This window comes from Micromonospora sp. CMU55-4 (assembly GCF_011602315.1).
Classification (GTDB): Bacteria; Actinomycetota; Actinomycetes; order Mycobacteriales; family Micromonosporaceae; genus Micromonospora; species Micromonospora chalcea.
Map to the genome: position 1 here is coordinate 285,083 of NZ_JAAOLH010000001.1, position 57,078 is coordinate 342,160.

Consider the following 57,078-nt stretch of genomic DNA (forward strand, 5'->3'; position numbering starts at 1 on the left):
CGCCGCCGCGACGGCACGCCGGCCGGACCACGACCGGCGTGCCGTCAGGCGCGGCGCGCGGTGACGAGCAGGTACTCCCAGTGCATCACGCCGCCGTCCAGGTGCCGGGCGGCCAGGTCGGTCAGCGCGCGGTCGAGCCCGGCCGTGCGCTCCGGGTCGCCCGCGTTCGCGCGGTAGGCCGCCACGGTGGGCCCGTAGTGGGTCGCGAAGAAGTCCCGGAACTGTTCCGGCGTGGCGAACCGGTCCACCACCACGGCGTCGCGCCCCAGCGTGAGCGCGTCGACCCGGTCGCCGAACAACTCCCGGACGTGGTTCTCGTCGCCCCAGAGCGGGGGCGGCTGCGCGCCCGGCGGCGGTGGCGGCGCGAACGGCCGCATGGCCGCGAACAACTGGCCCACGAAGCCCTCGGGGGTCCAGTTGACCAGGCCGATCGTCCCGCCCGGCCGGCACACCCGCAACAACTCGTCGGCGGCGACCCGATGCCGGGGCGCGAACATCACGCCCACACAGGACAGCACCGCGTCGAACGCGCCGTCGGCGTACGGCAGCGCCTCCGCGTCCGCCTCCTCCCAGATCAGCGTCACGCCCTCCCGCTCGGCTGCCGCCCGCCCGATCGCCAGCAACTCCGGGGTGAGGTCCCCGGCCACCACCTGCGCGCCGGTCCGGGCCGCCGGCAGAGCCGCGTTGCCGGTCCCGGCCGCCACGTCCAGCACCCGCATGCCCGGTCCCACCCCCGCCGCCCGGACCAGCGTCGCCCCCAACTGCGGGATCACCTGCGCGGCCACTGCGGAGTAGTCGCCCAGCGCCCACATCGCGCGGTGCCGGGCCTTCACCGCCGCGTCCTGTTCCCGTTCCTCGATCATCTGTCGCTCCTCAGCTGTCGTCCCTGCACAGGACGCTAGGCAGCGGACGACACGGTCCCCAGTACGAGATCTGTACCGCTCCCGACAGGCGCCTGGCCGGGCCGCCGGGCCGGGCGTAGCGTGCCCGCCATGGGGGCCTCCTACCACCAGTTCTGCCCCGTGGCGAAGGCCATGGAACTGCTCGACGAGCGGTGGACGCTGCTCGTGGTCCGGGAGCTGGTCAGCGGCTCGGAACGCTTCAACGAGCTGCGCCGGGGCCTGCCCCGGATGTCGCCCACGCTGCTGTCGCGCCGGCTGCACCAGCTCGTCCGCGCCGGGGTGGTGGAGCGGCGGGTCGACGGCGCCGACGTGCGCTACGTCCCGACCGCCGCCGGGCGGGAGCTGCGGCCCGTGCTGGAGGCGCTCGGCGCCTGGGGCGTGCGCTGGATCGGCGAGCTGGGCGACGCCGACCTGGACCCGAAGCTGCTGCTGTGGGACATGCACCGGCACGTCGACCACGACGCGGTCCCGCCGGGGCGTACCGTCGTGCGGTTCCGCTTCCGGGACGTGCCGGCGGCGCAGCGCGACTGGTGGCTGGTGATCGCCGCGGGCGAAGCCGACGTCTGCGACATCGACCCCGGGCACGACGTGACGGTGACCGTCACCGCGGACCTGCGTGCCCTGGTCCAGGTCTGGATGGGCGACCTGGGGTGGGCGGCGGCGCTGCGCGGCGGCGCGGTGGAGGTGAGCGGGCCGGAGGCGCTGCGGCGTGCCGCGCCCGGCTGGTTCACGCTCTCCCCGTTCGCCGCCGTGCCCCGCCCCTGAGACGGCGCGTGCGGCCGCCCCCGACGGGGACGGCCGCACGGCGACGCGAAAAGCAGATCAGTGCACGGTGACGGTGGCGCCGCCCGGCACCAGGTCGCGCAGCTCCTCGGGGATCTCGGCGCCCATCTCGTCGGCGATCCGCAGCGCCTCCTCGATCAGCGTCTCCACGATCTGCGCCTCGGGCACCGTCTTGACGACCTTGCCCTTGACGAAGATCTGGCCCTTGCCGTTGCCCGAGGCAACGCCCAGGTCTGCCTCGCGGGCCTCACCCGGACCGTTCACCACGCAGCCCATGACCGCGACGCGCAGCGGCACCGGCAGCCCCTCCAGACCGGCGGTGACCTCCTCGGCCAGCTTGTAGACGTCGACCTGCGCCCGCCCGCAGGACGGGCAGGAGACGATCTCCAGGCCGCGCTCGCGCAGGCCCAGCGACTCCAGGATCGCGGCGCCGACCTTGATCTCCTCGACCGGCGGGGCGGACAGCGAGACCCGGATGGTGTCGCCGATCCCCTCGGCCAGCAGCGCGCCGAACGCCACCGCCGACTTGATCGTGCCCTGGAACGCCGGGCCGGCCTCGGTCACACCGAGGTGCAGCGGGTAGTCGCACTTCTCGGCCAGCAGCCGGTACGCCCGGATCATCACCACCGGGTCGTTGTGCTTGACCGAGATCTTGATGTCCCGGAAGCCGTGCTCCTCGAACAGCGAGCATTCCCACAGCGCCGACTCGACCAGCGCCTCGGCGGTGGCCTTGCCGTACTTGGCCAGCAGGCGCTTGTCGAGCGAGCCCGCGTTGACGCCGATCCGGATCGGCACACCCGCGTCGCCGGCGGCCCGCGCGATCTCCTTGACCTTGTCGTCGAACTGCCGGATGTTGCCGGGGTTCACCCGCACCGCGGCGCAGCCGGCGTCGATCGCCGCGAAGACGTACTTCGGCTGGAAGTGGATGTCGGCGATCACCGGGATCTGCGACTTCTTGGCGATCGCGGGCAGCGCCTCCACGTCGTCCTGCGACGGCACGGCGACCCGGACGATCTGGCAGCCGGACGCGGTCAGCTCGGCGATCTGCTGGAGCGTGGCGTTGACGTCGGCGGTGAGGGTGGTGGTCATGGACTGCACCGAGACCGGCGCGCCGCCGCCGACCGGCACCGAACCGACCATGATCTGGCGGCTGGCCCGGCGCGGGGCCAGCGGCGGCGGCGGTACGGGGGGCATACCGAGACTGACAGCGGTCACTTCAGGCACTCACCTTGAGAAGAGCGTGATGGGGTTGATGACATCGGCGGTGACTGTCAGCAGCGTGAACGCGCCACCGATCAGGATCACCGCGTACGTGAACGGCATGAGTTTGAGGTAGTCGACCCGGCCGGGATCCCGGCGGCCGATGCGCGCGTACAGCCAGGAGCGCGCCCGTTCGAACCAGGCGATGGCGATGTGCCCGCCGTCCAGCGGGAGCAACGGCAGCAGGTTGAACACGCCGATGAAGAAGTTCAGCGACACGAAGAGCATGAAGAACACCAGCCAGGCGTTGTTCTCCACGGCCTCGCCGCCGAGCCGGGTGGCGCCGACCACGCTGATCGGGGTGTCCATGTCGCGCTCGCTGCCGGTGATCGCGCTCCACAGCGCGGGCACCTTCTGCGGGATGCGCTGCATGGCGTGCGCGGTCTGCACTGCCATGGTGCCGGTGAAGTCGGCGGTGGCGCCGAACGCGGCGATCGGGCCGTACTCGACCCGCGGCGGGGTGCTCGGCCGCAGGGCCACGCCGAGCGCCGAGACCGACGAGGTGGCGCCCTTCGGGTCGTCCAGCGGCGGGCGCTGCACCGCGGCCAGGTCGACCCGGGCCTCCTGCGACCGGCCGTCGCGCTCGAAGGTGACGGTGGCCGCGCCGGGCGGGGTGGCCCGGACCACGTCGAGCATGTCGCCCCAGGTGGAGACCGGCCGGCCGTTCACCGCGGTGATCCGGTCGCCGTCCTTGAGCTGGGCCTTCTCGGCCGGGCTGGCCGGGTCGTCGGCCTGGCAGGCGCGGGCCGCGTTCTCCACCACGACGCAGGGGGCCAGCGCGATCACGGCCGGCTCCGCCTTGAAGCCGTCCTCAGTGGAGGGGAACTTCGGGTTCGGCAGGCCGGCGGTGATCGCGATGATCCAGAGCGCGATCAGGGCCAGTGCGAAATGGGTGATCGAGCCGGCGGACATCACGATCGTCCGCTTCCAGACCGGGTAACGCCACATCGCGCGCTTCTCGTCCCCGGGCTCGACGTCGTCGTCCTGCGGCGTCATGCCGACGATCTTGCAGAACCCGCCGAGCGGAATGCCCTTGATGCCGTACTCGGTCTCGCCCCGCTTGAACGACCACAGCGTCGGGCCGAAGCCGACGAAGTAGCGGGTGACCTTCATCCCGAACGCCTTGGCGGTCAGCATGTGCCCCGCCTCGTGCAGGCTCACCGAGATGAGAATCGCCAGGGCGAACAGCACCACCCCGAGCAGATAGCTCATCGAGCTCCTTCCACCGACCCGACGATGATCTCCTGGGCGTGCGCCCGTGCCCACGACTCGGCGGCGAGCACGTCTTCGACGGTACCTGGTTCGTCGAAATCGGGTGCGTCCTCCAGCACCCGCTGGAGGGTGTCGACGATGCCGAGGAACGGCAGCCGGCCCGCGACGAACGCGGCCACGCACTCCTCGTTCGCCGCGTTGTAGATCGCCGGGCGGCAGCGCCCGGCCTCACCCGCCGCCTTGGCCAGCGCGACCGCCGGGAACGCCGCGTCGTCCAGCGGGAAGAACTCCCAGGTGTGGGCAGTGGTCCAGTCGACCGCCGAGGCCGCCTCGGGCACCCGGTCCGGCCAGCCGATGCCCAGCGCGATGGGCAGCCGCATGTCCGGCGGGCTGGCCTGGGCGAGCGTGGACCCGTCGGTGAACTCGACCATCGAGTGGATCACCGACTGCGGGTGGACCATCACCTCGATGTCGGCGTACGGCACGTCGAACAGCTCGTGCGCCTCGATCACCTCCAGCGCCTTGTTGACCATCGTGGCGGAGTTGATCGTGACGACCGGGCCCATGTTCCAGGTCGGGTGCGCCAGCGCCTGCTCCGGCGTGACGGCGGTCAGCTCGTCGCGCCCCCGCCCCCGGAACGGGCCGCCGCTGGCGGTGACCACCAGCCGCCGCACCTCACCCCGGGCGCCGCCGCGCAGGCACTGCGCCAGCGCGGAGTGCTCGGAATCGACCGGGACGATCTGCCCCGGTCGCGAGACGGCGGCCTTGACCAGCGGGCCGCCGGCGACGAGGGACTCCTTGTTGGCCAGGGCGAGGGTACGCCCGGCGTGCAGCGCGGCCAGCGTCGGCGGCAGGCCCAGCGAGCCGACCACCCCGTTGAGCACCACGTCGCACGGCCACTGCGCCAGCTCGGTCATCGCGTCCGGCCCGGCCACGATCTTGGGCAGTTTGAAGTCGCCGGTGGCCCAGCCGCGCTTGCTCGCCTCGGCGTAGAACGCGAGCTGAAGGTCCTGCGCGGCGGATGCGCGGGCCACGCCGACCGCCTCCACGCCCAGCTCCAGCGCCTGCGCGGCGAGCAACTCCACGTTGCCGCCACCCGCGCCGAGGGCCACCACCCGGAAGCGGTCCGGGTTGCGCTTGACGATGTCGATGGCCTGGGTGCCGATCGAGCCGGTCGAACCGAGCAGCACGAGATCTCGGGGAGTGGTCACCGGACCATTGTTCCCCAGCGCCTCACCCCGGTTCGTCCCGGAGTGCCCGGCGGCATGATCGGCTCCACTTCGCCGAGGTGGTGGCATCCCAGGCGCCGCGATGCCACCAGGTCGGCGAACCGGTGTCGATCACGCCTCGATCGCCTCCTCGACGCTACAGGGACACGATCGTCCCGTCTGGCGCGGTGAGGTGCTCCAGGTGCGCCAACGGCAGGTGCGAGGGCTGCCACTCCAGGAACAGCGCGGTGGCGTCGTCGTCGAGCTGGTCCTGCTGGTAGGCGAGGACGGCGCGCACCAGTCGGCGCATCGTCTCCGGGCTGGGCAGCCGCTCGTTGAGGGCACGCTCGACGAAGTCGACGAGCCGGTCCAGCCCGAACCGTTCCCCGTCGTCGCCCCGGGCGTCGGTGATGCCGTCGGTGTACGCGAGGACGCGGTCGCCCGGGTGCAGCGCCTCCTCGTGCACCCGCGGGCGCCGCGTCGACAGGTTGCCCAGCCCGAGCGGCAGCGCGGTCGGTCCGGGCAGTGCCCGGACGGCCTTGCCGTCCCGCAGCAGCATGGCGCCGGGGTGGCCGGCGTTGATGATCCGCAGCACGCCGGTCCGCCGGTCGAGTTCGGCGAGCAGCGCGGTCGCGAACAGGCCGGGGTGTTCGGAGCGGACCCACCTGTCGATGCTGATCGCCGTGTCGACCAGGTCGAGACCGGTACGCCGGGCGTTGCGGTACGCGCTGACCACGAGCGAGGCCATCGCGCTCGCCTTGATCCCGTGCCCGCAGGTGTCGAAGAGCCCGACGCTGAGCACGTCACCGTTGAGCGCGTAGTCGAAGATGTCCCCGCCGACGTCGTAACACGGTTCGAGGATGGCGGTGATCACCAGCTCGTCCGTTGCGAAGGTCAGCGGCGGCAGCAGCCCCCACACGGTCTCGGCGGCGACCTGCATCGGCAGGCGGCGGCGAATCCGTTCCACGACGTCGCCGTAGAGCCGGCGGTTCACCAGGACCTGAGCGACGGCGACCGCAACCTCCCAGGCCGGCCGGTCCAGCGCGGGGTCGCCGGCGCGCGACGACACGATCTCCAGTGCCCCCAGCCGTTCGCAGCCGAGCAGCAGGGGCACCCAGAGCCGGTCCGGGCGGTCGGGAGCGCGCTGCACCTGGAGGCAGGTGAACGCCCGGCCGGCCAGCGTCGTCTCGATCGTGAGTTCGTCCCGAGGCGCGCCCGCGCCGACCAGGGGTACGAGCGAGGACTGCGTGTAGTCGGCCAGGTAGATCACGATGTCGGTGGCCCCGATGGCGGGCGCGACCCGGTTCACCAGGAGCGACAGGTCGTCCGGGCCGCCCCGGGCGGCGTGGAGGTGCAGCCAACGCGCTGCGTCGCCACCGTCGACCATCAGTGCCTCCCCCGTATCCCCACCACCGTAGGAGGCCGAGGGCGAACTGCCAACGGCACGGCTCAGGCCGGACGTTCCAGGACGAACGTTTCAACCTCGGCACCGCCGTACCAGTCGGTGCGCACGCCCACGTGCGTCATGCCGAGGCGCCGGGCCACCGCCATCGACGGGTCGTTCCCGGCCATCACCACCGCGTACACCCTCGGGGTGCCGGTGGCGAACTCGCGCTCCAGCACCGCGCGGGCCGCCTCGGTGGCGTAGCCGTTGCCCTGGGCGTCGGGGTGCAGGTGCCAGCCGACCTCGATGTCGTCGGTCAGCGTGACGCCGTCGCGTCCCGGGAGCGGCTTGAGCAGGATGCTCCCGGCCACCGGCCCGCCGGCGCGCGGCTCGATCGCCCACAGGCCCCAGCGGCCGCCGTACGGCGCCCAGCGTTCGTGCCAGGACCGGACCCGCTCGCGCGCCTCGGACGGGTCGGTCATCCGGCCCTTGCCGCCGCCCAGCCAGCGCATCACCTCGTCCCGGGAGTAGATGTCGTAGATCCGGGCCAGGTCGTCCGGGGACTCGGTCCAGTCCCGGAGCACCAGCCGGTCGGTCGTGGCGATCGTCATGCCGCCGGATCGTAATGCGTGGCGCGGGGCCGTACGGGGAACGAGAGGGCGATGGGCGACGGGTGGGATCGGGCGAAGCGGATCACGGCTGCGGCGTTCCGGCCGGTCCGCGGCCGGGATCTCTCCCTGCACGCCGCCGCGATCACGTTCTACGGCGCGATCGCCGTGGTGCCGGTGGCGCTGCTGGCGATCTGGCTGACCGGGCTGCTCGCCGGGGCGGACCGGGTGCGGCGGCTGACCGGGTACGCGATCGAGACGCTGCCCACCGAGATCGGCGCGCACCGGGCGGCGGCCGCGCTGGTCGAGGCCGGGTTGGGGCTGACTCCGCTGCTGGCGCTGGCCTCGCTGCTGCCGGCCTCGCTGTACGGCGAAGGGCTGCGCCGCGCGTTCGTCTCGGTGGCCGAGCCGCGCGCCGAGTCCGGTGCGCTGGTCGGCTGGCGGGGCCGGCTGCTGCTGCTCCCGCTGCTGGCGCCGGCCCCGGCGCTGCTGCTGTCGATCCTGCTGGGGCTGCCGCTGACCACCCGGCTGGTACGCCAGGGCGGCTGGATCGGCGCGCTCGGCGTCGTGCTGTCGTTCCTGGCGGTGTGGCTGGTGCTCACGCCGGTGCTGATCTGGGTGTTCCGGGTGGTCGGCCCGGCCTCCCCGGACTGGCTCGCCACCGTCGTCCTGGGCTCGTTCACGGCGGCGAACCTGTCCGGTTTCCTGCACGGTTTCGTGCTGTTCTGCTCGCTGCCGCTGGACCTGGGCGTGCCGTTCGGCGGTTTCGACGAGATCGGCGGCGGCGTGGCGGTGCTGCTGTGGCTGTACCTGTTCCACGTGATCGTGCTGTCCGGCTATTCCGCGACGCTGGCGGCGAGCCGGTGGCGGGCCACCCGGGAGGCGGCCCGCGCCTGACGGGCGGCGTCAGCGCCGGAACGGGCCGCGCACCTCGTACGTGATGCCGCCGGCGCCGGCCCGGGCGCCGCTGGTGCCGCGTTGAGACGAGAAGTAGAGGCGGCTGCCGTCCGGCGAGAACGCCGGCCCGGTGATCTCCGACTCGGACTGCCCGAGCAGCCGCACGAACGGGGTCACCACACCGGCGGGCGTGATCACGTTGATCTCCATGTTGCCGCCGTCCTCGGCCACGTAGAGGTCGCCGCCGGCGGTGCCGGTGATGTTGTCGACGCCGGTCAGCGGCGCGGCGCCGGCCGGCACCAGCGAGTCGTCGTACGCGAGGTCGAGCCGCTGGTTCACCGCGTCGTACGCCCACACCCGGTTGTCGCCCTTGGTGGTGAACCAGCAGGTGTCGTCGGCGTACCAGCAGCCCTCGCCGCCGTCGAACGTCTGCGCGGCGCCCACCTGGTGGCGGGTGGGCACCGGGAACCCGTCCCGGTCCGGCAGGTCCCGCCAGGTCACCGGGCCGGTGACCTGGCCGTCCGGGGCGCAGAGCACCTGCACCCGGCCGGTGCGCAGGTCGCCCCAGGTGTCCGGCACGAACCGGTAGAAGCAGCCGTCCGACTCGTCCTCGGTCAGGTAGACCACCCGCCGCCGCGGGTCGCAGGCCGCCGCCTCGTGCTTGAAGCGGCCCATCCGGGTCCGCTCCTCGCCGGCCCGGCCGCCCTCCGGCCAGGTCTCGAAGACCCGGCCCAGCGGCACCTCCTCGCAGGACAGCCACGTCCCCCACGGGGTCGGCCCACCGGCGCAGTTGACGTTCGTGCCGCCGAGGATCCGGTACGCGGCGGCGATCGCGCCGTCGGCGGCGAACCGTACCGCCGACGCGCCGCCGACGAGCGGCACCTCCGAGTTGGAGACGTAGATCCAGCCGTCGCCGGACGGGAAGCAGGCGCCGCCGTCCGGCGCCGGGTGCCAGGTGTACGAGGTGCCGGCGACCCGCTGCCCGGAACGCGCGATCACCCGGCTGGTGAAGCCGGCCGGCAACTGGAGACCGTTGACGTCGGCGGACAGCAGGTCGCCGTACGGGCCGGGGCCGGGCTGGGCGGGCTGGGCCGGTGCGGCCGCGGCGGCCCAGAGACCACCGGCGAAAGCGGCGGCGCCGCCGACGGCTGTGGCACGCAGGACGGTACGACGATCCATCGGGGGTTACCTCCCGGAGGCGGCGGGTGTCCCGTCGACGGTAGGACGGAAATGCATCGACAACTGCCACTATAAGGTGAACGCCCGGTGACGGCCGTCCGGCGTCAGAGGCCCTCGACGTACCGCTTCGCGTCGGCGAGCGACATGTGCGTGTGCTCGCGTACCACCTTGATCGCCTGGATCTTCTCGCCCCGGTGCAGCAGCCGCGCGGCCTCGGCCCGCACCGCGTCGTCGACGCCCTTTCCGGGCACCGGAGGGCCGGGCGACCAGGACCCGCCGGCCGCCAGCGCGTCCACCGCCTGCTTCGCCTCCAGCAGCGACAGGCCGGTCTGCTCACGCAGCACCTTGACCGCCTCGACCCGGCGCCCCGCGTGGATCAGGCGGAGCACCTCGGCCTGCCCGCCGCCGGCCGGGCGATCCGGGGCGACCAGGTCCCGGGGGCGGTCGCGCCGCAGCACGAGCAGGAGCAGGAACACCACCACGACGAGCGCCACCGCGAGCGCGATCTGGACAGCCGGAGACATGCCGGGAACGGTAGCGCCCCGCTGCGAACCCTCCCGCCCGTGCCCGGCCGCCGCTAGGGTCGCGGCATGAGCGAACGCACCGGGAGCGACGCGAGTGAGCTGCCGTCCCGCGCCGACGTCGTGGTGGTCGGCGCCGGGCACAACGGCCTGGTCTCGGCGATCCTGCTGGCCCGCGCCGGCCTGGACGTGCTGGTGCTGGAGGCGTCCGGGGCGATCGGCGGCGCGACCCGCACCGAGAACCCGTTCCCGAAGGTGCCGGGGCTGCGTCACTCCACCGGGTCGTACCTGCTCGGGCTGATGCCCCCGGAGCTGCTGGCCACGCTCGACGTGACCATCCCGGTACTGCGCCGCGACCCGCACTACTTCCTGCCCACGCCGGGCGGGCTCGGCTCGCCGTACCTGCTGGCGGGCAGCGACGTGGCGGCGAGCCGGCGGCAGCTCGCGGAGATGTTCTCCCCCGCCGACGTGGCAGCCGACGACGCGCTGCACGCCGAGCTGGCCCAGCTGCGGGAGGATCTCGCCCCGGCGTGGCTGGCCGAGCCGCTGCCGGTCGAGGAGACCGCCGAGCGCTACGTGCGGCCCGCGCTGCGGCAGGTCTTCGTCGACCTGGTACGCGGCTCGGTGGCCGACCACCTGGCCCGCTTCGACTTCCGCTCCGAGCTGCTGGTCAGCATGTACGCGGTCACCGACGGCCTGTCCGGGCTCAACGCCGGCCCGGACGACCCGGGCACCGGGCACAACTTCCTGGTGCACAACATGTGCCGGCTGCCGGGCGCGGACGGCACCTGGATGATCACCCGGGGCGGCATGGGCACGGTGTCGCGCACGTTCGCCGAGGCCGCCGTGCGCGCGGGCGCGCGGATCGTGGCCGACGCGCCGGTCACCGCCATCCGGCTGACCGGGGGCGCCGCCGCCGGAGTGACACTCGCCGACGGGCGGGAGGTGGACGCCCCGGTGGTGCTCGGCGGCTGTGACCCGTACCGGCTGATGGAGCTGCTGCCCGACGGCGCGCTCCCGGCGGAGCTGAACGCGCGGATGGCGGCGGTCCGCCGCCCCGGCACCACGCTCAAGCTCAACCTGGCGCTGACCGGGCTGCCCCGCTTCTCCTGCCTGCCGGCGGACGCGCCGAGCCCGTTCGGGTCGACCATCCACCTGCTGCCCGGCTCGGCCTCGCTCGTCGGCGACGGCGGCGAGTCGCCGATGGCGGCGCTGCGCGGCATGTGGGCGGACGTGCGGGCCGGGCGGCTGCCGGACGAGCCGACGATCGAGTGGTACCTGCACACCACAGTCGACCCGTCGCTGTCCGACGAGGCGGGGCACCACTCGTCGGCGCTGTTCGTACAGTCGGTCCCCTACGAGCTGGCCGGCACCACCTGGGACGCGGCGCTGCCCGGCTACGTGGAGCGGCTGCTCGCGATCTGCGAACGGTACGCCCCGGGCGCCGGTGACCTCGTCGCGGACGCGGTGCCGCTGCCGCCGCCCGGCATCGAGGCGCACTTCGGCATCACCGGCGGGCACATCCACCACGTCGACAACACGGTGTCGTTCACCGACCGGATGCCGTACGCGACGGGTGTGGACGGCGTGTACGCGGGCAGCGCCGGCTGCCACCCGGCGGGCAGCGTGATCGGCGCGGCCGGGCACAACGCGGCCCGCCGCATCCTCGCCGACATGTAAGGAAGGGCCCCTTATTAACGCCTCCGGTAGAGGAAGGGCCCCTTCTTAACAACCGCTCACGGCGTGTCGGGCGCCTCCTGGCCGGCGGGCGGGAGATCGCCCGGACCGCGCACCAGGTAGACGCCGACCAGCAGCAGGTACGCCAGCAGGCTCAGCAGCGGGTCGATGAACACGATGGCGAACGCGACCAGGTAGAGCAGCGGGCCGAGCCGGAACCGGCGGGCCACCGCGCTCGCCAGCCTCGGGTCCAGATCCGCGTGCAGCAGCCCGCGGCGGCGCGCCCACCACCAGCTCAGGTTGAAGAAGAGCGCCTCGCCGAGCACCACGCCCACGTACAGCGCGGCGGTCAGCCGCTGGTCGCGTACGGTGCCGCGCAGGTTGTCCGCGAGCAGGTCGGCGGTGAACGGGATCGCCGCCACGAACATCAGCAGCAGCAGGTTCAGCACCAGCAGCATCTGGTCGACCCGGCGGACGTAGCGCCACATGTTGTGGTGGGTCAGCCAGACCTGGCCGACGATGGCGAAGGTGATCACGTACGCCAGGTAGGCCCGCCACTCCTGCACGAGCACCGCGGCCAGCCCGTCGTCCTGCGGCAGGTCCGGGTCGAACGCCAGCAGCTCGACGGCCATCAGGGTGAGCACGATGGCGATCACCGCGTCGCTGAACGCCTCCACCCGCGAGGCGTCCCGCGCCATCTCGCTGCCGCGCCCGAACCGGTACACCGGTTCCCTGTCCGCACCCGTCACGCCGCCCCCTCACGACCGATGGTCGCGTGCCGGGGGCGGCGTGCGGGGCGAAACCGTCAGACGGCCGGCGTCGAGGTCTCCGCGTCCGCGCGGTGCGCCCGGATCTTGTGCCCGACGCTGGTCAGGCAGCGGCCGCTGGCCAGGTCGAACTTCCAGCCGTGCAGCTGGCAGGTCAGCTGGTCGCCGTCGACGATGCCGAACCGGCTCAGGTCCGCCTTCAGGTGCGGGCAGCGCCGCTGCACCACCCAGCCGTCGAGCGTGATGTCCTCGGCGTCGACGGCCCGCTCGTGCTCGTCGTACCAGCCCTCGGCGTACTGGAGGCGCTCCTCAGAGAGGCACTTGAAGAAGGCGTAGACGAACTCGTTGTACTGGCCGATGCGGGCCGCCGAGAAGCGGCACGACAGGAACAGCGAGTTGACCCAGTCGACCTCGCCGATGTGCAGCAGGTGCTCGATGAGCGCCCGCTCGGTACGGAAGCGGTAGCGGACCTTCTCGTCCGCGTACGGCCGGACCTCCTTGCCCGGGAAGTCCACCACGATGGATTCGACCTCGGAGCCGTCGTAGCCGACCAGGTCGAAGCGGACCGGCCCGCCGACGCCCTTGGCCAGGTAGATCGACTCGTCCAGCAGCGGCTCGATCCGGCGCTTCATCTCACCCAGCACGTCGACCTCGGGGTGCCGCCAGGACGCCTTCTCGGCCTCGATGACGCCGCGCTTGCGCTCCCGCATCTCCTCCAGGTGGGCGACCTTGTTCGCGAAGAACTCCTCCACCGGCACCGGGTGCGTGGTGGTCGCGCCCTCGGTGGTGATCTCCGAGACGCTGCCCGGCAGCAGCACGATGCCGTTGGTGCCGCCGACCTTGGCGTACTCGGACAGGAACACCGACTGGTCGGGGAAGATGTTGCCCTCGTCGCCGAAGATGTCGTTGAACTGCCACAGCTCGTCGTCGAGGAAGCACGGCGGGCCGGCGATCGGGAAGACGTGGTCGGCCTTCAGGTCGTCGATGTAGCGCCACGTGCGGTCGAACTGCCGGTCCCGCTTCTGCTTGCCGAACGCGGTCTTCGCCGACTGCGGCAGCTCGTAGACCATCGGGTACCAGATCGCGCCGGAGAACTGCAGCATGTGCGCGTGCACGTGGCCCAGCTCGGCGAAGACGCTCAGGTCGGTCGGGCGGGCGTCGTTCTGGTTGAGCAGCCGGACGCCGTCGTACTCGACCCAGAGCGAGGAGTCGCCGATCGGGCCGTCGGTCGGGCTGGTCAGCGCCTGGATCATGATCTTCAGGCCGCCGGGCAGCTCCACGACCTGCTCGTTCGGGGCCTTGAGGAACTTGGTGAAGCCCAGCTCCCGGAACTCGTCCTCCATCTCCGAGGTGGGGAACTCGGGGAGCAGGACGGTGGCGTCCTTGGACACGAAGTCGCGCAGGTGCTTGGCGTCGAAGTGGTCCCGGTGCAGGTGCGACACGTACAGGTAGTCGACCTGACCGAGGGTCTCCCAGTCGAGCAGGGAGTTGTCCGGGAAGGGGAACCACGAGGCGAAGTAGGCGGGATTGACCCACGGGTCGCACAGGATGCTGCCCGCGGCCGTGTCGATCCGCATGCTGGCATGGCCCGTACCGGTCACTCGCACCGCAGTCCCCCTCAAAAAGGCATCAGGTGTACGTCAAGACGCTACCGGAGGCAGTGTGCTCGCCGTCCCGCGACGCCGGTAGTGCCCAACCGCCCCGACCCGGACGGGACCTACGGCCCGGGTCATGCGACAACCACGCTGTCGCCCGCCCGGGTCATCAAGCGCACCGGAGGCCGGACCCTGCGCCGGGGCCGGTTGAGGGCGTGCCAGACTGATCGGAGATCCGATCGCGAGGGAAGGACCGACAGTGGCAGGAGACGAGCCGGTAACCGCGCCAGATCAGCACAAGCCCGGGCACCGCAAGTCCGGACGGATCGGCGCGTTGCTGTCGGCGCTGGTCTTGGTTCTGATGGCGCTCTGCGGGATCGAGGAGGGCCGGGTGGAGCACATCTGGCTGTTCGGGATCGCCGGGCTGCTGGTCGCCATCGTCATCGGCGACGCCGTGCTGCGCCGCAACGGCCTGCGGTCCTGACGAGCGGCGCAAACGGTACGCGGAAGGGCCCACCCCTCGCGGGGTGGGCCCTTCGTCGTCGGGTGCGGGTCAGCGGCCGAGCAGGATGTCCTGCACGTCCTTGAGCGCGGCGTCGACCTCGGCCTCGAAGTAGCCGCCGGGCACCAGCCCGAAACGCAGCGTGTCGAGGTCCTTCGGGTTCACCGGCATCGGGTTGCGGCCCTGCATGCCGCCGAGCAGCGTGTCGAAGAACCGGTCGACCTGGTCCGGGTCGTACCCGCTGCCGAACCGGCGGACCTGGAAGCTGCGCCGGATCTGGTCGACCCGGTAGAGGTCGCTGCCGGGCGGGCCGGCCATCGGCGGGCCCACCATCGGCGGACCGGCGACCGGCGGGGTCACCAGCGGCGGGCCGGTCATCGAAGGGCCGGGGCCGTAACCCTGGTCCGGCGGCCCGTAACCGGGCTCCGGCGCGCCGTAGCCCTGCTGCGGCAGCGCGGGCGGGCCACCCGGGCCACGACCACGCAGCTCACGCTCGGGCATGCGGATCTCGGCGGTCATGTCGGCACGCCCGCGCCGGCCGGCCTCGAAGCCGTCGAAGCGCTCCTCCTGGCCGTACCCGCCGGGGCCGCTGTCCTGGCCGTACCCGCCGCTGTCCTGGCCGTAGCCGCCCGGACCGGTGTCCTGGCCGTACCCGCCGGGGCCGCTGTCCTGGCCGTAGCCGCCGGGGCCGGGCGGCAGGCCACGCGGCGGCGGGCCGCCGTGCCCGATCGGCGCGCCCGGGCCCATCGGGCCGGGGCCGCCCGGGCCACGCGGGCCGTCGTAGCCACCGCGCGGACCGTCGTACCCGCCGGCGAACGCGCCGGTCGGCTCGTCGTAGCGGCTGCCGTAGCGGTCGGCGGGCGGGCCGGGCTGGGCCGGCATCTGCCGGGGCGGCATCGGCGGCTGCGGCACTGGCGACATGCCCCTGTCGTCGCGCATCGGCGGGCCGAGCCGGTCGGGAATCCGGGGGTCGCCACCGCGCCCGGCGGGGGCACCACCGCGCTCCTCCAGCTCGGCGAGCTGCCGCTCGACCCGGTCGAGGTGCAGGTCCACCTGCCACTCGTCGTAGCCGTTGAAGCGGACCCGGAAGACGACGTCGTGGACCTCCTGGGAGGCCACGGGCGCGCCGACCGGCTGACCGGCGAGTGTCGCCTCGACCCGGTCCAGGAAGGCGTCGACCTCGTCGACCTTGTATCCCCGGCGGAGCGCCTTACGCCGGAAACGCTGACCCTGACTCGCCACTATGTCTCCTGGTCTCGTACCGCTACGCCGTTGCCGCGCGTGAGTCGCCGTCCGTGTCCCCGGCGGCGGCGAGCTGGCCACACGCCCCGTCGATCTCGCGTCCCCGGGTGTCCCGCACGGTGGTCGACACCCCGGCGTCGCGCAACCGCCGGACGAACTCCCGCTCGACCGGCTTCGGGCTGGCGTCCCAGCGGCTGCCCGGAGTCGGGTTGAGCGGGATCAGGTTCACGTGGGCCAGCTTGCCGGCCAACAGCCGCCCGAGCAGATCTGCTCTCCACGGCTGGTCGTTCACGTCCTTGATCATCGCGTATTCGATGGACACGCGACGCCCCGTCGTGGCCGCGTAGTCCCACGCCGCGTCCAGCACCTCGGACACCTTCCAGCGCTGGTTGACCGGGACGAGTTCGTCGCGCAGCTCATCATCGGGGGCATGCAGCGACAACGCAAGGGTCACGGAGAGGTCTTCGCTGGCCAGTCGCCGGATCGCCGGGACCAGCCCGACCGTGGAGACGGTGATGTGCCGCTGCGACAGGCCCAGGCCCTCCGGCGCCGGAGCGACCAGCCGGCGGATCGCCGCCACCACCCGCGAGTAGTTGGCCAGCGGCTCGCCCATGCCCATGAACACCACGTGCGACAGCCGCGGCGGCGAGCCGGACACCGCGCCGGAGGCGGCCACCCCGGCCAGGTAGACCGCCTGGTCGACGATCTCGGCGGTGGACAGGTTGCGGGTCAGGCCGGCCTGGCCGGTCGCGCAGAACGGGCAGGCCATGCCGCACCCGGCCTGGCTGGAGATGCAGACGGTCACCCGGTCCGGGTAGCCCATCAGCACGCTCTCCACGAGCGAGCCGTCGTGCAGCCGCCAGAGCGCCTTACGGGTCGCGCCGTCGTCGCAGGCCAGCTCGCGTACCGGGGTGAGCAGGGTGGGCAGCAGCTCACCCGCCAGCCGCTCCCGGGTCGCCGCCGGCAGGTCGGTCATCCGCTCCGGGTCGCGCACCAGGCGGCCGAAGTAGTGGTTGGAGACCTGCTTGGCGCGGAACGCCGGCTCGCCCAGCTCGGTGACGAGCGCCTGCCGGCCGGACAGGTCCAGGTCGGCGAGGTGGCGCGGAGGCATCGAGGGTCGGCGGCCGCGGGCGTCGGGGTCTACGGAGATCAGCGGGAGACTCGTCATGGCGCGTCCAGTCTGACACGCTCCCGCCCGGACGCACCCGTCCGTACGTGTCGAATCGCCCCCGGCCGCCCGGCCCGCCGCGGGTCTCCGCCGTGACGCATACCTCAGCTCACCACCGGGACGAACACGGCGAGCAGAAGGTAGGCCACCGGCACCGCGAACAGGATCGAGTCGAGCCGGTCCATCAGACCGCCGTGCCCGGGCAGCAGGTTGCTCATGTCCTTGACGCCGAGATCCCGCTTGATCATCGACTCGGCGAGGTCGCCGAGCACCGCGGAGACCGAGATCGCCATCCCGAACAGCGCGCCCCACCAGGGCGCCACGTCGAACAACACCCACAGCAGCACCGCGCTGCCCGCCGCCGCGGCGGTCACCGAGCCGGCGAAGCCCTCCCAGGACTTCTTCGGGCTGATCGTGGGCGCCATCGGGTGCTTGCCGAACGACACGCCGGCCGCGTACCCGCCGGTGTCGGAGAGCACCACCGCGACGAGCGTCACCAGGACCCGCAGGTGCCCGTCGCCCGGCGCCGCCGCGAGCATGGCCGCGAACCCGGCGAGGAACGGCACGTACACCGCGATCAGGGTGGCCGCAGTGAGGTCGCGCTGGTAGTTGCCCGGCCCGTCGCCCAGCCGCCAGATCATCGTGCCGAGCACCGTGACCAGCAGGCCGAGGCAGAGCGCGTCCGGGCCGGCGACCCACGCCAGGCCCACCGTGATCACGCCACCGGCGACCAGCGGCGCCAGCGGCGGGTGGGCGCCGCTGCGGCGTACCGCGCGGGCCATCTCCCAGATGCCGATCCCGACCGCGGTCGCCAGCACGGCCAGGAACGCCGGCATGAAGAAGAACAGCGGCACCACCACCGCGGCGCCGAGGGCCACCCCGACGCCGATCGCGGCCGGCAGGTTGCGCCCCGCCCGGGACGTCGTCGGCGTGGTGGTCGGCGGACGCTCGGCGCTCGCCCGCCGTCGCCCCCGACCCCGGCGACCGGGCGGCGGCTCGGGCTCGGGCTCGTCGCGTACCGCCGGGATCTGGTCGGTGGGCTCGTCGCGCACCGGCGCGATCTGCGCGGTCGGGTACTCGTCGTCGCGGGCCGGCGCACCCCACGGGCCGCGGCGCTCCGGCCCGTCGGGCCGGCCGCGGTCGCCGGCCGGCGGTCCGTCGTACCGGCCCGGTCCGTCGTGGCGCCGACCGCTGTTCGGGTACGGCCCGGCGTACGTGTCCGGGGCGGCGTACGTGTCCGGGGCGGCGTACGTGTCCGGGGCGGCGTACGTGTCCGGGGCGGCGCCGGGGCGGGCGTAGCCGCCCGGCTCGGTCGGGTGGGTGGGCGCCGCCGGAGCGGGCCGCCAGGGGCCCGGCTCCAGATCGGTGTCCGGCCAGGGCAGAGCGGGGGCCGGACGGTCCCAGCCACGCGGCTCGGTGCTGCCGTAGGGGTCGGGGTGGGACATCACGCACCGGCAGCCGGTACGAGAGCCACCACATGACGCAAGACCAAAACCATCCCCTACCGGCGTGAGACTTCTGTTGACCGACCGACGGCCGGGCGACCCCCGCCGTTCACCCCGTGGTGGCCGGGAATCGTGCCGAGCCTACTGCACCCGCCGGAGCCCCGAGGGTCTGCGCCGCCGGGCACGACGACGGCACCGGGCCGCCGCCCGTGCGGGCGACGGCGGCGGTGCCGTGCGGGGTACGCGCGCGCTCAGACCTCGAGCAGCTCGTTCTCCTTGTGCTTGACCAGCTCGTCGACGGTAGCGACGAAACGCTGGGTCAGGTCGTCCAGCTCCTTCTCCGCGCGCCGGCCCTCGTCCTCGCCGACCTCGCCGTCCTTGACCAGGCGGTCCAGCTCCTCCTTGGCCTTGCGGCGGATGTTGCGGACGGCGACCTTGGCCTCCTCGCCCTTCTGCCGGGCGACCTTGATCATCTCCCGGCGCCGCTCCTCGGTCATCTGCGGCAGGACGATGCGGAGCTGGTTGCCCTCGTTGTTCGGGTTGGCCCCGAGGTCCGAGTCGCGGATCGCCTTCTCCATGGCGCCCAGCTGCGAGTTGTCGTACGGCTTGATGATCACCATGCGGGGCTCGGGCACCGCGATGGAGGCCATCTGCGGCAGCGGGGTCGGGCTGCCGTAGTAGTCGATGACGATCCGGGAGAACATGGCGGCGTTGGCGCGACCGGTACGGATCCCGCCGAACTCCTCCTTGGCGTGCTCGATGGCACGCTCCATCTTCTCCTCCGCCTCGAGGAGGGTGTCGTCGATCACCGGTCTCCTCGCCTCCTTCTGTCGCTCGTCGTGGGTAGTGCGGGTGCCGCCGTGGCAGAGGGACCGCTTGTCGATCCGGCGGGCCGGTCAGGCGGTGATCAGGGTGCCGATCTTCTCACCGGCGACGGCCCGGACGATGGTGTCGTCGCCCTGGGCGCCGAAGACCAGCATCGGCAGGCCGTTCTCCATGCAGAGGCTGAACGCGGCGGCGTCGGCCACCCGCAGGTTACGGCGCAGCACCTCGGAGAAAGTGATCGAGTCGAGCTTGCTCGCGGTCGGGTCGATCCGGGGGTCGGCGGTGTACACCGCGTCCACGCCGTTCTTGCTCATCAGCACCACGTCCGCGCGGATCTCCAGCGCCCGCTGGGCGGCCACGGTGTCGGTGGAGAAGTACGGCATGCCGGCGCCCGCGCCGAAGATGACCACGCGGCCCTTCTCCAGGTGCCGGATCGCCCGCAGCGGGATGTACGGCTCGGCGACCTGGGCCATGGTGATCGCGGTCTGCACCCGGGTCTCGATGCCCTCCTTCTCCAGGAAGTCCTGGAGGGCCAGGCAGTTCATGACCGTGCCGAGCATGCCCATGTAGTCCGCGCGGGCCCGGTCCATGCCCCGCTTCTGCAGCTCGGCGCCGCGGAAGAAGTTGCCGCCGCCGACCACCACGGAGACCTGCACACCACGGCGTACGACGGTGGCGATCTGCCGGGCGATGCCCTGCACGACGTCGGGGTCGACACCGATCGCGCCGCCGCCGAAGACCTCACCGGAGAGCTTCAGCACCACCCGGCGGGACCGACCGGGAGGAGGCGCGGTCGGATCCTCCATCGCCAGGCTCCGGTCACTCACAACCTGCGTCATCCGCCCCGCCCCTTCTCCCCGCGCATAGCGCGGGCGTCGCGTACGTGCCCTTGCCGACCCTATGTGACGAGGAGGCCGCGGTGCCTGTCGCGTACACCGGCGGCCTCCTCGTCGACGTTCTCCCCTGTGCCCGGGCCCGGAAGGCCCGGCGCGGCGGCTCAGGCCTGGCCGACCTCGAACCGCAGGAAGCGGGTCACCTCGATGCCGGCGTCGGCCAGCACCTGCTTGACGGTCTTCTTGTTGTCGGCGACCGACGCCTGCTCCAGCAGGACGAAGTCCTTGAAGAAGGCGTTCACCCGGCCCTCGACGATCTTCGGCAGCGCCGCCTCGGGCTTGTTCTCCTCGCGGGCGGTCTGCTCGGCGATGCGCCGCTCCGACTCGACGGTCTCGGCCGGCACCTCGTCGCGGGTGAGGTACTTCGGCCGCATCGCGGCGATCTGCATGGCCACGGCGCGCGCGTCGGCGTCCGCCGCCTCGTCGTTCTTGCCGGTGAACTCCACGAGCACGCCGACCGCCGGGGGCAGGTCCTGGCTCTTGCGGTGCAGGTAGACCGCGGTGGTGCCGTCCAGCTTGGCGAAGCGGTTGAGCACCAGCTTCTCGCCGATCTTGGCGGACTGCTCCTGGATCAGGTCGGCCACGCTCTTGCCGTCGATGCTGCTGGCGAGCAGCTCCTCGGCGTTGGTGGCGCCGCTGGCCACGCCGTGCTCGACGAGCTGCTGGGCCAGCGCGATGAAGGCGTCGTTCTTGGCGACGAAGTCCGTCTCGCAGTTGAGCTCGAGCAGCGCCTGGCCGGAGTGGGCGACGAGCCCGTTGGCGGCGGTGCGGCCGGCCCGCTTGCCGACGTCCTTGGCGCCCTTGACGCGCAGGATCTCGACGGCCTTGTCGAAGTCGCCCTCGGCCTCCGTCAGCGCCTTCTTGGAGTCCATCATGCCGGCGCCGGTGAGGTCGCGGAGCTTCTTGACGTCCGCGGCGGTGAAGTTGGACATGACTCTCTCTTCGGTGTCAGTGAGGTGGTCTGGGGTGCTGGTTACCCGGTTCCGGGCCGGTGCTGCCGCCCGGCGTACCCGTCGCGCCCCACCGCCGGGAATCGCCGACGGTGGGCACGCGACGGCGAGATCACTCGGCGGCGGCGGTCGCCGGCTGCTCGGCAGCGGCGGCGGCGGGCTGCTCGTCGGCCTTCTTCGGCTCCTCGAGCAGCTCACGCTCCCACTCGGCCAGCGGCTCGTCGGCGGCGACCTGGCCGGCCTCGGGCTTCTCGTCCGCGCCCCGGTTACGGCCGGAGCGGGCGATCAGACCGTCGGCGACGGCGGCGGCGACGACCTTGGTCAGCAGCTCGGCCGAGCGGATGGCGTCGTCGTTGCCCGGGATCGGGAAGTCGACCTCGTCCGGGTCGCAGTTGGTGTCGAGCACCGCGATCACCGGGATGCCCAGCTTGCGGGCCTCGTCGACGGCGATGTGCTCCTTCTTGGTGTCGACGATCCAGACCGCGGCCGGGAGCTTCTGCATGTCCCGCAGACCACCGAGGGTCTTGGTGAGCTTGATCTTCTCGCGGGAGAGCTGGAGCGTCTCCTTCTTGGTGTAACCGGCGGCGGTGCCGCTCAGGTCACCCAGGGCCTCCAGCTCCTTCATCCGCTGCAGCCGCTTGTACACGGTCTGGAAGTTGGTCAGCATGCCACCGAGCCAGCGGTGGTTGACGTACGGCTGGCCGACCCGGGTCGCCTGCTCGGCGATGGCCTCCTGGGCCTGCTTCTTGGTGCCGACGAACAGGATGCTGCCGCCACCGGCGACGGTGGTGCGGACGAACTCGTACGCCTTCTCGATGTAGTCGAGCGTCTGGCGCAGGTCGATGATGTAGATACCGTTGCGCTCGGTGAAGATGAAGCGCTTCATCTTCGGGTTCCAGCGCCGGGTCTGGTGCCCGAAGTGCACACCGCTTTCCAGCAGCTGACGCATGGTCACGACGGCCATGGTGGGTTACTCCTACTGTGTCCCTGGTTGTCCGTCCGGCCGGCGGCCGGACGCCTGGCGCCCGGTCGGCGGCCGGGGTGGGCCCGGGTGAAGAACCGGGACCAGGGAGGCCGTCGCCCCACGGAGGAGACCGTGGAGAGGGCACGCGAGGTCGACCGCACGAGGCGGTCGCCAGTCGACCAGTGTACGCGCCCTGTCCGCCGCACGGCCCTCGGGTGCGGGAGGCGGCCTTGCTCAAACCTTGATCGACTCCGGTACGGCGAAGTGGCGGTGTCAACCTGCCTGTGACACCGCCACTTCGGCGTACTGGTTCAGCGGTCGTCCACCCGCTCAGCCCGCCGCGAGGGCTGCGGCGAGGAAGAGGACCAGCCCGACCGTCAGGTACGCCGTCGGCGGGCGCAGCCAGCCCCGGCTGCCGTCGGCGAGCGCCAGCCCGCCGGTACGCAGCCCGTACAGGCCGGTTCCGAAGATCGGCAGCCCGACGGTCAGGAACATGCCCACCACCACGTGCGACGTCGACACCGGGTCGCCGAACAGGCCGTGCAGCAACACCCGTACCGCCGGCACCTCCAGCACCAGCACCATCACCGCCAGCAGCACCGCGAGCGCCGGACGCCGGGTCCGGTAGACGCCGTCACCGGGCGGCGGACCGTCCGGTCGTGGCATGAGTGCCGGCATCGGGCCGGTCGGCATCTCCAGCGGATTCGGGGTCGCCGCCGGCTCGGCCGGACCGGCCGGGCGCTCACCGATCCGCAGCGGAGTCGCCTCGCCGGGGTTGAGCCGCGCCGCGGCCGACGGGTCCGTCCCACCGGTCACCGGCGGCTCGGCCGACCGGCCGGTGTCCACGATCGGGTAGCCGCCGAGCGGCCCCGGACCGGCCTGGCCGGCAGCGCCGCCGAGGGCCAGCGCGTTACCGCCACCGCGGGGATCGGCGTTGTGAGCGGCCAGGCCGTACGGGTCGCCGCCGGTACGGGACGCGCCGTCGGAGGCCGGGGTGCCGAGCGGGCTCGCCGGCACCGCGCTCAGCGGGTTGCCGTGTGCGGCGGTGCCGAGCGCGTCCACACCGCTGCGGGACACCGCGGCGAGCGAATCGTCCGCGGACTCGCGGGCCGCCCGCCGCCCGGCACGTGACCCGGGCAGCTCACCGGAGACCTCCGGGTCGTCCGGCCGCTGCGACCGCCAACTGCTCGTGTCGTCCACCAGCGGGTCGGCGGCGGAGTACCGGCCCGGCTCGGCGTACCGGCTCTCACCGGCCCGCTGCTCCGGCGTGCGGTAGTCGTCGTCGCGGTAGCGGGGCTCACCCGCGGCGCGCCAGTCCGACTCGTATCCGCGGTCGCCCCATCGCGACCCCTGCTCATCCTCGGGATAGCTCCGTCGTCCGTCCACGACCGGCACGGTATGCGACCGGCTCCAGCCGCGCCATTCGGGTCTGGTGGGACATCGTCCCAGCTCGCACGGACTATCTCGCGTCATCGGATCGTCGCATCTCGTGAGTTGGGCGCGACGGTCGCCTAGTGAGGCTCGACGCCTGCTGGCACTCGCTACCGTCGAACCCGCCCCGCTGAGGTGCACCACTTGACCGATCCGCAGGCCGCCGACCAACGGGTGCACCAAGAGGCCACGTAGGGCCGAACGGGGCAAATCTTCGGCCACGACGGACATGCCCCCGTAACGCCGCCCCCTCAGCGACCCACCTCTTCGTGGCAGCCAGCGGAAGCCAGGGCACTACTCAGCATGTCACCCTCACCCCGATGAGACACAACCGAAGACGCGCCGGCACTCAGGGCAGCGTTGGCATGGGAAGCCGAACGCCTCCTGCCCGCGGAGTAGCTAACTGGGGCAGCCCACTCCACAACCGGAGGCATTCGTCTCCACGCCCACTCACGTTGCGCAGCAATAGCATAGCTGTGAGTTGTGGCGGTGGCGGCTTGGACGCATCCAACCACTCCGGGCATCCTGAGCGGGAAAGCTCAATAAGCCCCGCCGCCACAGGCTCACTGAGCCGCCCAGTCGCCCAAGAAGGATGGGCGGACTCCATTCTTCATCATCGAGAACATGTCGTTCCGACTATTCCCATATCGGTAGACCGAGGAATCGAATCCCGCGTAAAACCTGCCATCACTCCCTGAATATATGGTCAAATGAAAGCTGTCGACTCCAACTGGCATGAGAGCGACGCCAGCCACTGTCGCACAGCGCCGGGATATCCTCGCGTCCCGCACTGTACATACGGCCGACGGTTCAAACCGAGTCCAGCTGGCAATCCTTTCCCCAGCGATGAGGAGGGTTGGAGGATGCTCAACCGTCAGGCCGATGTATTGACCCAAGAATGCGTGACCCTCCTCGTGACACTCAAATCCTGCCCGCTTCAGATTCGCCGCGACAACTTCTATTTCAGGCAACCCGCCAGCCGCCCTCGAATTGGACGAGCCGAGGAACCCGAACAGTTCTGCTTCATGCATAGTTCACCTTGACAGGTCAGTCGCTCCACGCCGCACGAGGACGCTTTGACAGGATAGGCATGCCGCCTCCGAGACACCAGTTGCATTGCGAACAGTCAAGAACTCGATGTCACTCAAACGTAGCGAGCGTCCGGCTCGAGCCTCGAACGCCGCTCCGTGCTCTGCGATAAGAGCGTTGCAAGCCCGAATCTCCGCGCAGTTGTCGGCCCCTCGGCCCGCAATCTGCCCGCCATCCGCAAGAGCGGAATCGATCTCGGGCTCGAAATAGGCTGGACGGGACGAATGGCCAGAGTGGCCGATCGAAACCATGTCGGTCCCTCGAAACCGGGCTGCGGCAGTCATCGTGGCGTCTTCGGGCGCTGATCGCGCTGCGGCTCTAGCCTCAGATCCGCAGTTGTGCACGAGTACCGGAGTGTTGCCGGCCACCACATAGTACGTGTGGACGACGGAGACCGTCAGGTCGCGCATCACCTCGCTGCCGCTGAAGTTGCGGACCTTGACGACGTTCACCGTCGACCCGTCCGCCGCGAGCAGCCCTTCGGCGGCCTTAAGCTCACCCGCGCCGACCCACTGCTCGCGGGTGACGCTCCAGAACGGGTGGTGCTGCGTGGTGTCGATCGTCGACACAGCGCCCTTGCCGTCGCGGACGACCAGGTCGGTCAGGGCGTCGTCCCGGTTGATGTGCAGCTTTTCCACCGTCTGGGCACTGGTGGCCCCGCGCTCGGGGTCGTGGGCGAGGACCTGGTCGCCCTCACGCACCTCGGCGATCGGCTGCGTCGTCCCGTCGGCCATGAGGACCGGGGTGTCCGGCGAGAAACTGTGTGTCGGGCAGCCGCCCTTGGAGCTGGGTGCGCCTCCGCCGTTGTTTCCGCCGGTCTTGCCCTTGGCCGGCGCGACGGGCTCCTTTTTCGGAGGTTCGGGCGTCTTCGGTGCCGGTGGCCGCGGAGTCTCCCGGATCTCCTTCTTCAGCAAGGCCATCTCTTTGGCCTCGGCCGCCGGGTTGATCGACGGGGGCTTGCCCCACCTGATGCGCGCCACGACTGCGCCGGCCTTGTCGGCTCCCCAGTCGATGACCTTCTTGCACCACCTGCCGAGCTTGCAGGCCCAGTCGAGTCCGGGCACGACCGAGACGCCGGACAGCGCGGCCTCCCGCCAGTTTCCTTCGGTGGCGTAAATGACCGCGTTGACGCCGTCACATCCCGCGCCCAGACCGATGAGGAAAAGGCCACACGCCTCAAGGGACTCGTGCGTCTTCTGTCGGCCGGTCTTCTTCGTCGGCCCCCCACTGCCGTCGTTGCGACTGGGACCATGGCCCTGGCCGGTCTTGCCCTCCGCGTAGTTCTGGCACGCATAGCCCCCGAGGCCGCTGCAAACAACAATGTTGTTGGCCGTCGGGTTGAGGTACTCGGGGATGATCAGACCGCTCGGGTCGCTGAACGTAACCGGGTTGTTCGACGCGTAGGCGTAGGCGGACAGCTGCTGTGGGTTGCCCGGGTCGTTGATCGGGTCGACCGAGATGAACCGGCCGATGGTCGGGTCGTATTCACGGGCTCCGAGATGGGTCAGGCCGGTGGGATCCTGATAACCACCGAGGAACCCCTGTTGGTTGGGCCAGGTAACCGCCGCACCCCGGGGCGACCCGTACGGCGTCTGACGGCGCTGGGTGATGGTCTGGTTCGTGTCGTTGGCGACGCTGACCTGCGAGGTCCCCTGGTGGTCACTGGCCAGCCAGGTGATGCCGGTGACGGTGCGCTGCGCGACCACCTCCCCGCCGAACGAGTAGTAGCGGGTGGCCGTCACCTGCCCCGTGGTGCCGTTCTTGCGGATTTCCTGATCCCCGAGGAACAGGGTGCTTCCGGTGGGATCGGTGGCGATGAGCCGGTTGCCGCCCGCGTCGTAGATGTAGGAGCTGGTGCCGGTGCTGTCGGTCACCGAGGCCAGGTGCCCCTCGACGTCCCAGGTGAGGGCTTGCTGCCCGGACTTGCCGGGCCGGCTCTTCGTGTTGCCGGCCTCGTCGTAGGTGTACGAGCCGGTGGTGGTGCCGGTGTTGTCGGTCCGGCTCCACCCGTTGAGCCGGTGCGACTGCGGCGTGCCCGCCGTCGGGTAGGAGTAGGACGTCGTCACCGTCCCCGTCGGGGTCCCGCGCTCGATCTGGGTGCGACGGTTGCCGATGCGGCCCTCCGGGTCGTTCGGCGCGCCGAACGACCACTGCTGCCAGTACGGTGCCGGGCCGCCCAGTTGTGTCTCGGTCTGCGGTTTCGCCGTGCAGTCGAAGGAAGCCGGAGTCCACGCCTCGGTGAGCCGGCGCTGGTGGTCGTAGGTGAAGCACTGGGTGTCGCGGGGGCGGGCACCCGTGTTGTCATCGATCTTGGTGATGTTGCCGCTGGCGTCGTAGTCGTAGAACGTGTTCAGCACATACGAGGGGGCGACTGAGCGGGTCACCGAACTGCTGCTGACCCGGCCCGTGGTCTCGTCGTACGAGTTCTTGCTCTGGACCGACTTCGCACCCGTCAGCGCGGTGGCGCGGGTGATGGTGTTCAGTTCGTGCAGGTCGCTGTAGCCGGCGTCGACCACGTAGTAGGTGGCGTCGATGTAGTCGGTCGCCAACCGGTCCAGCATCGCGTACGTGGTGTCGTACTTGTAGTTCAGCACCTCCTGGTCGAGGCCACCCGCGGCCGGAATGGTGAGCGTGTTGGGTGAGCCATCGCCCAGGAAGGTCGCCTTGGACGTGAAGCTACAGGTGACCTTGCCGATACCGCAGAAGCCGGCCTGCGACGCCGGGAGGGTGAGCTTGGTCTGCGTCGTGTTGTACATCTTGTCGACAGTCACGACCTCGGAGCGGTACTCCTCGGACCCGATCCACCGCGACGACGACGTGGCGATGCCCTTGACCGGCGAGTCGTAGGTCAACTCCGTGCGCTTCTGCCCCGTCAGGCTGCCCTCGTGGGTGGTGCGTAGCCGTCCGACCTCGTCGTAGGCGTACCAGAGGTCAGGCGTGTCGGGGCGGGAGTCGGTAGTCCTCTCCAACTCCCCGAGGGTGTTGTACTTCCTGGTGGACGTGCCGGCGTCCGGGTCGCTCGACGAGATCAACCGGCCCTGGATGTCGTAGGCGTAGGACCAGGTGTTGCCGGACGGGTCCTTGACGGTGGCCAACTGCCCCACCGGGTGGTAGGTGTACATGGTCTCGTCGTAGGTCCCGGTGGCGGTCCGCCCGTGGTACTGCCAGAGCTTCTCCGTCCGGCCGTACGGGTCGGTCCATACCGTGGTGGCGGCCTGCCCGACCGGAGGCTCCACGGTGACGTGGTCACCGTGATACGTGGTCGAGGTTCTGGCCTTCTCGACCTGGACGCTCGCGACCGAGCCGAGAAGCAGGGAGTGAGTCTGTCGGCCGGCGTTGTCGTAGATCGCCTGGGTCTGGCTCGGCACGTCCTGGTCGAGCCGCGATCTGATGGTCGAGGTGTCGATCGCGCCGGAGTCGTAGTAGGCCGAGTTGGACTTGTAGATGCGACCGGCCGCGTCGTAGAACGTCTCGGTCATGATCCGGCCGCTGCGATGGGCCGGTTCCTGCGTCTGCCGCTGGCGGCCCAGCGCGTCGAAGATCATGTACGAGGTGTCGCTACCACCGAGAGCGTTCACCGCGGTGGTCACCACGTACGACGGCGCCGTCTTCGACAGCGTGTAGGCATAGCTGGTCGACGGCGTGGTGGGGTTGTTCGCCCGCTGCCGGTTGGGCAACCACACCTGGAGGGCGCGGCCCAGGGCATCGTAGGTGTACTCGGTGACGTAGTTGTTGACGTCGGTGCTCTTGAGCGCGAGGCCGGTGGCCGGGTCGAGGTCCACCGTCGTGGTCCACTGCAACGGGTTGGTGGTCGTCCGCTGGGTGACCGGCCCACCGGTGGCCGGGACGTACGCGGTCGTCGTCTTCTTCCCGGCGATGTCGGTGACCTCGGTCGTGCGGCCCCGAAGGTCGTACTTGGCTGTCCCCACCTGCTGGTAGGTGCGGTTGCCGCCGGCAAAGTCGACGATCTTCTCGCTCGCGGTGAGCAGCCCCTTGTCCGGCGCCGTGCCGTACGCCTGCCCGTCGTAGCTGAACCGGACGTCACCGAGGATCTGGTTGGTGTCGGTGGGCGTGGTGGAGCACGCCCCGACCCAGCCGTGGATTCGCTTGACCGGCGTGAGCAACCACCGGTTGGCGTTGCGGATGTACTCGGTCTTGCTGCACCGCTTGTCCCCGGTGGCGCCGCCGTCGGGGCTGTCCTCCTGGGTGGTCGGCATGCCGTAGGCGTCGAAGTCGGTGGTCGACGTGCTGCGCCGCCAACCGGAGTCCGTGGCGGTGCGGGAACTCACCGTGCGTACCCGGGTGTACCGGGATTCGGCGACTGGGCTTCCCGCCCGGGTGGCCGTCGCCTCGGAGCGCCACATCGTGTATACGGTCGCGGACAGGACGTTTCCGTCCAGCCAGGTGATCGTCTCGCGGGGCGAGCCGCTGAAGTGGTCGTAGTCGTTTACCGCCCCGCCTTCCAGACCCTGGACTTGCGTCGTGCGGGTGCTGCCGTTGGCGAGCTTGTCGCCGTACATCCCTCGGTAGTAGAGGGTTTCGGTCTTGGTCCGCGCGGGGCCCTCACCGACGTAGGTCACCACGCGGGGGAAGCCACGCCACTGCGACCAGGTACGGCGGTCGTTCGGAGTGATGCCGGTGTCGTCGTCGTGGTGCCACAACGCCTCGTTGTTGGTGTTGAGGTACTCGTACGCGGTGCGCAGCGGCCTCGACCCTCCGGTGGGGTCGATCTGCTGGACCTCCTCCACGACGTACTTGTGGAAGAAGTCGGTGACCTTGTCCCTGCCGTTGGGTGCCCACTCGACCGGATAACAGAGCAGTTTGTTCTTGTCCAGCGCGTCCTTCGAGGGCATCACGCTGCCGCGGACGCATTGCGGCTGCTTGTAGGTGACGAAGATCTGCCCGCCGGTCTCCAGGGTGATCAGGTTGACCCGGTGCCAGTTCATCGCCAGGGCCCAGTCGCTGCCGCCGGCGTCCACCCGGTTCGGCATCTGGATGCCGGAGAAGGTCACCTCCGGCGTCGTGATCGTGCCACCGTTGAGACCCTTGTGGGTGATGCCTTCGAGCCAGAGACCGGCCCTCGTGCCGTCACCGGGGTCGAGGAACGCGTGGCGGAAGGTCCACGAGTCCGCCTTCTGGTAGGCCGAGGCGGACGCCTTCCACGCCTTGGTGGTGATCTCCGTGGTGCGCTTTGCGGACCAGAACGTGGGAGAGCCGTTGGTGCACGGGTTGGTCGAGGCGGTGCAACTCTGGTCCCAGGGAGTGTCCGGCCAGTTCGTCGCATTCTTCGTGGTGCAGTTCTGCAGACACCGGTCCACGTTCGTGAACTCGATACGTCCCGGCACGTTCTCGATGTACGGCGACGTGGCGGCGTACTCGTTATCGTCCCGGTTGTCGCTGCCGTAATCGATGCGGGTCAGGTAGCCGGCCCGGTCGTAGACGACGGGCGTCGTGCCCGTCAGGTTCTTGGCGTAGTAGTTGGTCTCCTTGGCCCACCAGTAGGACATGGTGTTGCCGTGGATGTCCTGGACGTAGTCGAGATTCCACCGCCAGGCCTGCGGCTTCCCGTTGCAGTCGGAGGCGGCGAAGGTGCCGGCGTTGCAGGGTTCGCCCGGGTTGTTGCCGTACACCGGGACGGTCAGCACGGAGTTGGTCGTCGGACGGCCGGTGGCCCAGCCGGGAAGCCGGTGACGTCCGAACCAGTACTGGGTGCCGTCGGTGCCGGTGACCTTCCAGTATTCGTTGTCGTTGTCGCCGTTGGCGTACGCCGACGCGGTGAGCAGCTCGACCTTGGTTCCGTTCTCGCTGCGGGGGTGCCAGGTGCCGTCGCTGCCCTTGAGCAGTTCGACGGTGCTGCCGTTGAGCGACATGACGGCGTTCTCCGGGCCCCAGCACAGGTCACCGGTCTTGACCGTGTTGTTCGCGTTGCCACCCATGTCGTCGGCGCACGCCTTGTAGCGCCGCTCGACGAAGCCGGGGGAGAACTCGAAGCCCTCCCCGAACAGGCTCGGCTGGTTGTTGGTCGCCGCGTGCCGACCGTCCACCGACTGCGACGAGTAGCCGAGGCCGAGGGTCGGTTCCGGTCCGCCGGGGCCCGGCGGGACACGCATCGGGTACGACCACTGGAAGCTGCCGGTGGCACCGCTGTGGCTCCACGACGACGTGGAGGCGAGGCTGGAAGCGGCGAAGTCGCCGGCTCCACCGGACGGGCCGGCGGTCAGGGCGAAGACCGCGGCGGCCTGGGCCTCGGGCACCGACACGGTCGTGGTGACCGTCCGGGTCCGCACGTCGTTACGCGAGTTCAACGGCGTGCTGCGGCAGTCCGCTGCGGCGGGGGTGCTCAGGGCACAGTCGGGCAGCTGCGCCAGCCGCAGTCTCGACGCCCAGTCACCGCCGTACGCGGTCGCGAAGGCGGCGTAGTCGATACCCACCTCGACCGGGCCGGCCGCCCGCACCCCGTCAGTGCGTCCGAGGCGTACCAGTAGGCCGTTGATGCCGGCCGCTTCGGCCTGGGCCTTCGGCAGGACCTCGACCCGGACCTTGGCGGGCGCGGCCACCGCGCTTCGGTTGGCCGAGGACGCGGTAGCCGGCCGGACCGTGACCGGCAGCGACCCGGCCCGGCTCGGTGTTGCCGCTGCGCCGGCGGTCGCCGCCAGTGACACCTCGGCGGAGCCCGCCGTTGGCCAGACCGGTGCGGGGCGCCGCACCTTGGCCGCCGCGGCGTCCTTGTCGGGAATCCGCTTGCTGGACGCGGCCTTGTGCAGCGGGGCGGAGGAGTACCGCTGCGGGTCTAGGTGGTAGGCCTGCTCCGGCCGCTCCGCGCGGGCCGGCAACTGGCCACCGAGCGTGGCGGCGAGGACCGTGGCCAACCCCGCGACGAGGGTACGACGGGCGCCCCGTCGCACCGCGACGCTGACCCGCATCCCCCCACCGCCTGGTTGCGGCCGGCCGGATCGATCGATTCTCATTTCTGCCCTTCAAGAACGAGAGGTTGCCGCACCTGCGTTGCGGACGGGACCGGAGACCCGGGTCAGTCGGTTGCGGCGAACGCCGCCTGGACCTCTGCGGCGCTCAGCGCGCCCTGCCATACCTGGACACGGTCGATGTCACCGTTGAAGTAGTCGGTGGGCGCCCCCCACCTGCCTCGGCCGACCGCCAGCCCGCCTGTTCCGTGCCACGGGTTGAAGGTGGGGGTGAGCTGACTGAACAAATTGCCGTCCACGTAGAGGCTCATCGTCCGGCTCGTGGCATCCTGCACGGCCGTGAGGTGCGTCCACTGGTTGACGAGGCAGGTGCTGCCGGTCACGTAGAACCCAGGCGCGGAGGTCAAGTCGCCGGAGCGGAGCATGATCGACCACTTCGACCCGTTCGCGTCGGTACGACAGCTCAGGAACGAACTGGAGATGTTCACACCGTCCTGGGCGATCACCGTGCGGGCGCCCGCGCCGCCTGCGAACCGCACCCACGCCGAGACGGTGTACGACTGGTCGGTGCGCAGCACCGGACCGCTGGTCTGTGCGGCACCCGAGATTCCGTCGAAGCGCAGGGCAGTCGATCCGTTGAAGCCCTCCGTGGTCCAGTTCGCGGCCGGTGCCGGACCGAGAGTCAGTGGCGTCCGGTAGTCGGAGGAGTCTCCCGATTCCCTCGGCTCGTCCTGGTCGTCACTGTCCATGTCCCACTGGCCGACCCGCACAGGGGCCACGATCTCGGACAGGTCCGTCTCCGGGTCGATGACCCGGTCCCAGACCCGGGCCTCGCTGATGGCGCCGTTGATCCAACCGGTCGGTGCCCCGTTGCGCGCAGCACCGATCATCAGCGGCCCGGACGCGGACCACACGGAGGCGTTGGCCATGCCCACGCCCTTGCGGACCCCGTTCACGTACAACGAGAGCTGGTTGGTCGAGCCGGCATCGTAGACACCGGCGAGGTGTACCCACACGCCCGGTTGCACCGGCTCGGTACCGCACGCGGGTGACGGGGTCGCCAGAGCGTTCACCGTGTCCGATGCGTAGCTGACCCAGCACCATCGCTGCTTCGCCGGATGGTACTGGAGTTCGAACGGGCTCTTGTTCGTGCCGACCTGCGCCATGACCACCCCACCGACCACATCGGCGCGGACCCAGGCAGCGAAGGAGAAGCTGCGGGTGGTGTCGATGACCGGGCCTGTGGTCGCGGCCTGATCGTCGCCGTCGAACTTGACCGCCCAGTCCTTGCCGCTTCGCCGGCTCGTACCCAGCACACGCGAGTCCGCCCAGGCCGGGGACGGGCTCATGGTCGCCACCGGAGCGCCCTCGACCTTGTTGTTCAGGATCAGACCGGTTCCCTCATCCATCGCCCAGTGCGCGACCGGACCGGACGGGTCGCCTGCCAGGAAGGCGTAGTCGTAGGGGGCGGACGAGTTCCCGGCCTGGTCGCGGCTGCGGACGGTCAGCACGTTCTCATGCCGCAGCGTGGGCGTCGCCACCGTGGTGGCGGTGCCGCCGAGACTGCTGGCACGGACGACCATCTCCGGACCACCGTTCATCTGGTAGACGTAGTCGTATACGTCGGCGGCGCCGTTGGCCGAGAAGGTGAAGCGCCCGGTGTAACCGACCGATCCCCGCAGGTCCTGGTTCGTGCCCCGGGGCGGCGACTCCAGGTAGAGGCCGTCGGCGGCGACAACCCCGGGGGTCGCCTCGGGTGCGGAGTAGTCGACGGAGAACTCGCACCACGGGGACGCCGTGGAGGAACCGCCGAGGGTGTCCTTGGTCTGCACCTGCCACCGGTAGATCTCGCCGTTGACCGTCTTCGCGGACAGCTGCAACTCGGCCTTGGCTCCGGGCGCGACCCCGGAATCGGTCTTGGGCCAGCCGGACACGTTCGTCCAGGTGCCACCCACCAGCTTCTGGAGGGTGAAGACGCCGGAGAGGCTGCCACCACCGCTGCCGTCCGGGTCACTGACCGTCGCCTTCAGCCACGGGAAGTCCGAGCGCACTGCCGGCCGTGACGTACCGGTCACACACGCCTGCCCCGGAGCGGTGTAGCCGGCGTGGGTCGACAGTTGTGCAGCCGTCGGGGTGTTGGGGTTGGTGTTGTACTCCACCGTCAGCTTGGTCTGCACAGGGTCGAACTTCTTCCACCAGTTGCTCGTCGACTCCGATGTGCCGTCGGACTCGCGGGTCGACAGCGCCAGCGTGTAGATCTCCTGGCCCCGGTTGGCGCTGATGTCGGCGGTGACGTTCGGGCTGGCGAACTCCATCGGCTGGTCCGGCTGGGGGTCGTCGGGGCAGCCCTCACCGGTGGATGGCTTGTGCGCGTGCCCGGACCGCTTCTCCAACCACTTGGAGAAGCTCGGCCCGGACCAGGTCTGCTTGCCCGTGGTCGCCATGTCGGCCGTCCGCCAGAGGTTCACTGGGGTGTTGCCGCAGTCCCACGAGTGCGTCATCTCCGTCAGGAACTTGGCGCTGCGGATGGTCTTGCCGGACAGCGACGTGAGCTTGAACGAGAAGTACGACCGGTAGGTGCCGGACCCCTCGGGGTCCCGGCCGACGCGGGCCACACCGTCGTTGCGGGTCGCGTTGTTGGTGCTCGAGTAACCCCACCGGGTCTTCTCGATTGTGCTCCACGGATCGATGACCACTGGGTAGACCGTGTTCTTGCCCCGCAGCAGCGCCTGGTCCGGCACGATGACCAGGTCGTCGCCCTGCACCCGGGTCGGAATTTCCGCCTTGCGCGCGTGGTCCGGCGCGACCCGCAACGACTCGCGCCGGTCCCAGGCGGCGAAGTCGGCTGCCGCCCGGCTCGTCCCCGCACGCGCCTTCGGCGCCACCCCGGCCGAATCCCACATCAGCGCACCGCCCGCGGACAGCATCGGGCTACCGGTCGGGTCGACCACCTCGAATCCGCCGCCGGCCTTGGACCGCTTGGTCAGCGACCCCGTCGTCCGCAGCGAGAAGCGCAACTCGTTCAACATCGGGTTCGCCGCGGCCTGCGCGGACTTCACCACGAGCGCCCAGGTGAACCCGTCGCGCAAGGCCCGCAGCCGCAGGTCCACGTCCGGCAGCACCGAGGCGTAGACGGCGGTGTCGCCGTCGAGCGAGGGGGCCGGGAGCTCCCCCGGCCAGGACAACGACACCTGCCCGTCGGCCACCGGCAGCCGAATTGCCGGTGCGCTTCCGCCCTGGCTGAACGTCACGTCGGCCAGCGTCGCCACGGGCCCCAGCGAACCGTCGGCTCGCCGTTCGAGCCGGGTATCGATCCGTTGCCACGAGTTGTTGTTGCGAGTCTTCGTCCACTGCGGCTCCACGTATGACTCCAGCACCAGGTTGCCCTGGGGCGTGGCGAGCACACGTGAGTTCTCGCTCTTGAGGCTGGTGACCTCGACCTGCATCTTGAGCTTCCTGGCCTGCGCCAGCGCGTCGACCTCGCCCAGCACGGGTGCGTCCGGGGACGCCGGCGGTTCGGCCACCGCTGGCGACGGCAGCAGGGTCGGGCTGCCGACCGCGATCAGGGCCAGCGTGACGACTGCGGCGGCGAAACCGCGACGACGCCACGCGAAAACCGATCCAGGTGCTCTCACCTAGACACTCCTCATTGCGTTTTGGCACGTCAGAGGGCCGTGCGGGGCACGGGACTCAAGGCGTGGAAATCAAGAACCTGTAGCGGACGGCGGTCGCTCCGGCGCCCGACGTCGGGATGTGTCAGCGCGAGCGGCTCGTCAGCGGGCGAGTTGATCGACGACTGGTCGGCGAGAGTGGCTCAGCGCGACGGTCGTTCTATAGATCAAGCTCAAGTTCATTACAGCCCCCGTTCATTGCTCCTCAGCGATGCGACAGTAAAGATCAGCTACACGCCCTGTAAAGAGACGTCACAACTGGTTAGCGCAAACCGCCCACATGCTCCCGAGGTCGTCACCGCCGTCACCGTCCGCCACTGGCGTCTCGCATGTACGGCCGGCAGCCTTACCACATCGATCCGGTGATCGTGGCTCCGTCCACAACCGTCAGCTTGTCCACAGGGCAGCCGCATCCGTCCCGCCGCCCCGGGCCGCCCCGGCGCATCCTGGCCGGCATGACGAACCGGAACCGAGCCGTCGGCGCGTACGGCGAGCGGTGCGCGCTGCGGCACCTGATCGAGACGGGCCTGCGCCCGGTCGCCCGCAACTGGCGCTGCCCCGAGGGCGAGATCGACATCATCGCCTGGGAGGGCCCGGTCCTGGCCATCTGCGAGGTCAAGACCCGCCGCACCGAGCAGTTCGGCTCCCCCGCCGAGGCCGTCGTCCCGGCCAAGGCCCGCCGGCTGCGCGGCCTGGCCGCCCGGTGGCTCGCCGAGACCGGCACCACCGCCGACGAGGTCCGCTTCGACGTGCTGTCCGTCCGGCTCCCGCTCACCGGCCCCGCCCGGGTCGAGCACCTGCGCGGCGCGTTCTGACATGGGGTACGCGAAAGTGCTGAGCGTGGGCCTGGCCGGAGTCGCCGGGCACCTCGTCGAGGTCGAGGCCGACCTCGCCCCCGGCCTGCCCGCCGTGATCATCTCCGGTCTGCCCGACACCGCGCTGCACGAGGCGCGCGACCGGGTCCGTGCCGCGATCGTCAACTCCGGCCAGAAGTGGCCGAACCGGCGGATCACCCTCAACCTGCTGCCCGCCACCCTGCCCAAGTACGGCTCGGCGTTCGACCTGGCCATCGCGGTCGCCGTGCTCGCCGGCTCGGGTGAGCTGCCGCCCGTCGCCCTGGACGCCACTGTCGTGCTCGGCGAACTCGGCCTCGACGGCGCGGTGCGCCCGGTACGCGGCACGCTGCCCATGGTCGCCGCCGCAGCCCGCGCCGGGCACACCCGGGTCGTCGTACCCGCCGGCAACGCCGCCGAGGCGGCGGTCATCCCCGGCGTACGGGTGCACGCCGTCGACACGCTGCACCGGCTCGTCGCACACGTCCGCACCGGCGCGCCACTGCTCGCCCCGCCCGCTCCGGCCCCGGCCGGGACCCCACCCGGACCGGATCTCGCCGACGTGGCCGGCCAGCCGCTCGGGCGGCGCGCGCTGGAGATCGCCGCCGCCGGCGGTCACCACCTCGCGCTGCTCGGCCCGCCCGGCGCCGGGAAGACCATGCTCGCCGAGCGGCTGCCTTCGGTGCTGCCCGAGCTGGACGACGAGGCCGCCCTGGAGGTGACCGCGCTGCACTCGATCGCCGGCCTGCTGCCGCCCGGCGGCGGGCTGCTGCGCCGTCCCCCGTTCCAGGCGCCGCACCACACCGCCACGGTGCCCGCCCTCGTCGGTGGCGGCTCCGGGCTGGCCCGTCCCGGCGCGGTGTCGCTGGCCCACCGCGGGGTGCTGTTCCTCGACGAGGCGCCCGAGTTCGGCAAGGGCGCGCTGGAGGCGTTGCGGCAGCCGCTGGAGAGCGGCCGGGTACGTGTGGCGCGCACGCGCGGCGCGACCGAGTACCCGGCCCGCACGCAACTGGTGCTGGCCGCCAACCCCTGCCCGTGCGCGAAGCCGTCCGGCGACGTCGACTGCGAGTGCACACCGCTGGCCCGGCGGCGCTACCTGGGCCGGTTGTCGGGGCCGCTGCTCGACCGGGTGGACGTGCAGGTCCGGCTGCAGGCGGTACGCGCGGCGGAACTGTTGCGTACCGATGCCGCGCACGAGTCCTCGGCCACCGTCGCCGCCCGGGTCGCCGCCGCACGACGAGCCGCCGCCGACCGCTGGGCGGCCACCGGGCACCGGGTCAACGCCGACGTCCCCGGCCCGTACCTGCGCCGCCCGCCGTGGCACCTGCCGGCCCGGGTCACCGCGGACCTGCGGCACCGGCTCGACACCGGTTCGCTGTCCGCGCGCGGCTACGACCGCGTACTGCGGCTCGCCTGGACCATCGCGGACCTGGACGGGCGGGACCGCCCCGGCCACGACGACGTCGCGGAGGCCATCCAACTGCGGACGGGAGAGGCCGCGTGAGCACCGAAGAAACCAAGCTGGCGCGGGTCGCGCTCACCTGGCTCGCCGAGCCCGGCACCCGATCCGTGTACGCCCTGGTGCAGCGGATCGGCCCGGTCGCCGCGCTGGACCTGCTGCTGTCCGGTGGCGCGCCGGAGCGGACCCTGCGCTCGGCCGTGGCGGCGCGGGCCGCTGCCGGTGACGCCCGGGCGGTCGCGGCCGAGGCGCTGGCCCGTGGCGAGCGGCTGGGCGCCCGGCTGGTCACCCCGGACGACGACGAGTGGCCGGCCCAGGTCCGTGACCTGCGGCGGCTGGCGCTGCCCGGCGCCACCCGCCGGGTCGATGTGGAGACCGACCCGCCGCTCTGCTTCTGGGTACGCGGGGCGTGGCCGCTCGGCGAGACGCTGGCGCACTCGGTGGCGGTGGTCGGCGCCCGGGCGGCCACCCCCTACGGCTCACACATCGCCACCGAGCTGGGCTACGGCCTGGCCGACCGGGAGTGGACTGTGGTGTCGGGCGGGGCGTTCGGCATCGACTCCGCCGCCCATCGCGGCGCGTTGACAGCGGGCGGGCGCACCGTCGCCGTGCTGGCGTGCGGGGTGGACCGCCCGTACCCGATGGGCAACGCCGCGTTGTTCGACCGGATCGCCGAGACCGGCCTGCTGGTGAGCGAGTGGATGCCGGGCGCGGAGCCGCTGCGGCCCCGGTTCCTCATCCGCAACCGGGTGATAGCGGCGGCGACACGCGGCACGGTGCTGGTGGAGGCGGCGGCGCGCAGCGGCGCCACCCAGACGCTCAACCGGGCGCTCGGCCTCCGCCGCCACGCGATGGTGGTTCCCGGGCCGGTCACCTCCGCGATGTCGGTCGGCGGGCACGAGGTGCTGCGCGAGCGGCCGGACGCCCGGCTGGTCACCGGCCTCGCGCACGTGCTGGAGGAGGTGGGACGGATCGGCTACGACCTGGCCCCGCCGGCCCGAGCGCCCGAGCGCCCACGGGACCGGCTCGACGAGGAGGCCACCCAGGTGCTGGAGGCGTTGCCCCGTCGCCGGGCGCTCGACCTGGAGAGCGTCGCCGCCCGGGCCGGCGTGGACCTGCGTACCGCGATGCGCAAGCTGTCCCTGCTGGAGGAACTGACGATGGTGGTTCGTCGCGACGGCGGCTACGCGCTCGCCCCGCCAGCGGCCGGCCCGACGTGACAGGCGGCGCGTACCCCCTCGCAACCGCCCGGCGACGGGGCCGTGGGACCGGCCCCGGTCTTCTAGGATCACCATTTCGCGCGCGGCGGAAGCCGTTGCGGGAACGATCGCGCCCCGGCCGGACGCCGGGCGCCGTCACGGGGAGAAGGATGACTGGGGCAGCGAACCGTCGCACATGTCCACAATGGTCGGAGTCCGGCGCCGAGGTGCGGCTCGCCGGGCCGGCGTCGGCCATCCCGCCGACGCGCGGAGGCGGCCGATGAGCACGCAGGAAACCTCGCGCCGCAACCCGGCGGCCGGCCCACCCGGGTCGGGGCGTCGTGCGTTCGGCGGCATGCTGGTCGTGGTCAGCCTCTTCGTGGTGTTCTTCGCGATCCTGTCCCACCGCGACATCGGCGACTACGACCCGAACGGCCCGACGATGTGCGGCGAGGATGTGATGACGCCCCGGGACCGGTGCATGTTCGGCGCGGGCGACGGCTCCTACGAGGCGCAGAAGGCCGAGGCGGAGAAGCAGCACGACATCGACCTGATGATCCGGGACATCGGCTTCGTCGCCGGTCCGGCGCTGTTCGTGGCCGGAGTCCTGCTGATCGTGTGGGGCACGCGCCGGATCCGGGCCACGCGGCAGCCGGCCGAAGCCTGAGCCGGCACGGCACGGCGACGGGACGCGCGATCGTCAGTCGCCCTCGAACCGGATCTCGGTGTCTCGGCGCTCCGCGCAGCGGCGGGCCAGCCGGGCCAGCCGGCGGATGTGGTCGGCCTCCGCCGGCGCCCCGGCCACCTCGGCCAGGCACCGCAGGTCGGCGAGCAGCTGCGACATCCGATCGGTGTCGACTGTCAGCTCGCCGAGCGGATCGACGCGATCCAGCAGCGGCGTCCGGCCGCCGCCGCGGACCCGCGCCAGCAGACCGAGCAGCACGTCCTGCGGATCCGCGACGACCTCGATCGAGACGTACGCGGGCCGGCGACGACTGCTGCCCGCCGATATCTGTCGGTAGAGGACCGCGTCCACTCCCACTGTCGGCCCCTTTTCGTACCGGGCGTCACCGTCGCGGGACGCGGCTGTCCGATCGCGGCCGGATCGGCCACCCGTGGGGCGCCGGCTCAGCCACGCTGCCGTCCGGTTGCCGCCCTGTGCCTGGCCGCAGCATGAGTTTCCTCTGTCCAGGCCCGGTTTAGCCACCCTGCTCGGCGCGGCGCGATCGTCATACCGGAGGCACGGGCGCGGCGGCGAAGGGCACACCGCAGGCGCCACGGTCCGGCGCGGTGAAGGCGGTGCGGCGGCTCAGCGCGCGGCGGCGCTCCGGCCGTACGCTGGACCGGTGATCGCTGTCCGCCTCCGTTACGACCGCGTGCGCCAGATCGGGGCGCCGCGGTGAGCAAGCGGCAGCGCGGCACCCGGGACGCGCACGAGGAGCTGCCCGCGTCGATGCGCGAAGCGGTGGACGACTTCGCCGACCACCTGTCGCGGGTGCGCAACCGGTCCGTCCACACCGTCCGCGCGTACGTCACGGATCTCGTGTCGCTGCTCGACCACGCGGTCCGGATGGGCTGCGCCGAGCTGCCGGAGCTGGACCTCGCCGTGCTGCGCAGCTGGCTGGCGAAACAGCGGACCATGGGCGCGGCCCGGACGACGATGGCCCGCCGCGCCGCCGCGGCCCGGACGTTCAGCGCCTGGGCGCACCGCACCGGCCTGCTCGCCGACGACATCGCCGCGCCGCTGGCGAGCCCTCGGGCCCGGCGCGAACTGCCCACCGTGCTGCGGGCCGACCAGGCCGCCGCCCTGATGGAGGCCGCCCGGCCCGCCGACGCCCCGCAACCCGAGGGAGCACCGGGCGCGGACACGCCCGAGGCCGTGCTGCTGCGTGACCGGCTGCTGCTCGAACTGCTCTACGGCACCGGGGTACGGATCAGCGAGGCGTGCGGCCTGGACGTGACCGACGTCGACCAGGGCCGCCGGGTGGTGCGCGTACTCGGCAAGGGCGGCCGGGAGCGGTCGGTGCCCTACGGGGTGCCGGCGCAGCGGGCGCTCGATGCGTGGCTGAGCGTCGGGCGGCCGGCTCTGGCGACGCCCGGCTCGGGCCGGGCGCTGCTGCTCGGGGCGCGGGGCGGGCGGCTCAACCCGACCACCGCGCGGCGGATCGTGGCCGACTGGACCGAGGCCGCCGGGGTGCCCCGGGTGACGCCGCACGGGCTGCGTCACTCGGCCGCCACCCACCTGCTCGAAGGCGGCGCGGACCTGCGGGCGGTGCAGGAGCTGCTCGGGCACTCGTCGCTGGCGAGCACGCAGATCTACACGCACGTGTCGGTCGAGCGGCTACGTGCGGCGTACCGGCAGGCGCACCCCCGCGCCTGACCGGCGGAATCCCGCCGGGTGATGATCCATCTCGGGCTAGGATCGATGGATGACGGTGCCGCAGCCGCCCGAGCCGATTCCCGGTGCTCGGCTGCTCTTCTCCCTCGATCCCTCCGTCAGCCACCTCAACCACGGCTCGTTCGGCGCCGTGCCGATCGCCGTGCAGCGCGCCCAGCAGCGCCTGCGCGACGAGATGGAGGCCAACCCGCTGCGGTTCTTCACCCAGGGCCTGGTCGACCGGATCGCCCACGCCCGCCGACACCTGGCCGCGTTCCTCGGCGCGGACCCGGACGGCACCGCGCTGGTCGGCAACGTCACCGCCGGCGCGGCGGTCGTGTTGCAGTCGCTGGCGCTGCGCCCCGGCGACGAGATCCTGACCACCGACCACGGGTACGGGGCAGTGGCCCTCTCGATCGGGCGGGAGTGCGCCCGCACCGGGGCGGTGTCCCGCACCCTGCCGGTGCCGTTGACCGCCACCGACGAGGAGGTGGTCGAGATCGTCCGCGCCGGGTTGCGCCCCGGGCGTACCCGGCTGCTCATCGTCGACCAGCTGACCTCGCCGACCGCCCGGCTGTTTCCGGCCGCCGCGCTCGTCGCGGTGGCCCGGGAGCAGGGCGTGCCGGTGCTGGTGGACGCCGCGCACGCGCCGGGCATGCTGCCGGCCACCGTCGCGTCGATCGGCGCCGACTTCTGGGTGGGCAACCTGCACAAGTGGGCGTACGCGCCGCGCGGCACCGCCGCGCTCGTGGTGGCGCCGTCGTGGCGGGAGAAGATCCAGCCGCTCGTCGTCTCGTGGGAGCAGGACAGCGGCTTCCCGACCCGGGTGGAATGGCAGGCGACGCTCGACTACACCGGCTGGCTGGCCGCCCCGGTGGGCCTGTTCACACTGCGCAGCCTCGGCGTCGACCGGGTACGCGCGCACAACGCGGCGCTGGCCGCGTACGGGCAACGGGTCGTCGGGGACGCGCTGGGTGTGGCGCCCGAGCGGCTGCCGGAGCCCGGCGGACCGGCGGTCGCCATGCGTCTGGTGCCGCTGCCGCCGGGTGTCGCGACGACACTGGACGCGGCCCGGGAGCTGCGGGCCCGGATCGCCGACCGGCTCTCCGCCGAGGTGTCGGTGGCCGGCTGGAACGGGCGCGGCTACCTGCGGCTGTGCGGCCAGGTCTACAACACCCCCGACGAGTACGACCGCCTGGCCGTCCGGCTGCCCACGCTGCTCGCCCAGCGCTGAGCGGCGAGAGCCGGCGGCGGCGCCACGACTCAGGGGACCGGCGTCGGCTCCCGGGTCGAGCGGCAGCAGCCGGACCCGGCCGAGCCCGAGCAGCGCGAGCGGATCCAGGTACTCGGCGCCGCGTCGCAGCCCCCAGTGCAGGCAGGCCGCGTCCACGCAGCCGGGATGCCCGGCGAGCAGGTCACCGATCGGGGTGCCGGCGTCCACCCGGGTGCCGGCGGTGACCCGGGACCGGACCGGCTCGTAGGTGGTGCGCAGCCCGTCGTGGTGGCCGACGGTGAGGACCGGCCGGCCGGCGACCGAGCCGGCGAACAGGACGGTCCCGGCGCCGGCCGAGCGGACCTGCGCGCCGGGCGCGCCCGCCAGGTCCACGCCCCGGTGCCCGGACATCCACGGCTGCGGCGGCGGGTCGAACCCGCGTGCCACGCGGGGTGGACCGGGCAGCGGCCACCGGAACCGTCCGGCGATCGCCGGCCCGCCGGACGCGCCCCGGTATCCCGTCGTGACGTCCGGCCCGTCAAGGACCGCCGCCGAGCCGCCCGCCGCCACCGGCCTGTCAAGGCCCGCCGCGGGGACGCCCGGCAACCAGAAGGCGAGCACGAGCACAAGCAGCAGGCCCCTGCCGGCCCGACCGATGGGGATACGCACACCGCGTACCCTGACCGTCCGCGCGCTGCCCCGCGCGCGCCACGCGGTCGTCCTGTGGACGACGCCCCCACTGTGGACGAGCGCCGAAATCGGGGCGGATCTGCTACGGCCGGGACGCCTATGCTGGCCGGGTGACGAAGGACTGGTACGCCTGGCACCGCGACTACGACCAGCCCGAGTCCGCACTGGCCCGGCGGCTCGCCGAGGTGCGGCAGCGTGTCGCCGACGCCCTCGACGCCGCACGGCCCGGTCCGCTGCGCGCGCTGAGTCTCTGCGCCGGTCAGGGCCGTGACCTGATCCCGGTGCTGGCCGCCCACCCCCGGGGCGCCGACGTGACCGCCCGCCTGGTCGAGCTGGACCCGCGCAACGCCGATCTGGCCCGCCGCGCCGCCGCCGACGCGGGGCTCACCGGCGTGCAGGTGGTGACCGGGGACGCCGCGCTGACCGACGGCTACGCCGATCTGGCCCCGGCCGATCTGGTGCTGGTCTGCGGCATCTTCGGCAACATCACCGACGACGACATCCGGGCGACGGTGCGGCACTGCGCCTCGCTCTGCGCCATCGGCGGCATGGTGCTGTGGACGCGGCACCGGCGCGAGCCGGATCTGGTGCCGGTGATCTGCGAGTGGTTCGCCGAGGAGGGCTTCGAGCCGGTCGCGGTGGGCAGCCCGGCCGACGGTGTGGGGGTCGGCGCGCACCGCTTCACCGGCACCCCGCGCCCGCTGGTGCCGGGTGCACGGATGTTCACGTTCGTGGGCTACGACGTGCTGGAGCGGACGGAGCAGGCATGACCACAGTGGACGACGCGAGCCGGCCTGCCCGGGTCGCCGGACCGGACGAGGCGATCAGCGCCGAGGAGCTCCAGCTCGCCGCGCGCAACCACGGCATCCCGCTGGAGGCGCTGCGCTACGACGTGACCCCGGCGGGCCTGCACTACCTGCTCATCCACTACGACATCCCGGACGTCGACCCGGCCGCGTACGCGCTGAGCGTGTCCGGCGCGGTGCAGCGTCCACTGCGGCTGGACCTGGCGGCGCTGCGTGACCGGCCCCGGGTGACCCACCGGGTGACGCTGGAGTGCGCGGGCAACGGCCGGGCGCTGCTGCGGCCCCGCCCGGTGAGCCAGCCCTGGCTGGTGGAGGCGGTGGGCAACGCCGAGTGGACCGGCACCCCGCTGGCGCCGCTGCTGCGCGAGGCCGGGCTGTCCGGCGACGCGGTGGACGTGGTGTTCACCGGGGCGGACCACGGGATCGAGCGCGGCGTCGAGCAGGACTACCAGCGGGCGCTGCCGGTGGCCGACGCGCTGCGCGAGGAGGTGCTGCTGGCGTACGAGATGAACGGCGCTCCCCTGCTGCCGCAGCACGGCGCGCCGCTGCGGCTGATCGTGCCCGGCTGGTACGGCATGGCGCACGTGAAGTGGCTGCGCGACATCACGGTGACGACCGAGCCGTTCGACGGCTACCAGAACGCGGTGGCCTACCGGTTGCGGCGCGACGCCGACGACCCGGGCGTGCCGGTGACCCGGATCCAACCGCGTGCCCTGGTGCGCCCGCCCGGGTTCCCGGACTTCATGTCCCGGACCCGGGTGGTGCGGCCGGGGCCGTGCACGGTGGACGGCCGGGCCTGGTCCGGGCACGCGCCGGTGACGTCGGTCGAGGTGACGATGGACGGTGGCGGCACGTGGACGCCGGCGGTCCTGGACGAGCCGGCCGGCGGCGAGTGGGCGTGGCGTCGATGGTCGGTGAGCTGGACGGCGACCCCGGGGCGGTACGTGCTGGGCGCCCGGGCGACCGACGCCTCGGGGCGCACTCAGCCGGTCGAGCAGCCGTGGAACCGGGGCGGGTTCGCGAACAACCTGGTGCAGCGGGTCGAAGTGGTCGTGCCGGAGCGGTGATCCGGGCGGCGGGCCGCCCGGGGATCAGCTCCCGAATCCGGAATCTGCGGGAAGCGAGATGTCGGGCTTTTCGAGCTCTTCCACATTGACGTCCTTGAACGTCATTACTCGGACGTTCTTGACGAAACGGGCAGGCCGGTACATGTCCCACACCCAGGCGTCGTGCATCTCGACCTCGAAGTAGACCTCACCGTCCGAGTTGCGGACGTGCAGGTCGACCTGGTTCGCCAGATAGAAACGGCGCTCGGTCTCCACCACGTAGGAGAACTGGCGGACAATGTCGCGGTACTCCCGGTAGAGCTGCAGCTCCATCTCGGTCTCGTACTTCTCGAGATCTTCCGCGCTCATCGCACTCCGCCTTCCATGACCACATCTTCCCCCACCGACGCCGGAGGTCGCGGCTGCTCGCCCAACGCCACGCCGACGGTACCCCCTGGCGCGCCGGAGCGCCCCATCGGCTCGTCCGGGCGCCCGGCGAACGCGCCGGCCCCGAGTCCCGGCAGCCCGGCCACGGGCTCGGGCGACACCACGTCGGCGCCCGCCGGGCGGCGGGCGCGGGGAGGCCGGCCGTCCCGTCCGGAGACGGCGGCCACGTTCACGTACGAGAAGCGGTGCTCCCGGCAGGGCCCGAGCGCGCGCAGCGCGGCGCTGTGCTCGGCGGTGATGTAGCCCTTGTGTTCGGCGAAGCCGTAGCCGGGGAACCGCCCGTCCAGTTCCACCATGATCCGGTCCCGGGTGACCTTGGCGAGCACACTGGCCGCCGCCACGCACGCGGCCACCCGATCGCCCTTCCAGACCGCCAGCCCCGGCACGTCGAGCCCGTCGACGCCGAAGCCGTCGGTCAGCACGTACTCCGGGCGGGTGGTCAGCGAGGCGAGCGCCCGGCGCATCGCGGCGAGGTTGCACACGTGCAACCCGCGGGCGTCCACCTCCTCGGCCGGGATGACCACCACGGCGTACGCCAGGGCCCGCGCCACCACCTCGTCGTGGACGCGCTCCCGCGCGGCCGGGGTGAGCAGCTTGGAGTCGGCCAGCTCGTCGATCTCGCCCCGGCGCCCCTCGGGCAGGATCGCGGCGGCGGCGACCAGCGGCCCGGCGCAGGCGCCCCGGCCCGCCTCGTCGGCGCCCGCGACGTAGCGGAAGCCCCGCCGTTGCAGGGCCCGCTCCAGCGCGTAGAGGCCGCCGTCGCGGCGCACCACCGTGCGCGGCGGGGTCAGCATGCGCCGCCTCCCACCAGCGCGGCGCCGAGCCGGCCCGGCAGGTCCGGCGGGTAGTAGCGCTCGGCGGTGGCGGCCAGGTCGGTCACCGTCCACCAGCGGTGCCCGTGCACGCTCGCGCGCTCGACGTCGTTGAAGCCGGTCGTGTCGACCTCCCAGCCCGCCACCCGGACCAGGTAGAACTGCTGCTCCTGGCGGTACCAGACGCCGTCGAACGGGAACTCGACGGTCTCCGACCAGACCGGCGCGCCCAGCTCGGCCGGGGCCAGCCGCAGGCCGGTCTCCTCGGCCAGCTCACGGGCCGCACCGTCGGCCGGGGCCTCCCCCGGGTCCAGCCCGCCGCCGGGGGTGAACCAGTAGCGGTGACCCGGCCGGGCCGGATCACTGCCCTCGAAGAGCAGCACCCGGTCGGACGCGTCGACCAGCAGCACCCGGGCCGCGCGACGAGGGGTGTAGACGGTCACCGCACCAGCCTGCCAGACGGCTGCGACGAACGACCACGCCCTCCCGCCGGCGGCCGGGGGCGGGCGTGGGGGCGCGCGGAAGCCGTCGGGTCAGGGATTGGGGATCCCCTCGAACTGCTTCGGCACGCTGAGCCAGGTGGCGCGGCTGACCGGCCAGAAGATGGTGAAAGCCCGCCCGACGACCTCGCCCTCCGGGATGGTGGCGACGGTGATGTCCTCGCCGGACTGCTGCCAGTGCTCCAGCGAGTCGCCGGAGGCCTCCCGGTGGTCACCCATGACCCACAGCCGGCCCTTCGGCACGGTGATGTCGAAGTCCTGGTCGGCGGGCTTGTTGCCGGGGAAGATGAACGGCTCGTCGACCGGCTTGCCGTTGATGACCAGCCGGTCCTGCCCGCCCGTACGGTCGCAGCAGACCACGTGATCGCCGCCGACGCCGATCACCCGCTTGATGAAGTCCTCACCGTCGGGGTTGCCGCTCCACTCGGTGGGCGCCTTGAAGACGATCACCTCGCCCCGGTGCGGCGAGCGGAAGTCGTAGACCAGCTTGTTGACCAGCACCCGATCGTCGATCTTGAGGGTGTTCTCCATGGACGGCGACGGGATGAAGAAGGTCTGCAGCACGAAGGCGCGAACCAGCACTGCGACCAGGATCGCCACACCCAGGAGGATGGGCAGCTCCTTCCAGAAGGAGTTGCGCGGCTTCTCGGTCTGCTCGTCGATCACGGGAGGAGCCTACGTCCCCGGGTGCGGCGCAGTCGCCCCGAACCCGCGAGAACCGTGAGCGTCGCCACGACCGGCACGATCAGGACGACTCCGCCCACCGGGTCGGGATCCACCGGGACCGGGCCGGAGGCGGCCGCGGCGTCCGCGCGCGGCACGTCCGCGAACGTCTCCGGTACGGGCAGGGTGGTCCACCGCTGCGACGGCCAGACGATCATGAAGGCGCGACCGATCACGTTCTCGATCGGCACCGGCCCCTGACATCGGGCGTCCTGCGAGACCAGCCGGTGGTCACCCATCACGAAGATCTGCCCCGGCGGCACCACCACCTCGGTGAACTGCCGGGACCGGCATTCCTTCGGATTGGGCGGAAGCTCGAGCGGGGAGTCCTCGGAGACGTACGCCTGCTCGTCCAGCGGCACCCCGTTGACCACCACGCGGCCGTCGTCGCAGCACCAGATCTTGTCGCCCGGCACGCCGATGACCCGCTTGATGAAGTCCTTCTCGCCGGGGCGGCTGACGCCCACCAGGTCACCGAGCGTGCGGCTGACCTGGCCGGCGAAGTTGGTGGGCGGCGCGGGCGCCTCCTGGGCGACCCAGCGGTCGGTGCCGCGGAACACCACCACCTCGCCGCGGACGGGGTCGCGGACGTCGTAGACGACCTTGTTGACGAGCACCCGGTCGCCGACGAGCAGCGTGTTCTCCATCGACCCGGAGGGGATGAAGAACGCCTGGAGCAGGAACGTGCGGATCAGCACCGCCAGGCAGAACGCCACGATGAGCAGCAGCGGAAGCTCCTGCCAGAGCGGCATCTGGCGACGCCCGCGCCGGGCCCGCCGGCGCCAGGGATCGACGGCGCCGTCCTCGTCAACCATCTGCACCATGCCACTCTCCGGTCCGCGGAAACGACACTACCGCCCGGGAGTCTCCTTCGAGACCCCACGGGCGGTAGTGGACCGTTTCGCACCGTCCGGCTGCGCCCGTACCGACCAGGGTAATGCGGTCTGGTCGATACGACATCCGCGCAGGCCGGGCGGCGTGGCGAACGCGAATCAGTTCGCCGGCTGCTTCTCCCGCAGCTCCTTGATCTTGGCCTTCTTGCCCCGCAGCTCGCGCAGGTAGTAGAGCTTGGCGCGACGCACGTCACCGCGGGTCACGACCTCGATCCGGTCGATGCCCGGGCCGTTGAGCGGGTAGGTCCGCTCCACGCCGACACCGAAGCTGACCTTGCGGACCGAGAAGGTCTCACGCAGGCCGTCACCCTGGCGGCGGATGACGACGCCCTGGAAGATCTGGACCCGGGAGCGGTTGCCCTCGACGACCCGCGCGTGCACCTTGACGGTGTCACCGGCACGGAAGTCGGGCAGGTCGGTACGCTTCGACTGGGCGTCAAGGGCGTCCAGGATGTTCATCGCTGCGTCCTCGTGAGGCTCACGGCGCATCGTCAGTCGATGCGCGGATGGGTGATTCTGACCCCCGGGTGGTGACCGGCGAGACCGGCCCCGGTCGAGGGTCCTCGCAGCCGCCCACGGCGTGGACGGATGCGGCAACCCCTCTACTTTGCCACATGCCCCGGTGGCGGGGAAAATCCGCCCCGGTCCAGCGTCGCCCGGTCCCGCTTGTCGAGCGTCTCCGGGGCCAGCGCGCCGATCATGTCGGGGCGGCGCCCGGCCGTGCGCAGCAGCGCCTCGTCCCGTCGCCAGCGGGCGATCCGGCCGTGGTCGCCGGAGCGCAGCACCTCCGGCACGTCCAGCCCGCGCCAGGTCGCCGGCTTCGTGTAGAGCGGGGCCTCCAGCAGCCCGTGCGCGTGTGACTCCTCGTCCAGCGAGCCGGCGTTGCCCAGCACCCCGGGCAGCAGCCGGGTGACCGCCTCCAGGATCACCAGCACTGCCACCTCGCCGCCGAAGAGCACGTAGTCACCCAGGGAGACCTCGGTCACCGGCATCCGGGTCGCCGCGTGGTCCAGCACCCGCTGGTCGATGCCCTCGTACCGGCCGCAGGCGAACAGCAGGTGCGACTCGGCGGCCAGCTCGTGCGCCAGGGCCTGGGTGAACGGGACGCCGGCCGGGGACGGCACGATCAGCCGGGGCAGCGTGTGCCCGTCCGGGCTCAGCTCGCCCGGGGCCAGCGCGTCCAGCGCCTCACCCCACGGCTCCGGCCGCATGACCATGCCGGGACCGCCGCCGTAGGGCGTGTCGTCGACGGTGCGGTGCACGTCGTGGGTCCAGGTCCGCAGATCGTGTACGGCCAGCCGCAGCGTGCCGTTCGCGCGGGCCTTGCCGATCAGCGACAGGTCCAGCGGGGCGAAGTACTCAGGGAAGATCGACACGATGTCGACGCGCATGCGGTGGCTCCAGCCGGAGGTCGAGAGCTAGAGATCGAGCAGGCCGTCGGGCAGGTCGACGACGACGCGACCGCCGGCCAGATCCACCTCGGGCACTATCGCCTTGACGAACGGGACCAGCGCGGTACGCCCCTCGGGCCGCCGCAGCACCAGCATGTCGGACGCGGGCGCGTGGTCGATGCGGGCCACCTCGCCCACGTGCTCGCCGTCGCGGGTGACCACGGCGAGCCCGACCAGTTGGTGGTCGTGGAACTCCTCCGGGTCCTCCGGCGGGGCGACGTCGGCGCTGTCCACGCCGAGCAGCGTGTTGCGCAGCGCCTCGGCGACGTTGCGCTCCAGCACGCCCTCGAAGGCGACGAGCAGCCGCCCCTGGTGCCAGCGGGCCGACTCGACGGTGAGCGTCGGCGGCACCCGCCAGGCGCCGGGCTCCGACGGGGTGACCCCCGGCTCGGTGGTCAACACCGAACCGGGGGCGAACCGTGCTTCGGGCTCGTCGGTACGCACCTCCACGGTGACCTCACCGCGGATGCCGTGCGGCTTACCGATCCGGCCGACGACGAGAAGCATCAGTACGAGTCGACGATGTCGACGCGTACCCCACGCCCGCCGATGGACCCGATCACCTGGCGCAGCGCCTTGGCGGTCCGGCCGGACCGCCCGATCACCGTGCCGAGGTCCTCGGGGTGCACGCGGACTTCGAGGCGCTTGCCCCGACGGGAGTCGACCATCCGCACCCGGACGTCGTCCGGGTGGTCGACGATGCCCTTGACCAGGTGCTCCAGAGCGGGACGCAGCGGCATGTCAGGCCTGCTCGCCGGACTCGGCACCGGTCTGCTCCTCGGCCTTGGCCTCGGCCTTCGGCTCCTCCGCCTTGGCGGCGGCCTTCTTGGCCGGCTTGGCCGGGGTGTCCGCCACGCCGGCGGCGGCCTTCGCCTCGGCCTCGTACGCCGCCTTGCGGTCGGCCCGCTCGGGGGCGACCTTCAGCGGCGGCGGGGCCGGCAGGCCCTTGAACTTCTGCCAGTCGCCGGTCAGCTCCAGCAGGCGCTGCACGGCCTCGCTCGGCTGGGCGCCGACCGAGAGCCAGTACTGGACCCGCTCCGACTTGACCTCGATCACCGAAGGGTCTTCCTTCGGCTGGTACACACCGACGAACTCGATCGCGCGACCGTCACGCTTGGTACGCGAGTCGGCGATGACGATGCGGTACTGCGGGTTGCGGATCTTGCCCATCCGCAGGAGCCGGATCTTTACGGCCACAGTTGTTTCGCTCCTGTTGCGATCTCACCGGCCCGTACGGGCGGTGTGGCGGGTGAGCGCCGACCGGCACAGTGGGGTTTGGGCCGGAGACTGCTCGGTGAACTGGCGACGCGCCCGGGTTAGAGGGCGCCGGACGCGCGCCGGATACCAGCGAACCATTCTGCCAGATCCGCCCCGGAACTCTCACACCGGACCCGGACACCACGCCCGCGGCGGGCCGGGCCGTGACGGACGACACCCGCTCAGCGCACCGGCGGGCGGTCCCACCCCGGCGGAAGTTCGTCCGGTACATCCCATTCCGCGGGCGGGGTGAAGTCGCACCAGGTGCCGTCGAACGGGAACGCGCCCGCCTCGGCGATCCGGATCACCCGCTCACCCTCGGCGCGTACCGCCTTCTCGTCTGTCACCCAGTAGTGCTCCGGGAACGCCAGCCGCTCGGCGAACTCGTCCTCGTCCTTCCACTCCCAGCTCAGGTCCGGGTACACCACCACGTCGAGGTCCTGGTCGACCATGTCGACACCGGCCACCGCGCCGTCGTCCCAGCGGACGCCGGGCTCCTCCAGGTTGACGTACCAGTTCTGGAAGCGCCCGGCGGCGTCGCGGAACCACCAGACCGAGTGGGCCGCGCCCGTGGGCAGGAACTTCAGCACCGGCGGACCGTTCCACCGGCCCTGCGCGAGCCGGTAGGACGACGTCACCCACTCGGCGAACGGCACGGCCCGCATGCCCAGGCCGGCGGCGTTCACCTCGTGCGCGACGGGCGCCGTCCGCGCCACCCAGAGCAGCAGGCCGCGCTCGTCGTCGGAGACCACGCGGGCCGACCGGACCCACCCGATCCGGCCATGCCGCACGTTCCGGTGCATGATCAGCCGCCCCGGCTCGAACCGCACGCTCACCCCCGCCGTCGTGTTAACAAGGGCCCCCGCCTATGCAGAATGCGTTAAGAAGGGGCCCTTCCTTACACCCTCAGTAGGCGCGGGCGAGGATCGCCACCAGGTCGGGCTCGTCCTCCGAGTCCGGCACCGAGCCGTCGGCGCGCACCAGGCAGCGAACCGTCACGCCCTGACCGTTCGCCTCGGCCTCGCCCTCGACGCCGACCGCCGACCACGGCACCCGCGCCCAGCCGGTGGCGGACGCCTCGATCGCCTCGGCCAGCGTCGACACCTCGACGGTGCGGGACCGGCGGAACTCCAGCGCCTGGTCGTGCAGCGCCCGCTGGTCGGCCTCCAGCGCGGCGAGGACCGCGCCGACCACGTCGGCCACCGGGGTCGGGGCCTTCGAACCGTCCGTACGCCGGACCACCACCGCGTTGCCGGCGGCCAGGTCACGCGGGCCGACCTCGACGCGTACCGGGTAGCCGCGCAGCTCGGCGTCGACGGCCCGGCGGCCGAACGCGGTGTCGGTCCGGTCGTCCAGCGCCACCCGCACCCCGGCGTCGCGCAGCGCGTCGCGCAGCTTGGCCGCCGCCTCGCTCACGCCGTCGCCGTCCTTGACGATCATCACGTACGCCTGGACCGGCGCCAGCTTCGGCGGCACCCGTAGCCCGTTGTCGTCGCCGTGGCACATGATCAGGCCGCCGAGCATCCGGGTGGACGTGCCCCAGGAGGTGGTCCACGCGTGCTCCCGGCCACCCTCGGCCGAGGAGTAGCTGATGTCGAACGCCTTGGCGAAGTTCTGGCCCAGCTCGTGGCTGGTGCCCAGCTGCAGCGCCTTGCCGTCGCCCATCATGCCCTCGCACGTGTACGTGGCGGTGGCGCCGGCGAAGCGCTCCCGGGCGGTCTTCAGGCCGACCACGACCGGGATGCCGAGCACGTTGACCATCAGGTCCTCGTACGCCTCGTGCAGGATCCGCCGCGCGTAGGCGCGGGCGTCCTCACGGGTCGCGTGCGCGGTGTGCCCCTCCTGCCAGAGGAACTCGCTGGTACGGAGGAAGATCCGCGGGCGCAGCTCCCACCGGACCACGTTCGCCCACTGGTTGAGCAGCAGCGGCAGGTCGCGGTACGAGTCGATCCACTTGGCCATGAACTCGCCGATGACCGTCTCGCTGGTGGGGCGCACCACCACCGGCTCGGCGAGCTGCTTGCCGCCGCCGTGCGTGACCACCGCCAGCTCCGGCGAGAAGCCCTCGACGTGCTCGGCCTCGCGCTTGAGGTAGCTCTCCGGGATGAACAGCGGGAAGTATGCATTCTCCGCGCCGGCCGCCTTGATCCGGGCGTCCATCTCGGCCTGCATCCGCTCCCAGATGGCGTAGCCGGCCGGTCGGATCACCATGGTCCCCCGGACCGGGCCGTTGTCGGCCAGCTTCGCCTTGGCGATCAGGTCCTGGTACCAGCGGGGAAAGTCCTCCGCACGGGGAGTGAGCACGCGTGCCATGACCGCACATCCTATGCGCCGTGCGGGGCGGGGGTTCGCCGGGGAGCCGGGCCGCGCCGTGTCGCCCGGCGCGGCCGTAGACTTCGACGGCGATGGGTGAGACACGGGACGCGATCGTGGAGGCCGCCCGGGCGCAGACCGTGGCCCTCGGGTGGGACCGTGTCCGGATGGGCGCGGTGGCCGCCGCCGCCGGGGTGAGCCGGCAGACGGTCTACAACGAGTTCGGCACCAAGGCGGGCCTGGGCGAGGCGCTGGCCCGGCACGAGGTGGACCGGTTCGTCGGCCAGGTCCGGTCCGCGCTCGGCGAGCACGACTCCGACGTGCGGGCGGCGGCGTACGCGGCGATCCACCGCACGCTCGCCTCAGCCGCCGAGAACCCGCTGGTCCGGGCCGTGCTGACCAGCACGCGGGGCGGCTCGGAGGAGTTGCTGCCGTACCTGACCACCCGGTCCGAGCTGGTGCTCGCCGAGGCCGCGGCGGCGCTGCTGGACTGGACGGGTGACCGCCTGCCCGACGCCGATCCGGCGGCCCTGGCGTTCGCGGCGGACAGCGTCGTACGCCTGGTGGTGAGCCACATCGTGCTGCCCGGCGGCCCGGTCGACGAGACCGCCGACCGGCTGGCCGACCTGGCGGTGCGCCTGTTCCTGATGGCGGCGACGGCGCGCTAGCGACGACGGCGGCCGGTCACGGCCCGTCAGCGGACGACCCGGCCGCGCAGGACGATCCGGCTGGGCGTCCGGACCACGCGCAGGTCACGGCGCGGATCTTCGGGGTAGACCACCAGGTCGGCGAGGCCGCCCTCGACCAGCCCGGGGAAGCCGAGCCACTCCCGGGCCCGCCAGGAGGCGGCGGCCAGCACGTCCGGCGCGGACATGCCGGCCTGCTCGTGCAGCAGGAGCATCTCCTCGGCCGCGAGCCCGTGGTCGATGCCGCCGCCCGCGTCGGTGCCGACGTAGATCGGCACACCGGCCTCGTGCGCGGCGCGCACCACCTCGGGGAAGCGGTCGCGCAGGGCGAGCATGTGGTCGGCGTACCCGGGGAACTTGGGCCGGGCCTGCTCCGCGATGTGGCCGAAGGTCCGGATGTTGATCATCGTGGGAACCAGCGCGGTGCCCTGCCGGGCCATCAGGTCGATCAGGTCGAGGCTCAGCCCGGTGCCATGCTCCACCGAGTCCACCCCGGCCCGCACCATGATCTCCACCGCCGACTCGGAGAACGTGTGCACCGCCGCGCGTACCCCGGCGGCGTGCGCGGCGGCGACCGCCGCGGTCATGGTGTCGGCGTCCCAGGCCGGCGCCAGGTCGCCCACTCCCCGCTCGATCCAGTCGCCGACCAGCTTGACCCAGCCGTTGCCGGCCGCGGCCTGCGCGGCCACCGTCTCGGCGACCTCCGCCGCGCCGACCTCCACGCCGATGTCGCGCAGGTAGCGCTTGGGCGGGGCGATGTGCCGGCCCGCGCGGGCCAGTCGCGGCAGGTCCGGCTCGTCCTCCAGTTCGGGGTACGGGTACGGCGACCCGGCGTCGCGGATCGCCAGCACGCCCGCGTCCCGGTCGATCCGGGCCAGTTCCCGCGCCTGGTCGAGCGAGGTGATCGGGCTGCCGCCGCGGGCGATGCCGATGTGGCAGTGCGCATCGGTCAGACCGGGCAGCACGAAGCCGCCGTCGGCCACCGTCTCGGCGCCGGGCACCGGTTCGAAGGTGACCCGGTCGCCGACCAGCCAGACGTCCCGGACCTCGTCGTCGGGAAGGAACACACCGCGCACGTGCAGAGCCATGTGCACAGTCCTACCCGATCAGTCCTCCTCGCCGGCGAGCAGGTCGTTGCGCCGCGCGGTCAGCGCCGGCAGATCGACCGAGACCTTCCAGGGCCGCTCGGTGACGAACAGGTCCTCGGTGTGTGCCAGTTGCTCGTACTCGCGGGCGGCGCCGTCGAGCGTGTACTCGGTCAGCGCGATCCGCTCGTGCTGCGGATCCACCACCCAGTAGGAGCGGACCCCGGAGCGGGCGTAGACCTTCGCCTTGTCGTACAGGTCGTGGAAGTGCGACGTCGGCGAGACGACCTCGACGGCGAGCAGCGCGTCCTCGACCGGGACCGGCGACCGGCCGGCGTGCTTGCGCCGGATCACCACCACATCCGGGCGCGGCTCGTTGCGGCGGTCCACCCGCATGGACAGGTCGATGCTCACCAGGAACTCAGGCGGGCAGTTGACCTCAAGCGCGAGTAGGAGACGGACACACAGATCCTGGTGCAGGGCGGTGGGCGACGGCACGATCAACCTTCCGTTGATCAGTTCGTACGGAAGGTCCTTGGGCAGGTCGCCCAGGTCGTCGACCGTCCACTCGTGCCGCTCGGGCAGGATCGGCGCCGCGGTCATGACATCTCCTTCCAGGGGGCGAACCGACCCTAGGTGATGATCACATCGCCCACTGTCACCGACACGCTAGCGGGGGCCCTTGTCGCCGCCCTTGCCCAGCTTGTTGAAGTCGATCTTCGGAAGCTTGAAGCCCGGCGGCAGGCCCTGCCCACCCGCCAGATCACCCGGGTCCAGGCCCGGCGGGAGCTGCGGCATCCCGCCCGGGAAGCCACCCGGCATGCCGGCGCCGGTACGCGGCCGCCCGCCGCCCTTCGTGCCCTTGCGCTTGTTCTTCGGCGACTTGGTCGCCTTGCGCCGGCCACCGCCGGGCAGGCCCATCATGCCGCCCATCTGCTTCATCATCTTCTGCGCGTCGGTGAAGCGGTTGAGCAGCTGGTTGACGTCCATGACGGTGACGCCGGAGCCGTTGGCGATCCGGGCCCGGCGGGAGCCGTTGATGATCTTCGGGTTGGTGCGCTCGGCCGGGGTCATCGACCTGATGATCGCGGTCACCCGGTCGAAGTGCTTGTCGTCCAGCTCGGCGAGCTGGTCCTTCATCTGCCCCATGCCCGGCATCATGGCCAGCACGTTGGCGATCGGGCCCATCCGCCGGACCGCGATGAGCTGATCGAGGAAGTCCTCCAGCGTGAAGGTCTCCCCGCCCATCAGCTTGGCGGTCATCTTGTCCTTCTGATCGGAGTCGAAGGCCGCCTCGGCCTGCTCGATCAGAGTGAGGACGTCGCCCATGCCGAGGATCCGGCTGGCCATCCGGTCGGGGTGGAAGACGTCGAAGTCCTCCAGCTTCTCGCCGGTGGAGGCGAACAGGATCGGCTGGCCGGTGACCTCGCGGACGGAGAGCGCGGCGCCGCCGCGGGCGTCGCCGTCGAGCTTGGACAGCACCACGCCGGTGATGCCCACGCCGTCGCGGAACGCCTCTGCGGTACGGACCGCGTCCTGGCCGACCATCGCGTCGATGACGAAGATGACCTCGTCGGGCTGGACCGCGTCGCGGATGTTCGCGGCCTGCTGCATCATCTCGGCGTCGATACCGAGCCGGCCGGCGGTGTCGACGATGACGATGTCGCGGGCGGCGCGGCGGGCGTGCTCGATCGAGTCGCGGGCCACCTGCACCGGGTCGCCGACGCCGTTGCCGGGCGCCGGGGCGTACACCTCGACGCCGGCCCGGCCACCGAGCACCTGGAGCTGCCCGACGGCGTTGGGACGCTGGAGGTCGGCGGCGACGAGCAGCGGCTGGTGGCCCTGGCTCTTGAGCCAGCGGGCCAGCTTGCCGGCGAGGGTCGTCTTACCGGAGCCCTGGAGGCCGGCCAGCATGATCACGGTCGGCGGGTGCTTGGCGAACTGGAGCCGCCGCCCCTCGCCGCCGAGGACGTTGATCAGCTCCTCGTTGACGATCTTGATGATCTGCTGGGCCGGGTTCAGCGCCTGGGAGACCTCGGCGCTGCGCGCCCGCTCCTTGACGTTCGCGATGAAGCCCTTGACCACCGGCAGGGCGACGTCGGCCTCCAGCAACGCCATCCGGATCTCGCGCGCGGTGGCGTCGATGTCGGCGTCGGTGAGCCGGCCCTTGCCGCGGAGCTTGGTGAAGATCC

General features: G+C 71.9%; 50 protein-coding genes and 1 pseudogene (1 of these 51 running past the window's edge). 13 read left to right on the forward strand and 38 right to left on the reverse strand.

The features are described from left to right. Window positions 1–44 precede the first annotated feature (44 nt). Window positions 45–863: a class I SAM-dependent methyltransferase gene (locus tag HA073_RS01300; protein WP_166455520.1), complete on the reverse strand. Its 819-nt coding sequence runs from the start codon at window positions 861–863 to the stop codon at window positions 45–47. Between the two features lie 129 nt (window positions 864–992). Here HA073_RS01300 and HA073_RS01305 point away from each other — a divergent pair, with 129 nt between their 5' ends. Then, window positions 993–1,667, forward strand: coding sequence for a helix-turn-helix domain-containing protein (locus tag HA073_RS01305; RefSeq protein ID WP_043325864.1), 675 nt, complete (start codon window positions 993–995; stop codon window positions 1,665–1,667). 57 nt (window positions 1,668–1,724) lie between these two features. Here HA073_RS01305 and ispG read toward each other — a convergent pair whose 3' ends face one another. The 5 genes from ispG to HA073_RS01330 form a co-directional block, all read right to left on the reverse strand. Further along, window positions 1,725–2,900, reverse strand: coding sequence for a flavodoxin-dependent (E)-4-hydroxy-3-methylbut-2-enyl-diphosphate synthase (gene ispG / locus HA073_RS01310; RefSeq protein ID WP_030504228.1), 1,176 nt, complete (start codon window positions 2,898–2,900; stop codon window positions 1,725–1,727). 9 nt (window positions 2,901–2,909) lie between these two features. Continuing rightward, window positions 2,910–4,157: an RIP metalloprotease gene (locus HA073_RS01315; protein ID WP_030504229.1), complete on the reverse strand. Its 1,248-nt coding sequence runs from the start codon at window positions 4,155–4,157 to the stop codon at window positions 2,910–2,912. Beyond that, window positions 4,154–5,368: a 1-deoxy-D-xylulose-5-phosphate reductoisomerase gene (dxr, locus tag HA073_RS01320; protein ID WP_166455521.1), complete on the reverse strand. Its 1,215-nt coding sequence runs from the start codon at window positions 5,366–5,368 to the stop codon at window positions 4,154–4,156. The genes HA073_RS01315 and dxr overlap by 4 nt, the downstream gene beginning before the upstream one ends. Window positions 5,369–5,522: 154 nt before the next feature. Further along, on the reverse strand, window positions 5,523–6,752 hold the full coding sequence (locus tag HA073_RS01325) for a PP2C family protein-serine/threonine phosphatase (protein WP_166455522.1): 1,230 nt from the start codon (window positions 6,750–6,752) through the stop codon (window positions 5,523–5,525). 62 nt (window positions 6,753–6,814) lie between these two features. Then, window positions 6,815–7,360 (reverse strand): GNAT family N-acetyltransferase, encoded by a 546-nt coding sequence (locus HA073_RS01330; RefSeq protein ID WP_043325869.1) that lies wholly within the window; start codon window positions 7,358–7,360, stop codon window positions 6,815–6,817. A 51-nt stretch (window positions 7,361–7,411) separates the two neighbouring features. On the opposite strand from HA073_RS01330, the gene HA073_RS01335 reads away from it, so the two are divergent. Beyond that, window positions 7,412–8,254, forward strand: a complete 843-nt coding sequence (locus tag HA073_RS01335) for a YhjD/YihY/BrkB family envelope integrity protein (protein WP_069089231.1) — start codon at window positions 7,412–7,414, stop codon at window positions 8,252–8,254. A gap of 9 nt (window positions 8,255–8,263) precedes the next feature. Here the strand turns inward: HA073_RS01335 and HA073_RS01340 are convergent, their stop codons facing one another. Next, window positions 8,264–9,433 carry an alkaline phosphatase PhoX gene (locus tag HA073_RS01340; protein ID WP_166455523.1) on the reverse strand — a complete coding sequence of 390 codons (1,170 nt, stop codon included), beginning with the start codon at window positions 9,431–9,433 and terminating at the stop codon, window positions 8,264–8,266. Window positions 9,434–9,537: 104 nt separating this feature from the next. Continuing rightward, the gene (locus HA073_RS01345; protein WP_064447060.1) at window positions 9,538–9,957 is read right to left on the reverse strand and encodes a hypothetical protein; all 420 of its coding nucleotides are present in this window, start codon (window positions 9,955–9,957) and stop codon (window positions 9,538–9,540) included. Window positions 9,958–10,023: 66 nt separating this feature from the next. On the opposite strand from HA073_RS01345, the gene HA073_RS01350 reads away from it, so the two are divergent. Continuing rightward, window positions 10,024–11,634, forward strand: a complete 1,611-nt coding sequence (locus HA073_RS01350; RefSeq protein WP_166455524.1) for an NAD(P)/FAD-dependent oxidoreductase — start codon at window positions 10,024–10,026, stop codon at window positions 11,632–11,634. A 56-nt stretch (window positions 11,635–11,690) separates the two neighbouring features. On the opposite strand, the gene HA073_RS01355 is transcribed toward HA073_RS01350, so the two are convergent. Both HA073_RS01355 and HA073_RS01360 read right to left on the reverse strand, forming a co-directional pair. Further along, the gene (locus tag HA073_RS01355; protein WP_051611534.1) at window positions 11,691–12,329 is read right to left on the reverse strand and encodes a TMEM175 family protein; all 639 of its coding nucleotides are present in this window, start codon (window positions 12,327–12,329) and stop codon (window positions 11,691–11,693) included. A gap of 107 nt (window positions 12,330–12,436) precedes the next feature. Beyond that, entirely contained in the window at window positions 12,437–14,005 is a 1,569-nt protein-coding gene (locus HA073_RS01360) for a Rieske 2Fe-2S domain-containing protein (protein WP_166455525.1), read from the reverse strand. Between the two features lie 247 nt (window positions 14,006–14,252). On the opposite strand from HA073_RS01360, the gene HA073_RS01365 reads away from it, so the two are divergent. After that, complete coding sequence (locus HA073_RS01365) at window positions 14,253–14,477, forward strand: hypothetical protein (RefSeq protein WP_082931019.1); 225 nt, start codon at window positions 14,253–14,255, stop codon at window positions 14,475–14,477. A gap of 69 nt (window positions 14,478–14,546) precedes the next feature. Here the strand turns inward: HA073_RS01365 and HA073_RS01370 are convergent, their stop codons facing one another. From HA073_RS01370 to HA073_RS31070, 11 genes are all read right to left on the reverse strand, one after another. After that, window positions 14,547–15,737, reverse strand: a complete 1,191-nt coding sequence (locus HA073_RS01370) for a DivIVA domain-containing protein (protein ID WP_069089228.1) — start codon at window positions 15,735–15,737, stop codon at window positions 14,547–14,549. Window positions 15,738–15,759: 22 nt separating this feature from the next. After that, window positions 15,760–16,905, reverse strand: a complete 1,146-nt coding sequence (gene rlmN, locus HA073_RS01375) for a 23S rRNA (adenine(2503)-C(2))-methyltransferase RlmN (RefSeq protein ID WP_104113933.1) — start codon at window positions 16,903–16,905, stop codon at window positions 15,760–15,762. Between the two features lie 104 nt (window positions 16,906–17,009). After that, window positions 17,010–18,350, reverse strand: a complete 1,341-nt coding sequence (locus HA073_RS01380) for a phosphatidate cytidylyltransferase (RefSeq protein ID WP_166455526.1) — start codon at window positions 18,348–18,350, stop codon at window positions 17,010–17,012. 251 nt (window positions 18,351–18,601) lie between these two features. Continuing rightward, window positions 18,602–19,159 carry a ribosome recycling factor gene (gene frr / locus HA073_RS01385; RefSeq protein ID WP_043325889.1) on the reverse strand — a complete coding sequence of 186 codons (558 nt, stop codon included), beginning with the start codon at window positions 19,157–19,159 and terminating at the stop codon, window positions 18,602–18,604. 87 nt (window positions 19,160–19,246) lie between these two features. Further along, window positions 19,247–20,014, reverse strand: a complete 768-nt coding sequence (pyrH, locus tag HA073_RS01390; protein WP_043325891.1) for a UMP kinase — start codon at window positions 20,012–20,014, stop codon at window positions 19,247–19,249. Between the two features lie 158 nt (window positions 20,015–20,172). Then, window positions 20,173–21,000 carry a translation elongation factor Ts gene (gene tsf, locus HA073_RS01395; protein WP_064447054.1) on the reverse strand — a complete coding sequence of 276 codons (828 nt, stop codon included), beginning with the start codon at window positions 20,998–21,000 and terminating at the stop codon, window positions 20,173–20,175. A 130-nt stretch (window positions 21,001–21,130) separates the two neighbouring features. Next, on the reverse strand, window positions 21,131–21,982 hold the full coding sequence (gene rpsB / locus HA073_RS01400; protein WP_043325892.1) for a 30S ribosomal protein S2: 852 nt from the start codon (window positions 21,980–21,982) through the stop codon (window positions 21,131–21,133). Window positions 21,983–22,312: 330 nt separating this feature from the next. Beyond that, complete coding sequence (locus tag HA073_RS01405; RefSeq protein WP_166455527.1) at window positions 22,313–23,377, reverse strand: hypothetical protein; 1,065 nt, start codon at window positions 23,375–23,377, stop codon at window positions 22,313–22,315. Window positions 23,378–23,976: 599 nt separating this feature from the next. Next, complete coding sequence (locus HA073_RS31230; RefSeq protein ID WP_084789514.1) at window positions 23,977–24,444, reverse strand: SUKH-3 domain-containing protein; 468 nt, start codon at window positions 24,442–24,444, stop codon at window positions 23,977–23,979. Between the two features lie 3 nt (window positions 24,445–24,447). Continuing rightward, entirely contained in the window at window positions 24,448–31,425 is a 6,978-nt protein-coding gene (locus tag HA073_RS01415; protein WP_205795757.1) for an RHS repeat-associated core domain-containing protein, read from the reverse strand. 107 nt (window positions 31,426–31,532) lie between these two features. Next, window positions 31,533–35,060 (reverse strand): LamG domain-containing protein, encoded by a 3,528-nt coding sequence (locus HA073_RS31070; RefSeq protein WP_166455529.1) that lies wholly within the window; start codon window positions 35,058–35,060, stop codon window positions 31,533–31,535. 491 nt (window positions 35,061–35,551) lie between these two features. Here HA073_RS31070 and HA073_RS01425 point away from each other — a divergent pair, with 491 nt between their 5' ends. The 4 genes from HA073_RS01425 to HA073_RS01440 all read left to right on the forward strand — a co-directional run bounded on the left by HA073_RS01425 (window position 35,552) and on the right by HA073_RS01440 (window position 39,254). Then, window positions 35,552–35,911: a YraN family protein gene (locus tag HA073_RS01425; protein ID WP_064447257.1), complete on the forward strand. Its 360-nt coding sequence runs from the start codon at window positions 35,552–35,554 to the stop codon at window positions 35,909–35,911. 1 nt (window position 35,912) lies between these two features. Then, window positions 35,913–37,433, forward strand: a complete 1,521-nt coding sequence (locus HA073_RS01430) for a YifB family Mg chelatase-like AAA ATPase (protein WP_166455530.1) — start codon at window positions 35,913–35,915, stop codon at window positions 37,431–37,433. Then, a complete protein-coding gene (locus tag HA073_RS01435) occupies window positions 37,430–38,608 on the forward strand; it encodes a DNA-processing protein DprA (RefSeq protein WP_104113927.1) in 1,179 nt (392 codons plus the stop codon). Before HA073_RS01430 ends, HA073_RS01435 begins: the two co-directional genes overlap by 4 nt. A 259-nt stretch (window positions 38,609–38,867) precedes the next feature. Further along, window positions 38,868–39,254 (forward strand): hypothetical protein, encoded by a 387-nt coding sequence (locus HA073_RS01440; RefSeq protein ID WP_064447049.1) that lies wholly within the window; start codon window positions 38,868–38,870, stop codon window positions 39,252–39,254. Between the two features lie 33 nt (window positions 39,255–39,287). On the opposite strand, the gene HA073_RS01445 is transcribed toward HA073_RS01440, so the two are convergent. Beyond that, the gene (locus HA073_RS01445; protein WP_043325899.1) at window positions 39,288–39,629 is read right to left on the reverse strand and encodes a hypothetical protein; all 342 of its coding nucleotides are present in this window, start codon (window positions 39,627–39,629) and stop codon (window positions 39,288–39,290) included. Window positions 39,630–40,040: 411 nt separating this feature from the next. Here HA073_RS01445 and HA073_RS01450 point away from each other — a divergent pair, with 411 nt between their 5' ends. Both HA073_RS01450 and HA073_RS01455 read left to right on the forward strand, forming a co-directional pair. Continuing rightward, a complete protein-coding gene (locus tag HA073_RS01450; protein WP_187692525.1) occupies window positions 40,041–40,967 on the forward strand; it encodes a tyrosine recombinase XerC in 927 nt (308 codons plus the stop codon). A gap of 49 nt (window positions 40,968–41,016) precedes the next feature. Next, window positions 41,017–42,198: an aminotransferase class V-fold PLP-dependent enzyme gene (locus tag HA073_RS01455; RefSeq protein WP_166455532.1), complete on the forward strand. Its 1,182-nt coding sequence runs from the start codon at window positions 41,017–41,019 to the stop codon at window positions 42,196–42,198. A gap of 48 nt (window positions 42,199–42,246) precedes the next feature. Here HA073_RS01455 and HA073_RS01460 read toward each other — a convergent pair. Beyond that, window positions 42,247–42,783: pseudogene (locus HA073_RS01460) on the reverse strand (murein hydrolase activator EnvC family protein); the annotation flags it as partial. A 194-nt stretch (window positions 42,784–42,977) separates the two neighbouring features. Between HA073_RS01460 and HA073_RS01465 the strand changes: the two are divergent. Both HA073_RS01465 and HA073_RS01470 read left to right on the forward strand, forming a co-directional pair. After that, window positions 42,978–43,637 carry a methyltransferase gene (locus HA073_RS01465; RefSeq protein ID WP_166455533.1) on the forward strand — a complete coding sequence of 220 codons (660 nt, stop codon included), beginning with the start codon at window positions 42,978–42,980 and terminating at the stop codon, window positions 43,635–43,637. Next, window positions 43,634–44,740, forward strand: a complete 1,107-nt coding sequence (locus HA073_RS01470; RefSeq protein WP_166455534.1) for a sulfite oxidase — start codon at window positions 43,634–43,636, stop codon at window positions 44,738–44,740. Before HA073_RS01465 ends, HA073_RS01470 begins: the two co-directional genes overlap by 4 nt. 24 nt (window positions 44,741–44,764) lie before the next feature. Here the strand turns inward: HA073_RS01470 and HA073_RS01475 are convergent, their stop codons facing one another. The 12 genes from HA073_RS01475 to proS form a co-directional block, all read right to left on the reverse strand. Next, complete coding sequence (locus tag HA073_RS01475; RefSeq protein WP_011905215.1) at window positions 44,765–45,088, reverse strand: DUF2469 domain-containing protein; 324 nt, start codon at window positions 45,086–45,088, stop codon at window positions 44,765–44,767. Further along, window positions 45,085–45,960 (reverse strand): ribonuclease HII, encoded by an 876-nt coding sequence (locus HA073_RS01480; RefSeq protein ID WP_064447045.1) that lies wholly within the window; start codon window positions 45,958–45,960, stop codon window positions 45,085–45,087. Before HA073_RS01480 ends, HA073_RS01475 begins: the two co-directional genes overlap by 4 nt. Then, the gene (locus HA073_RS01485) at window positions 45,954–46,421 is read right to left on the reverse strand and encodes an NUDIX hydrolase (RefSeq protein ID WP_166455535.1); all 468 of its coding nucleotides are present in this window, start codon (window positions 46,419–46,421) and stop codon (window positions 45,954–45,956) included. The genes HA073_RS01480 and HA073_RS01485 overlap by 7 nt, the downstream gene beginning before the upstream one ends. A 90-nt stretch (window positions 46,422–46,511) precedes the next feature. After that, window positions 46,512–47,144, reverse strand: a complete 633-nt coding sequence (gene lepB, locus HA073_RS01490) for a signal peptidase I (RefSeq protein WP_043325910.1) — start codon at window positions 47,142–47,144, stop codon at window positions 46,512–46,514. After that, window positions 47,141–48,025, reverse strand: coding sequence for a signal peptidase I (gene lepB / locus HA073_RS01495; RefSeq protein WP_043325911.1), 885 nt, complete (start codon window positions 48,023–48,025; stop codon window positions 47,141–47,143). The genes lepB (HA073_RS01490) and lepB (HA073_RS01495) overlap by 4 nt, the downstream gene beginning before the upstream one ends. A 168-nt stretch (window positions 48,026–48,193) precedes the next feature. Further along, window positions 48,194–48,553, reverse strand: coding sequence for a 50S ribosomal protein L19 (gene rplS, locus HA073_RS01500; RefSeq protein WP_013284591.1), 360 nt, complete (start codon window positions 48,551–48,553; stop codon window positions 48,194–48,196). Between the two features lie 143 nt (window positions 48,554–48,696). Continuing rightward, window positions 48,697–49,485: a tRNA (guanosine(37)-N1)-methyltransferase TrmD gene (gene trmD, locus HA073_RS01505; protein ID WP_043325913.1), complete on the reverse strand. Its 789-nt coding sequence runs from the start codon at window positions 49,483–49,485 to the stop codon at window positions 48,697–48,699. A 27-nt stretch (window positions 49,486–49,512) separates the two neighbouring features. Next, window positions 49,513–50,052, reverse strand: coding sequence for a ribosome maturation factor RimM (gene rimM, locus HA073_RS01510; protein ID WP_043325915.1), 540 nt, complete (start codon window positions 50,050–50,052; stop codon window positions 49,513–49,515). Continuing rightward, complete coding sequence (locus HA073_RS01515; protein ID WP_026268109.1) at window positions 50,052–50,312, reverse strand: RNA-binding protein; 261 nt, start codon at window positions 50,310–50,312, stop codon at window positions 50,052–50,054. Before HA073_RS01515 ends, rimM begins: the two co-directional genes overlap by 1 nt. After that, on the reverse strand, window positions 50,287–50,742 hold the full coding sequence (gene rpsP / locus HA073_RS01520) for a 30S ribosomal protein S16 (RefSeq protein ID WP_013284587.1): 456 nt from the start codon (window positions 50,740–50,742) through the stop codon (window positions 50,287–50,289). Before rpsP ends, HA073_RS01515 begins: the two co-directional genes overlap by 26 nt. A 242-nt stretch (window positions 50,743–50,984) precedes the next feature. Then, the gene (locus HA073_RS01525; protein WP_043330560.1) at window positions 50,985–51,632 is read right to left on the reverse strand and encodes a DUF402 domain-containing protein; all 648 of its coding nucleotides are present in this window, start codon (window positions 51,630–51,632) and stop codon (window positions 50,985–50,987) included. A gap of 76 nt (window positions 51,633–51,708) precedes the next feature. Beyond that, window positions 51,709–53,115 carry a proline--tRNA ligase gene (proS, locus tag HA073_RS01530; protein ID WP_043325917.1) on the reverse strand — a complete coding sequence of 469 codons (1,407 nt, stop codon included), beginning with the start codon at window positions 53,113–53,115 and terminating at the stop codon, window positions 51,709–51,711. A gap of 92 nt (window positions 53,116–53,207) precedes the next feature. Between proS and HA073_RS01535 the strand changes: the two genes are divergently transcribed. Beyond that, window positions 53,208–53,783, forward strand: coding sequence for a TetR/AcrR family transcriptional regulator (locus tag HA073_RS01535; RefSeq protein WP_043325918.1), 576 nt, complete (start codon window positions 53,208–53,210; stop codon window positions 53,781–53,783). A 26-nt stretch (window positions 53,784–53,809) separates the two neighbouring features. Here HA073_RS01535 and HA073_RS01540 read toward each other — a convergent pair whose 3' ends face one another. The 3 genes from HA073_RS01540 to ffh form a co-directional block, all read right to left on the reverse strand. Next, window positions 53,810–54,889, reverse strand: coding sequence for an amidohydrolase family protein (locus HA073_RS01540; protein ID WP_113971818.1), 1,080 nt, complete (start codon window positions 54,887–54,889; stop codon window positions 53,810–53,812). Between the two features lie 18 nt (window positions 54,890–54,907). Continuing rightward, complete coding sequence (locus HA073_RS01545; protein WP_043325919.1) at window positions 54,908–55,489, reverse strand: Uma2 family endonuclease; 582 nt, start codon at window positions 55,487–55,489, stop codon at window positions 54,908–54,910. Between the two features lie 66 nt (window positions 55,490–55,555). Then, window positions 55,556–57,078 carry the 3' portion of a signal recognition particle protein gene (gene ffh, locus HA073_RS01550; protein WP_043325921.1) on the reverse strand. The gene runs 31 nt beyond the window's last position, so the window shows 1,523 of its 1,554 coding nt (coding positions 32–1,554); its start codon lies beyond the right edge, outside the window — the gene reads right to left on this strand; it ends in the stop codon at window positions 55,556–55,558.

Excerpts from the sequence above, each read along its gene's own strand:
- rimM (WP_043325915.1), bottom strand. The coding sequence starts at position 50,052 with ATGCTTCTCGTCGTCGGCCGGATCGGTAAGCCGCACGGCATCCGCGGT.
- HA073_RS01355 (WP_051611534.1), bottom strand. The coding sequence starts at position 12,329 with ATGGCGCGGGACGCCTCGCGGGTGGAGGCGTTCAGCGACGCGGTGATC.
- rplS (WP_013284591.1), bottom strand. The coding sequence starts at position 48,553 with ATGAACATCCTGGACGCCCTTGACGCCCAGTCGAAGCGTACCGACCTG.
- HA073_RS01430 (WP_166455530.1), top strand. The coding sequence starts at position 35,913 with ATGGGGTACGCGAAAGTGCTGAGCGTGGGCCTGGCCGGAGTCGCCGGG.
- HA073_RS01335 (WP_069089231.1), top strand. The coding sequence starts at position 7,412 with ATGGGCGACGGGTGGGATCGGGCGAAGCGGATCACGGCTGCGGCGTTC.
- HA073_RS01345 (WP_064447060.1), bottom strand. The coding sequence starts at position 9,957 with ATGTCTCCGGCTGTCCAGATCGCGCTCGCGGTGGCGCTCGTCGTGGTG.
- pyrH (WP_043325891.1), bottom strand. The coding sequence starts at position 20,014 with ATGACGCAGGTTGTGAGTGACCGGAGCCTGGCGATGGAGGATCCGACC.
- tsf (WP_064447054.1), bottom strand. The coding sequence starts at position 21,000 with ATGTCCAACTTCACCGCCGCGGACGTCAAGAAGCTCCGCGACCTCACC.
- HA073_RS01415 (WP_205795757.1), bottom strand. The coding sequence starts at position 31,425 with ATGCGGGTCAGCGTCGCGGTGCGACGGGGCGCCCGTCGTACCCTCGTC.
- rpsB (WP_043325892.1), bottom strand. The coding sequence starts at position 21,982 with ATGGCCGTCGTGACCATGCGTCAGCTGCTGGAAAGCGGTGTGCACTTC.
- HA073_RS01545 (WP_043325919.1), bottom strand. The coding sequence starts at position 55,489 with ATGACCGCGGCGCCGATCCTGCCCGAGCGGCACGAGTGGACGGTCGAC.
- HA073_RS01350 (WP_166455524.1), top strand. The coding sequence starts at position 10,024 with ATGAGCGAACGCACCGGGAGCGACGCGAGTGAGCTGCCGTCCCGCGCC.
- trmD (WP_043325913.1), bottom strand. The coding sequence starts at position 49,485 with ATGCGCGTCGACATCGTGTCGATCTTCCCTGAGTACTTCGCCCCGCTG.
- HA073_RS01450 (WP_187692525.1), top strand. The coding sequence starts at position 40,041 with ATGCGCGAAGCGGTGGACGACTTCGCCGACCACCTGTCGCGGGTGCGC.
- HA073_RS01380 (WP_166455526.1), bottom strand. The coding sequence starts at position 18,350 with ATGTCCCACCCCGACCCCTACGGCAGCACCGAGCCGCGTGGCTGGGAC.
- HA073_RS01315 (WP_030504229.1), bottom strand. The coding sequence starts at position 4,157 with ATGAGCTATCTGCTCGGGGTGGTGCTGTTCGCCCTGGCGATTCTCATC.
- rlmN (WP_104113933.1), bottom strand. The coding sequence starts at position 16,905 with ATGACGAGTCTCCCGCTGATCTCCGTAGACCCCGACGCCCGCGGCCGC.
- proS (WP_043325917.1), bottom strand. The coding sequence starts at position 53,115 with ATGGCACGCGTGCTCACTCCCCGTGCGGAGGACTTTCCCCGCTGGTAC.
- lepB (WP_043325911.1), bottom strand. The coding sequence starts at position 48,025 with ATGGTGCAGATGGTTGACGAGGACGGCGCCGTCGATCCCTGGCGCCGG.
- HA073_RS01540 (WP_113971818.1), bottom strand. The coding sequence starts at position 54,889 with ATGGCTCTGCACGTGCGCGGTGTGTTCCTTCCCGACGACGAGGTCCGG.
- HA073_RS01440 (WP_064447049.1), top strand. The coding sequence starts at position 38,868 with ATGAGCACGCAGGAAACCTCGCGCCGCAACCCGGCGGCCGGCCCACCC.
- HA073_RS01535 (WP_043325918.1), top strand. The coding sequence starts at position 53,208 with ATGGGTGAGACACGGGACGCGATCGTGGAGGCCGCCCGGGCGCAGACC.
- HA073_RS01480 (WP_064447045.1), bottom strand. The coding sequence starts at position 45,960 with ATGCTGACCCCGCCGCGCACGGTGGTGCGCCGCGACGGCGGCCTCTAC.
- HA073_RS01300 (WP_166455520.1), bottom strand. The coding sequence starts at position 863 with ATGATCGAGGAACGGGAACAGGACGCGGCGGTGAAGGCCCGGCACCGC.
- HA073_RS01330 (WP_043325869.1), bottom strand. The coding sequence starts at position 7,360 with ATGACGATCGCCACGACCGACCGGCTGGTGCTCCGGGACTGGACCGAG.
- HA073_RS31230 (WP_084789514.1), bottom strand. The coding sequence starts at position 24,444 with ATGCATGAAGCAGAACTGTTCGGGTTCCTCGGCTCGTCCAATTCGAGG.
- HA073_RS01475 (WP_011905215.1), bottom strand. The coding sequence starts at position 45,088 with ATGAGCGCGGAAGATCTCGAGAAGTACGAGACCGAGATGGAGCTGCAG.
- HA073_RS01425 (WP_064447257.1), top strand. The coding sequence starts at position 35,552 with ATGACGAACCGGAACCGAGCCGTCGGCGCGTACGGCGAGCGGTGCGCG.
- HA073_RS01340 (WP_166455523.1), bottom strand. The coding sequence starts at position 9,433 with ATGGATCGTCGTACCGTCCTGCGTGCCACAGCCGTCGGCGGCGCCGCC.
- HA073_RS01305 (WP_043325864.1), top strand. The coding sequence starts at position 993 with ATGGGGGCCTCCTACCACCAGTTCTGCCCCGTGGCGAAGGCCATGGAA.
- HA073_RS01455 (WP_166455532.1), top strand. The coding sequence starts at position 41,017 with ATGACGGTGCCGCAGCCGCCCGAGCCGATTCCCGGTGCTCGGCTGCTC.
- HA073_RS01325 (WP_166455522.1), bottom strand. The coding sequence starts at position 6,752 with ATGGTCGACGGTGGCGACGCAGCGCGTTGGCTGCACCTCCACGCCGCC.
- HA073_RS01470 (WP_166455534.1), top strand. The coding sequence starts at position 43,634 with ATGACCACAGTGGACGACGCGAGCCGGCCTGCCCGGGTCGCCGGACCG.